Below are 57,671 nucleotides of genomic sequence, written 5' to 3'. Positions count from 1 at the left end.
CCGCGTCGAGGCCGCCGATCGTGCCGGTGCCCGTGATGGCCCCGCCGCTCTTGTCGCTGAGCTCCTGCGCGACGGCCGCGTAGTCGTCCCAGGTCCACTCGTCGTCGTTCGGCAGCTCGACGCCGTACTGCTCGAACAGATCGGCGTTGGCGACGATCGAGTACACCGCCACACCGATCGGCAGCGCGTATTGCGTGCCCTGCAGCTGACCGGTGGCCAGAGCCTCCTCCGGGATGTCGCCCGTGTCGGTGTCGAGGCCCGCGAAGTCGTAGAGGGCGCCGCGTGCACCGTACGAGGCGAGGTAGAGCTCGTCCATCTGGATCACGTCCGCGGCGTCACCGGCCGCCGTGGCGGTGGCCAGCTGGTCCCAGTAGCCGGTCCAGTCGGTGTACTGCGGCTCGACGGTGATGTTCGGGTACTCCTCCTCGAACGCGTCGATGGCGGCCTGGGTCTGCTCGGCGCGGGCGTCGCCGCCCCACCACGTGATGCTGATGGTGACGGGCTCGTCGCTGAGTTCGGGGTCGGTGCTGCCACCGGTGGACCCGGTGCCGGCGCAGCCGGCCAGGACCAGCGCCGCCGTGGCGGTCGCGGCGGCACCGATGCCGGCGCGACGCAGGATCTTGCGATTCATGAGGTGCTCCTCGGGATGTGATTCGGGTTGGTGGTGATGGTGGAACGGGGATGCCGCGTGCGGCGCAGCATCCGCCTACTTGCCTCCGGTGGTCGCGATCCCCTGGATGAGGAATCGCTGGCCGAGGAGGAAGACGATGAAGACCGGCAGGAGCGATACGACGCTCATCGCGAAGACGGCGCCCCAGTCGGTCGCCGACTGCGCATCGACGAACGCGCGCAGGGCGAGCGGCGTCGTGTACAGGTCGGGCTTGGTGAGGTAGATGAGCTGCGAGAAGAAGTCGTTCCACACCCAGATGAAGGTGAAGATCGTCGTCGTCCCGAGCGCAGGGACCATCAGCGGCAGCACGATCTGGAAGAAGATGCGCGCATGACCGGCGCCGTCGATGCGTGCGGCCTCGTCGAGCTCTTTCGGGATGCCGCGGATGAACTGCACCATCAGGAAGATGAAGAAGGCGTCCGTCGCGAGGACCTTCGGGATGATCAGCGGCAGGTAGGTGTTCACCCAGCCCAGCTGACTGAACATGATGTACTGCGGCACGATGATCACGTGGATCGGGAGCATGATCGTCACGAGCATGATCGCGAACCAGACGCGCTTGCCCCGGAAGTTCAGTCGCGCGAAGGCGTAGGCGGCGAGCGAGCACGACACGAGGTTGCCGAGGATGCAGCCGATCACGACCAGGGCCGAATTGACCATGTAGTGCCCGAACGGCTGGAGGAAGGCATTCCACCCGTTCAGGTAGTTCTCGATCTCGAAGGTCCGCAGCAGGATGCTGGGGTCAGTGAAGATCGCGTCATTGGGCCGGAACGAGCTCGTCACCATCCAGAGGACGGGATAGAGCATGAGCAGCGCACCGGCGATCAACACGACGTGCTTGACCGCGGACCGCACCGGCTGGTTCACGCGCCGCCGGCCGGCGTTCTTCTTCGTCGCGCCGGAGGGCGCCGACAGCAGCGTGGCCGTCATCGTCTCGTCGCGACGGTCGATGGTGTCAGTCATCGTAGAAAACCCAATACTTCGAGGCCCAGAAGTTGATCGCGGTGAATGCGCCGATGATGACGACGAGCAGCCACGCGAGGGCGGACGCGTAGCCCATGTCGAACGCACCGAAACCGCGCTGGTAGAGGTAGAGCGAGAAGACGAGCGTCGAGTCCGCCGGCCCGCCTGTGCCCCCGGAGACGACGAACGCCTGCGTGAACGACTGGAATGAGTGGATGATCTGCAGCACCAGGTTGAAGAAGATGATGGGGCTCAGGAGCGGCATCGTGATGCTCCAGAACTGGCGCCACCTCGACGCGCCGTCCACGCCCGCCGCCTCGTAGTACGAGCCCGGGATCTGCCGCAGCCCCGCCAGGAAGATGACCATCGGCGCGCCGAAGGTCCACACGTTCAGCACGATCAGCGTCCACAGTGCGGTGTCGGGATTCGAGATCCACCCCTGCCCGTCGATGCCGAACATCGCCAGGAAGTCGTTGAAGAGGCCCTCGACGCCGAACACCGTCCGCCACAGCACCGCGATGGCGACGCTGCCTCCGATGAGCGAGGGCAGGTAGTACACCGAGCGGTAGAACGAAAGCCCTCTCACACCGCGGTCGAGCAGGACGGCCAGCGCAAGCGCGAAAGCGAGCTGCAACGGCACCGACACGAGGACGTACGTGAAGGTCACGCCGAGCGACTTGTGGAGCCGGGCATCAGTCAGCATCCGCACGAAGTTCTCGAGCCCGATGAACACCGGCGGCTGCAGCAGGTTGTATTTCGTGGTGCTGAGCCAGAGCGAGGCGACCATGGGTCCAGCGGTCACGGCGAAAAGACCGATGAACCACGGAAGCAAGAACAAGAATGCGGCTTTGTCGTCGCGCTTGTCGGACTTGGTCTTGCCGCCGAGGTGGCGAAGCTCGCTGATCGCGCTCATCGGACGAGCCGATCGCTGGCGCGCAGGCGCGAGACGTGCCGGCGGTGTCGCGGCGGTGCTGATACCGACACAGATGCTCCTTTGAATCCCATAACGTGATCGTTCACTTTTGGCGGCTACCTGACCATAGTGAACGATCATGTTTTCTGTCAAGATGGATGCGATGGATACGACAGCGCCCCGAGCGAAGCGGCCGACGATCATGGAGGTCGCGCGCCTCGCAGGGGTCTCGCATCAGACCGTCTCGCGGTACCTGCGCTTCGACGGCGAAGGGCTGAAGCCGCAGACGCTGGATCGCGTTCGCGCGGCGATCACCGAACTGGACTACCGTCCGAACCTCATCGCCCGCTCGATGCGCACACGGCGCAGCGGACGCCTCGCCGTGATGATCCCGACCGTGGCGTTCAACCCGGCCCGTATGCTCGCCGGCGCCAGCGCCGCCGCTCATGACGCCGGCTACACGGTCGACGTCATGAGCTTCGAAGGCGGCGCAGAGTCTCGCGGCGAGCGTCTGCTCGACCTCGCCGAATTCGGGCAGGTCGAGGGTGTCCTCTCGTTCGCCCCGATCGACCCGAGTGTCCTCGATCGGCTCTCGAGCGGCACGACCGTCACCGTGGCGGCCGAGCTCGACGACGAGATGCGCGGGATCGGCGAACTCGCCGACGCTTCCGCCGTCGTCACGATCATCGAGCACCTCGCTTCGCTGGGCCACCGCCGGTTCTTTCACGTCGCCGGCGATCAGCAGTTCACTTCGGCCAGGGCGCGGGCACAGACGTACGTGGAGACGATCGGGCGCCTGGGACTGCAGTCCGTCGGCGTGTACCAGGGCGACTGGTCGGGGGATTCCGGTATGGCCGCGGTGGCGACCCTCGCCGACGACGTGAAACCGCTCGCGATCATCGCGGCGAACGATCTCGTGGCCGCCGGCGTCATCAAAGCCGCGACCGAGCGCGGGTGGCGCGTGCCCGCAGACGTGAGCGTGACGGGTTGGGACGACACCACCACCGCGCCGTTCTTGATCCCTTCGCTCACCTCGGTGGAGATCGACCTGGAGCGGATCGGCAGCAACGCCATGAACCGGCTGATCGCTGCGATCCGGGATGAGACACCTGTCCTCAACCCGAAGCGCTCCACACGCGTCATCTGGCGCGAATCCGTGGCAGCTCCCGCCGCACCGGCCGAATCCTAGGCGAACCGCACCCGTCGCCCGTCGGGTCGGGACGGGCGAGCAGGGGTGCCGGGATGGGGCGCCCTCGGGGGCGCCCCATCCCTGCCGTCAGCAGCCGGCCGAGTCGTATGCGACCTCTCGAGTGAGCTGGATCTGCTCACCTTCGACGAGCGCCGACGCGGTGATCGCGACGGTACCGGCCGGCATCTCTGCGAGGCCGGTGTTGAACGGGTGCGACCTGCTCTTGCCCGCCGGGACGACCGGCCACTGCTTCGACCTGTAGGAGGTCTCGAGCGTCAGCGACAACGGCACCTGCTCGGCGTTCGTCACCCTGACGACCAGCACCACGTTCCGGCCGGCGCATCGCGTATCGATCTCGGCCGTGACGTCGAGCTGAGGCTCGGCGATCGCTCGGTCGATGACGACGAGATAGGTTGCGAAATCGCCGGCGAACGAGTTCACCGTGACCTCGAACCTGTTCTCGCCGTCCTCCAGGGGGAGCCTCGCGCCGGACGCGCCGGCGGCGACGTCCTCACCGTTGATCTGCACGACTTGGCCCTCCCAGCCCAGGCGCCAAGAGAGATCGACCGACGAGACGGATGCCTCGAGCGGGCCGTCCAGGCGGTACGGGTCGTCGCCGCCATGCCGGGCGGGGTCGAATTCGGGAGTGAGGGAGTGACCCGCCACCTGGAGGTCGCGCAGCGCGGCCAGCTGGCTCGGGTTGACGCGCGAGATCGAGATGGAGTGGGTGCGCTCCGACCCGTCCTCGGCTCTCACGACGACGGGAATCGTCGTGACGATGTTCGGATCGCTCGCAGCGCCGCCCGCCAACGGCACCGACACGGACTCTCCCGGATCGGCTGCAGTGCCGTTGATCTGCACCGTGGCGAACCCGCTGCGCGCTGCGGCCGAGATCGCGATCTCCTCGGCGAAGGCGTCGACTTCACCCGCGAAGGTCAATCCATCTGCCGAGGCGGTCAGTTCGACCTCTCCTTCCGCGGTCGCGGCGCTCACGGACGCGAGCGAAGCGTCGGCATAGTCGTACGGCGTGCCGATGTTCACCCGGAAGTAGTCCACGAGCAGGTCGCCCACGTTCGACCCGTTGATGAAGAAGAGGAAGTAGTCCAGGTCGTCGACCTTCGTACGCAGCGGCTGGTCGATCAGGACCGGCGTGGCCATGTCGTCGATGTAGAAGTCGAAGGTCCCACTGTCGAGATCCACGACATTGCGAACGGTGTACCACTGCCCCACGGCGTACGGCGCCACGGAGCGCACCGAACTCGAGCCGGTGACGTTGTGCGTGATGATGTTGCCGCCTGCGAACCCGATCGTCGCCGAGGGGTTCGCCGACCCGGCCGGGTTGGAGGCGTTCCAGCTGCTCTCGGAATAGGAGTACAGCGCCAGCTGGTTGGGCGTGCCGTTGGTCGTCGTCCGCTGCAGGCGCGCCTCGACCGTGACGGTGCCCGTCAGGTTCAGTTCGGCGGTGTTGTGCACCCCCAGCGTGGCCGAGGTCGCGCTGGACTTGTTGATGCGCAGATAGCTGTTTCCCGCGTCGGCGGCGTCCGCCACGACCTCGATCGTGCCCGCAGCCGGCGCGGACCGAGCGGTGAGAACGCCGTCGGTCGTCGCGGTGAACGCACCTACCGCCTCGTCATCGAAGGTCTCGTTGATCGCGTAGGTGGTCTCGCCGACCTCGCGCCGCAGCACCAGGTTCACCGTGACGGTGCGCGCAGGGGTCACCTCGACGTCGGCCTGCGACGCCGGCTCGTAGCCCTCCTTCGCCGCCACCACGGTGTAGCCGGCACCCATCGCGACGCCCGGGAGCGCGTACGCGCCTGAGGCATCGGTCGTCGCGGTCGCGACGGTCTGATCGCCCTTGAGGACTTTCACCTCGGCACCGTCCAGTCCCGACCCCGAAGACGTCACCACGCCGGCGATCGTCCCTTCGGTGGCCGTCGTCGCACCCAGTGAAAGGGGCGTGGTCAGCGTCTGCCGGTCGGCCAGCGCGACGGTGACGGGCTCGCCATCGGCGTACCCTTCGGCGGAGGCGACGAGCGTGTAGCCGCCCGCGGGGATCTCCAGCGAGTAGCGGCCCCGCACGTCAGCGGTCGTCGTGCCCGCGCCGTACGACACGGTGGCGCCGGCGACAGGATGCCCGTCGGCATCCGTCACCATTCCGGAGATCACGCCGTATCCCTCGGCGGGCTCGTACGACGTCGGTCCGATGTGCGGCGGCGTCGACAGCGAACGGCCGAAGAAGTCGACCGCGAGCGGCACCTGGCTCTCGCCGCGAGCGCCCGTCACGCCGAATCCGGGTGCGATCTGACCGAGGTCGACCGCTCGCCCGGCGTTGATCAGCGGCGAGTCTGCGGAGCCGATCATGGCGTTGGTGACTCCGGAGGCGAGGTCGCCCTTCAGCAGCGGATCCGTCACGGTGGCCTGCGCATCAGCACTGGGCGCCGTCACCCCCGGGCCGAAGTAGGAGTTGTTGCTGAAGCTCACTCCCGGGAACTGGGTGCGGAAGGCCGCGCCCGCGACGTCGGGGCGCGTGTTGAAGAAGACGTTGTTGAACACGTAGTGCGGGTTGCGGGCGTTGAGGTAGCTGGCGGCGTTGCCCGACGACTCGAAGAATCCCACGGTGTTGTTCCGGATCGGTTGCACCGTGTTGTACATCAAGTTGTTGTAGACGACGTTGACGCCCGTGTCACCGTGCGGGTTGATGTAGTTGCGCTCGATGTCGCGGATGATGTTGTAGCGCACGACGGCGGTGCTGAAGCCGAAGCCGCACAGGAGGATGCCCTCACCCGATCCGTGGACGTAGTTGCCCTGGATGAGGATGTTGGAGGTGCCACGGTCGGGATCGATGCCGTTGGAGTCTGCGGCGCCCGTGCGTCCCTCGAGTTCCGCGACCTCATTGTTCTGGACGACGATGTTGTCGGCGTAGTACATCTCGATGCCCGAGACGCCGGCGCCGTCGATGAGGTTGTCCTCGACCGTCGCCCCTCGCACGCTCGTGAGGTACATCGAGTCCCAGCCGTACTGGGTATCGCGGTTGGTCAGATAGTTGCCGGTGATCTCGACGTTCGAGTGCGGGCGCCAATCCGGGTCCTCGGTCAGCGTTCCGTCGGGGGCGGCGCGCCCCGCGGCACGGTCGCCCCAGCCGGGAGGCAGATCCTGGTAGCGATTCGTTCCCATGCCGGCGAACTGCTTGAAGACGAGGTTCGCGAACGCGGTGTTGGCGATGTAGTTGTCGCGGATCGAGATGTCTTCGAACTGCGACGCCGTCTGCGCGTCGCCCTTGAGCCCTTCGAAGAGGATTCCCCCGGTGCGCTTGGAGCGGTCGAGGCCTGCGGCGCTGACCGACCACGTGTAGCCGGTGACGTCGCGGATGAACACGTTGTGGATGTCGTAGCCCCGCAGGGTGCCGGCGTTCTCGGCCTGGACGTGGATGCCCCGCAGGTCGCCGGTCGCCGGGTTCTCGTCCCCCGGCGCCTGGCCGAGGTTGCGCGCGGGCTGGAAGGTCGTCGCGTCGAACCCGGCCGTCTCGTTGCTGATCTCGAGGTTCGAGATGTCCCAGTGCTCCTGGTTGTTCAGCTGGAGGACGTCGTTGACGACGCCGAGACCGTGCAGCTCGGGCGCGGCACCGTCGCCGTAGCTCGAGAGCACGATCGGCGCCTCGGCTGTTCCGGAGCCCCCCGGCGCGAGCAGCGCGGTCGCGTCGGGACCCGACACGTTCGTCGGCTGCCCGCTGCTCCACGTCGTGTAGTCATATGCCTCACGGGCCACCTCTGTGCCAGAAGCCGACCACGAGCTGCCGGCTTTGAGGAGGATGCGATCGCCCGGATGGAAGTCGGACCCGTTGATGTTCGCGAACGTGCGCCATGCGGTGGCCGCAGACCGGCCGTCTGCCGTGTCGTCGCCCGACTGCGAGTCGACGAAGTACGTCGTCCCGCTGCCTTGCGGCGCGGACCCATCGGTGACGACGAGTTCACCGCTCGCAACAACACCGCGCCCATCGGCGTGCAGCTGCGACTTGTCGGTGAACCCGGCGAACTCCACGCCGGCGGCCTCCGCCGCCGCCGCAGGGCCGGCACCGAGGGCAGGAAGCCCGACGCCCAGCAGCGCGGCCACGGTCACCGCAACCGTGGCGACGGGCCGCCGCACAGAGAGAGACAAGGACATCGTCGTTCCTTTCGTTCGGCAGGGCCGCGCGGCTCAGGAGCGGCGCGGTCGTCCAGCACCAGACAGGCGCGATCGCACCGCTGCGATCGCGAACAGTGATCGTTCACTGTCCGGCGGCCTCAGATTAGTGAACGATCACTTAACGTGTCAAGAGAATTCATCTGAGCACACGTCACCGGTGGCCGTCCGAAGACGATCACCGGTGACGTGTGCTCAGTCCGCGCCGCTCAGTCTTCCGGGCGGTGCAGGTACGGACGACGCGTGCGCGTGAGGACCACGCCGAGGACGATCAACCCGATCGCGAGGAGGAACGGGACGGATGCCACTCCCGTCGCCGGGAGCGCGCCCTGGCCGGAGCCACCCGAGGCCCCCGGGCGGGGGTCGCCGCCGCCGGGCGGATCGGTGGACGGAGGCCGGTCGTCGAGATCGACCACGAACAGCGTGTAGACGCCGCTGGTCGAACCGTCCACCCGATCATTGCCCGAGTACACGGCGGTGATCTCGTTGTCGCCGAGGCCGAACGCCGAAGCAGGGAAGCTCTGCGACGTGCCCGCGCCCGCCGACAGCGGGATCGGATCGCCGAGCGGGGCGGTGCCCCGGAAGAGCTGCACCGTGCCCGTGGGCTCGAACGGAGCGTCACCGATCACGGTCACCGACACCGGGAAGGTGACCGATTCGTCTCCGTACAGCCCGTCCGGCGCGCTCGAGGTGAGCGAGGTCTGGCTCGTCGACGGCGGCAGAACGGTGAGCGCGTAGTTGGTGAACGTGCTGGCCTGGTGGCCCGTCGCGGTGTCGGTATAGGTGGCGAGCACGTGGTGCTGCCCTTCGGCGCCCGCGGGGCTGGGCGGGCTGGTGGCGACTCCGTCGCCGGCGAGCGGCACCGGATCGCCGAGATTCGTCCCGTCCACGCTGAACTGGATCGCGCCGCTGTTCACCGGCTGGTCCACCGCGGTGGACGTGACGGTGGCCGTGTAGGTGATCGATTCGCCGACTGCGGCGACACCGCTGCCGTCGACGGCGACGGCGTCGGAGGTCAGGGCCAGGGTGGTGGGCCACGGCACGGAGAACAGGCTGAACTCCGCAGTCTTGATCAGGTGAGCGGGGTCGGCCACCACCCGTGCCTCGACGGTGAACTTGCCCAGGGGCGCGCCCAGTGCGGCAGTGAGCTGGGCCTGCATCCGTCCGTCGGCGCCGGTGTTCCCACGGAACGTGGAGCCGTCGCCGGGGGCACCGACGAAGGTCGCGGGAAGGCGACCGTCGACCTGCGCGATCGTCAGCTCGACGGCGGTCATGCTCGTCGGTCCGTGTATCGCATCGACGTACTCGACCACGAGCGGCTCCGCGAACGCGCTGCCGGTCGTCGCGCTCTGATTATTGCCGCTGACGATGTTCACGGCACTGCGGGACGTCGGCACGGGCACGATGAGGTCGACCTTGCCTTCGTTGAGTCCATCCCTGTTGCTGTGGTCACCGCGGGGTCCGGAGTAATAGTGCACCGGGTCGGGCGAGTGAGGCGTCACGTACGAGGCGCCACCGCCCCCGCCACCACCACCGCCGAGCCGGCCGTCCTGCGCGCCGTGGCCCTTTCCACCGCCGTGGTAGCCGCCACCGCCCCCGCCGCCGCCACCGCCGTCGGTGGCGCTGGTGGCGTGGCCGCCGTTGACGCTGTTCTCGCACCCGTTGCCCGGGTGCTGGCCGCCGCATCCGCTCGCACCGCCGTCGGGATCGCCGCCCACCGAGCCGTCTGCGCCGGGCGAACCGGCGTTGCCGCCGTCGCCTCCGTCGGCGCTGACCGCGTAGCCGCCGCCACCACCACCGCCACCGCCGACCACGAGGTACTGCAGGTTCTCCAGACCCGTCGTGACGCCACAGGGGGTGCTCGACTGCTTGACGGCGGTGGAGCCCCCTCCTCCGGCGCCGTCGCCTTCGCTGCCGCTCGTGCCGCGGTGGCCGCCGTGACCGTCGCCCCAGCCGCCGCTGGCATGACCGTACTGCCCCACACGGATCTCGAGCTGCGTCCGCTCGACGACCGGCACCACGGCCTGCACTCCTCCGCCGGCGCCGCCGATCCCGGTGCGGTCCGGGAAGTCGGATCCGCCGCCACCGCCCCCGCCACCGAGCGCGTCGACGAAGATCTCGTCCACGCCATCCGGCACGCAGAAGGTCTGAGGGTGCCCCGTGTGGTCGAAGTGCGACGTCCGCACGCCGTCAGCCGACGTCAGGATGAGGACGTAGCCGTCGCCGGAGTCATCCGCGACGGAGATCTGCGGATTGTTCACCGCGGAGGACGCATAGGAGGCCCCGCCCCCGCCTCCCGCTCCCGCCGACCCCGGAGCGATCTCCTCGTGACCCGGATCGATCTGCGCCTCTTGCCCGGCGGCACCGCCGCATCCGCCGCCGTGGCCCCCACCGCCACCACCGCCCGCTCCGCCACCCCCCGTGGTGTGGAAGTCCGCACCCTTGCCGCCGGCATTCGGTCCCCCGCACTCCGTGCCGTCCGCGGTGGTTCCGGCGGTGTTGTTCTCGCCGGCGCCCCCCTCCGTGTCGTCACCTCCGCCGTCGCCGCCGTCACCGCCGGACTTGAGCGCCAATCCGGGGCCGCAGTAGTAGAAGAATCCACCACCGCCGTTCTTCAGGGTGCTGCTCTCGAGGCAGTTGGGGGCATCGCCTGCGGCACCGCCTCCGCCGCCGGCGACCGCCAGCGGGTTGCCGGCGGCGTCCAGGATCGCCGACGCTCCCCCACCCCCGCCGCCGTCGTATCCGAAGGAGTAGATCGTGAAGAAGTCATTGAGGTTCGACCAACCGGTCCCGCGTGCGCCACCGGGCGCGTAGGCCGAGGCACCCCCCTCGGACGTGCCGGCACATCCCACCTGCACCTGCAGTTGCTGGCCGTGGGTGACGTTCAGTCCCCCGGTGACCTGGCCGCCGAGTCCGCCGAGACCGGTGTGGGCCGGGTTGGGGGTCTGGCCCTGGCCGCCCACGACCTCGATGTACACGCTGGTCACGCCCGTCGGGACCGTGTAGAGCTGCGTCGGCTTGCTCGGATCGCAGTAGAACGGCGTGATCGTGATCTGGTCACCCGGCAGCGGATCATCCGGCAGCGGTGCCGCCGACGCCGCGGCCGGTTGGCCGACCAGCCCCAGCGTGAGAATCATCGCCCCCAGCACGCCCGCATACCGTCCCCAGCCGCGACTCATCCGCCGTGCGCCCACGATGATCCTCCCCAGTGTGCCGCCCCCGTAGCCGGACACGTACAATGTACATTATGCAAGCCGCCGGTCAACAGCCTTTTTCGAAGAGCGGGCCCCCGGCTTCGCGGAGCCGACGCGCACGCAACAGCCTCAGTCTCGGTGAGATCGTGGGTGCGGCGATCGAGATCGTGACCGAGCATGGCTTGCAAGCCCTGACGATCCGATCGGTCGCGAACCGGCTGGGCGCGTCGCCGATGGCGGTGTACAACTACGTCGAGAATCGCCAGGCCCTCGAGCTCGCGATGCTCGAGGCGGTCACCGCCGGGCTGCCCGTCGAGGTCGAGGGGACGGACGCGCTGACGCGCCTGACGACCCGAATGCACGGCCTGCACGACCACATGGCGGACTATCGGTGGGCCCTGCAGCTGGTCACGTCGGGGGATCTCGTCCCCACCAATTCGTTCCCCTTCGCCAATGCGTGCATCGGCGAGTTCATCGAGCTGGGGCTGACTCCCGCCGACGCGATCTACAGTTACGGCGCGTGCTGGCACCTGGTGCTCGGAGAGCTGCTGGACCGGCATCCCGGCCCCACGAGGAAGCTCGACGGCCGCACCCAGCGCGAGCACGCCCTGCGCGACATGGATCCCGAGGATCACCCGCACTACGTGCAGGTGATCGATGTGCTCGACCCGAGCGAGGGGCCGCCTCCCTGCCAGTTCAGCAGGACGTTCGGCATCCTCCTCCCCGGACTGATCGCCGCGGGGCTGGCTTCGAGCTGACGCGCAAGCCTTCCACCCCGGGTGTCAGGCGATGCGAGTCCCCGTCGGCAGGCGACCGGCGGGCGTGCGCGTCCGCGCCCAGGCCCACCACATCAGACCCGCGGCCAGAAGCGCCTGCAGCGCCACGCCCACGAACCAGCTCGGTGTTGTGCGCGCGATGACCTCTTCCGGCGTCTCGTTGTCTTGAAGCGGCGTGCCGGAGCAGTTGTCCCAGCGCTGCTCGAGCTCGGGCGGCTGCTGTACGTACCTCACCCCGGTCTTGATCTGGCCGAAGAGGTCGACGGGGTATCCGTTCGCGTCGAACTGCGTCGGTGTCGCGTCCGCGAGGATCACGAACGGATTGGCGGCCAGCATCCACCACACCCGGTCGAAGCGCGGCACCTCGTACGTCGTGACCTGCCATTGGCCACACGTGATCTCGACGTCCTCGTCGCAGGGGTAGTCCCGGCTCGACTCCTCCCCCGGCATGCAGGGGAACGTCTCGCCCTCGTAGTTCTCGTAGTCGTATCCGCGGTGGTGGCTCGTCGCCTCCGATCGCACCGTGTAGCCGACCAGCGCGAAAGCGATGAGCGTGCCGATCACGAGCGCCGCCACCACGAGATACGTGGTCGCGACGGAGAACAGCGGACGAGACAGGATGCCGCTCAGCGCGACGCCGATCGCCGCGATCACGCCCACCTCGAACACGAGCACGAGCAGCGACACCGAGATGGTGGCGGGGTCTGCCCCTCCGGCGAGTGTCGCGATCAGCAGGAACGGCACGGACACCACGACGAAGGCAAGCCCCGTGATCCACGCCGCGAGGAACTTGCCCACGAGGATCTCGAACGTCGTGGCGAGCGTGACCTGCACGGGGGCGAGGGTCGCGGCATCCCGATCCCCGTTGATCGCGTTGCCGCTGAGCGTCGGCGAGACGAGCACGACGAGCAATAGCGTGATGTAGACGATCGTCGAGTAGATCGCCGCGCCGGGTTCGTTCGTGTACCCCCACGCGAGGAACGACAGCGCCGTCACGATCACGAGCAGCAGGGCGAAGACGCCGAGCAGCACGTACCAGGCGACACTGCGGGTGCGTTGCGTCAGCTCGAGGCCGACGATGGTGCCCAGGCGCTGACCGTTCACGATGTCGCCTCGCTCTCGTCCGCTGCGGCGCCGGGTTCGGGGGGCGGTTCGGCCGCCGAGACCTGCGGCGGCACGCCCTCACCGAGGTCGAGGAAGGTGCGCTCAAGCGTGCCCTGCGCCGCCGCGAACTCCACCACGCCGAGTCCCGCAGCGACGAGTTCGCGCAATGCTGCGGCTGCGGCATCCTCCGTCTCGAAGGCGACGACGGCGTCGCGCCGGTCGACGCGCACAGCCTCGACCGGGATTTTCAGGGCTGTCGCAATGTGTTCTGCGGCGACGGATGCCTCGGCTCCCGCGATCCGCACCCGCCACGGGCGGGCGCGGCGCGAGGCCGCCTCGACCCGGCCGGGGTCGACCGTCGCTCCGGCGACGAGGAAGACCGCGTCGTCGACGACCTCTTCGAGCTCGGACAGGATGTGGCTCGACACCAGGACCGTGCGACCCTCGGCGGCGAGGCGGCGCAGCAGGATGCGCAGATCGATCCGGGCCTGCGGGTCCAGCCCCGACGCGGGTTCGTCCAGCAGCAGCACGCGGGGGTCGTGCACGAGCGCACGCGCGAGTCCGAGCCGCTGCTTCTGGCCGCGCGACAGCACGCGCGCCGGTGCGTGGGCCAGCTCGACGAGCCCGACTTCGGCGAGCAGGACGTCGGCGCGCGCGGATGCCTCGGGTTTCGGCATCCCGTACAGCCGCGCCGTGACGGCGAGCGTCTCGCGCGAGGTCAGCGTGCCCCACGCGCCGAGCGCGTCGGGCATCCAGCCGAGCCGGGCACGGGCGTCCTGCGGCTCGGCGACCGGATCGACGCCGTCGATGCGGATGATCCCGGCGTCGGGAGCGAGCAGCGACGCGAGCATGAGGAGCAGCGTCGTCTTGCCCGAGCCGTTCGGCCCGACGAGCCCGGTGACACGGCCCGCGTGCGCCTGCAGCGTCACGTTGCGCACCGCCTGTACCTCGCCGAACGCTCGGCGCACGCCCTCGACCACGATGCCCTGGGAAGTCACCGTCCCACCCTAGGGGCCCCTCGCGCGAGTCGCCGCCGCGCCGCGCTGCTCCCCCCGCCTTCCCCCCTCCCCGCCGCCGCCCCTGCCCCGCTCCCACCCCCGCGCCTTCCCGCCGAACTCGCCGAACCGGCGCAAGTGGCCGCGTCAACCGCGCGTGGGCGGCCGTTTGCGCCGCCTCGGCGCCGGCCCGTCTCGCCCCGTTCCGGCCCGTCTCGCCCCTTGCCCCTTCCCGCCGACCATGTCCCTTTCTCGCCGACCATGTGGGTTTCGCACCGACCTTGTCGACATGCTCGGCGCAGAACCGACATGCTCGGCGCAGAACCCACATGCTCGGCGCAGAACACACCGGCGCGCGGGCGGGCGTGCCGGCGGGGGTCAGGGGCGGAAGAACTCGACACCGAGGTCGGGGTGGTCGACGAAGACGCCGTCGACTCCGGCATCCCGGATCACCGCCCACTCGGCCTCCCAGTCGCCGAACGCCGACGGGCCGCCGCGACCACGGAACTGACCGATGAGGAAGTTGTTCTCAGGTCGCACCGTCCAGGTGAAGACCTGAAGCCCGCGCCCGTGCGCGTCGGCCACGATGGGCGACGGTCCTGTGAGCCGTCCGAGCTTGTCGGGAGCGAGGATCATGCGCTTGTCGACGCTGATCCCGTCCACCCTGCCGGCCAGCGTGTCGAGGCCCGCGGGCGCCGCCGTCTGCCGGTACGTCAGCGCGGCTTTGCCGTGGGCCGCGAACAGGTCGAACGGGCGGCCTGCGGCTTCGAGCAGATACACGTACGCGGCCGGGATGCCGCGTTCCTGCAGCCCGTACAGAACGGTCGACTCGAACGACTCGATGACCAGCGGCAACTCTCCCGCCGCCCAACCGGCCTCACGAAGTTCCGCGTCGATCAGGGCGGCGATGTCCCAGCCACCCGTGCCGCCGAAACACGTGCGGAAGTAGGTCGCGTGCTTGATCTCGAGCACGACCCCGATCTCGCGGCCGTGCTCGAGCGACGCGGCCCGCACCGCATCGAGCACGTCGCGCAGGCGCAGCACCGGTTGCTGATCGTCGAAGCTGGCACTGGCTGGCCGCAGCAGCGGCAGCCGTTCGCGGCAGCGGAGTGTGGCGAGCTCGTCCCACGTGAAGTCCTCGGTGAACCACCCGGTCAGCTCGGCGCCGTCGACGGTCTTGGTGGTGCGACGGTCGGCGAACTCGGGGTGGTCGGCGACGTCGGTCGTTCCCGAGATCTCGTTCTCGTGCCGCACGACCAGGACGCCGTCGCGCGAGACGACGACGTCGGGCTCGACCGCATCCACCCCCATCGCGAACGCGAGGTCGTAGGACGAGCGCGAGTGCTCCGGGCGATAGCCGGGCGCGCCGCGGTGTCCGATGACGAGCGGGGTCGGGCGCGGCACCGTCCCAGCGTAACCACCCGGGAAAACAGGGAGACCCGGGCCGCGCGAGGGCGGAGTTGAAAGCGGCGTTCATAGCCTCCTCACAGCGCCGGACTGCCCCCCGGCGGGTGCCTTCCGTTACTGTGGATTCACAGCACCCTGCTGGGACTTCCTTGACATTGGAGTGTGAGAGCAAGTGGCCCTCAACAACCCCGCGTTCAGCAACCCGGCCTTCCAGGATCCGAAGGCCGTGCAGACCTACCCAGGCGGCCGCCAGGCAGCCGGTCTGACCCCGCCTGCTGCGCAGACGCAGTTCTCCACGGCGCAGCACGCCGGAACGGATGCCGCGGCCCAGGCCCGCCTCGAGGGCATGTACGCCGCTCCCTCGGCCGGCGCGGTCGAGACCGACCGGATGAGCTACGAAGACACCGTATGGAAGACCGTCGGTCTCTTCGCCATCCTCCTCGTCACCGCCGTCGTCGGCTGGGTGTGGACGATGGCCGGTGTCACGCCGACCCAGGGACCGTCGATCCTCCCGTGGATCATCGGCGCCCTCGGCGGTTTCGTGCTGGCGATGGTCGTCATCTTCACGTCGCGCAAGAAGGTCCGTCCGCCGCTCATCTTCGCCTACGCGGCATTCGAGGGTCTTTTCGTCGGTGGCATTTCGGCGTTCTTCGAGATGATGTTCGCCGGGATCGTCCTCCAGGCGACCCTCGCGACCCTTTCGGTCGTCGGTGTCACGCTGGCCCTCTTCGCCAGCGGCAAGATCCGCGCCTCGAAGCGGGCGACGAAGATCTTCTTGATCGCGATGGTCGGCTACCTCGTCTTCTCGCTGGTCAACGTCGGGCTGATGCTGTTCAACGTGCCGATCGCCGGTGGAGCGTTCGGCATGCTCAGCCAGGAGTTCATGGGCATCCCGCTCGGCGTGATCATCGGCGTGCTCGTCGTCATCATGGCGGCGTACTCGCTGGTGCTCGACTTCGACCAGATCCAGCAGGGCGTGCGCAACGGCGCTCCTCGTCAGTACGGCTGGCTCGGCGGCTTCGGCATCATGGTGACCGTCGTCTGGCTGTACGTCGAGATCCTGCGCATGATCGCGATCATCCGCGGCAGCAACTGACCCGCATCACATTCTCGAAAGGCCGTCCGGTTCGCCGGGCGGCCTTTCGCTTTGCATGGGCACCGGTTGGGTCCGGCCCGATGTCCGGGGGCCGTGCCAGCATCGGAGCGTGACCCGGTTCGCGATCGACCTGCCGGCCGCGATGCGGCTTCTGCAGGACGACGTCGCGATCCCGGCGCAGCACAGCCTGGTAGCGCCGAGCCTGCTGCGATCCCAGGCCCTGTCCGCGCTGTATCGCAGCGTGCGCTCTGGCGAGCGCTCCCCCGACGAGGGTCGTGAGCTGCTCGAGCGGCTCGCCGCCCTCAAGATCCGGTTGCTGGGTGATCGCGTCTCACGAGCCGTGGCCTGGCAGATCGCCGACCAGCTCGGCTGGGAGGACACGACGGATGCCGAGTACCTCGCCGTCGCGAAGCTCCAGTCCGATGCACTCGTGGCACTGGATCCGGCGCTCCGCATCGCCGCGGGCGGAATCGTGCCGCTCGCCGACTTCGACGACCTCAGCCGCTGAGCCGTCGCCCGCCGTTCTGCTGTGGGCGGAACGCCTGGGCGGCCGCGGCATCCGCGTTCTATCGTGACGGCATGGCCGAGATCATTCCGCTGCCGACCCCGTCCGAGCGCCGATCCGCGCGCGACCCCGAGCCGCTGTGGCGCGATGCCCTCGGCGATCGCCTGCGCCGTCTGCGCCATGAGCGCGGCGAGCGCCTCGCCGATACCGCCGAACGGGCGGGCGTGTCGCCGCAGTATCTCTCCGAGATGGAACGGGGTCTCAAAGAGCCCTCGAGCGAGATGATCGCCGCGGTGGCCGGAGCCCTCGAGGTGACCCTCATCGAGCTCACCGCCGGCGTCGTCGACGACCTCCGTTCGCACGCGGCCGAGCGCTCCGCCGTGGGGGTCCGCGCGACCTTCACCCTCGCCGCCTGACGCCCGGCGGCGCGAGGCACGAGCAACGCGGCGCAAACCCCTGGCCCGGGCATCCGTCGGCTGGATAGCCTCGGAGGCATGAGCCCGTCGAAGACCCCCGCCGAGACCCTCCAGGTCAGCGGCCACGAGGTGCGCATCTCGAGCCCCGACAAGGTGGTGTTCCCCGAGCCGGGCCTGACCAAGCTCGACGTCGTGCGGTACTACCTCGCCGTCGCCGACGGTGCCCTTCGCGGCGCGGGCGGCCGCCCCATGGTGCTCAAACGATTCCCCAAGGGCATCGACGCCGAGCCGTTCTTCCAGAAGCGCGTGCCCGAGAACCACCCCGACTTCATCGACACCGCGACGCTGCAGTACGCCTCGGGCACCTCGGCCGAAGAGGCGGTGATCCGGGATGCCGCAGGCCTGGCGTGGATCGTCAACCTCGGGTGCCTCGACCTGAACCCGCACCCCGTCCGCGCCGAAGACCTCGATCGGCCCGACGAGCTGCGCATCGACCTCGACCCGATGCCGGGCGTCGACTGGTCGCAGATCGTGGATGTCGCCTTCGTCGCGCGTGAGGTGCTCGACGACGTCGGCCTCGTCGGCTGGCCGAAAACGAGCGGCTCGCGCGGCATGCACATCCTGGTGCGCATCGCTCCGCAGTGGGACTACAAGCAGGTGCGGCTCGCCGCCGAGACCCTCGCCCGCGAGGTCGAGAACCGCGCGCCCGGACTCGCCACAGCACGGTGGTGGAAGGAAGAGCGGGGCGAGAGCGTGTTCGTCGACTTCAACCAGAACGCCAAGGACCGCACCGTGGCATCCGCGTATTCGATCCGTCCGCTGCCCGACGCGCGAGTCTCGACGCCGCTGGACTGGGACGAGGTGCGGGGCCGCCGGCCCGAGGAGTTCACAGTGCTGACCGTGCCCGAGCGGTTCGCAGAGGTGGGTGACCCTCACGCCGGCATTGACGACGCGGGCGGCACGCTCGACGGGCTGCTGCGTCTGGCCGAGGAGCTCGGACCTGCCGAGAAGCCCCCGCGCGCGGGCGGTGCGGACGGGCGGCGGCAGTCCACGATGCCGCTCATCGAGGTGGCACGCACGAAGACCAAGCCCGAAGCGCTCGACGCCCTCGAAGAGTGGAAAGCGCGATATCCGTCGGTCACGGAGCAGCTGCATCCCGCCGACGTGCTCGTCGACGGCATGCGTGGGTCGTCGTCGCTCTGGTACCGCGTGCGCGTGAACCTGCAGCACGTGCCCGAGGCCGAGCGCCCGCCGCAGGAGGAGCTCGTCGCGGACTACGATCCGTGGGCCGGCAAGACCTGGCCCGGCCGCCCGGAGTCCTGACCCGAGACGCCGGCGGGTCAGGCCCGCAGCCCGGCCTCGAGGCGCTCAAGCCCGTACTCGAACGCTTCGTCGACATCGCCGCCGAGGCGGAACGCGCCCGCCAGCTCCATGCTGATGAACCCGGTCGCCCACGCCACGACGAGCCGCGCCGCCTCGAGGGCATGCGCGTCGCCGACGAGCGCCCGCGTCGCGGCGAGGATCGGATCAGCCGCGCGGCCCAGCGCCTCGGATGCGCCGTCGACGGCATACAGCAGCCGGAATCCTTCCGGGTACTCGTGCGCGAACGCCCGGTACACGCGGGCGAGGTCGGCGATGTCGAGACTGGATGCCGCGAGCCGGCCGGTCAGCTCATCCGCGGTCGCTTCTGCCACCAGCAAGACCAGAGCGTCACGGTCGCGCACGCGCTTGTACAGCGACGGTGCCCGCACTCCGACGCGTTCGGCCACGGCCTGCATCGTGAGCCCGGCCGGGCCTCCCTTCTCCAGCAGCTCTCGGCCGGCCGCGACGATGTCGGGCAGTGTCGTGCGCTCGGGTGTCGGCATCCGTTCCTCCTCGAAGGCTATTGACGTAAGCTATCATAGCTATCTAGCATAGCTATGCTTAGGAGGCATCATGAAGCTCGCTCCCCATCTTCACCGCATCGGCAACGACATCGTCGCGGCGTACCTGATCGTCGTGCCCGAGGGCATCACCGTCATCGACGCCGGGCTCCCCGGCCATTGGCGCGATCTGCAGGAGGAACTCGCGGCGATCGGACGCCCGCTCTCTGACGTGCGCGGCGTCGTGCTGACCCATGGCGACAGCGACCACGTCGGCTTCGCCGAGCGGCTGCGCCGCGAGCAGGGCGTGCCGGTGTACGTCCACGAGGCGGATGCCGACCGTGCCCGTGGCGGCGACAAGCCGAAGACCGCGATGGGCCGCATGCGCGTGGCGCCGACGCTCGGGTTCGCCACCTACGCCCTGCGCAAGGGCGGCGCGCGCACCACCTACCTCACCGAAGTGACCGAGGTCGCCGACGGCCATGTGCTGGATCTGCCCGGCGCGCCGCGGGTGATCGGGCTGCCCGGGCACTCCCCCGGCAGCATCGCCGTGCACGTTCCGGTCGCCCGCGCGGTCTTCGTCGGCGACGGCCTCACCACCCGGCATGTGCTCACCGGGCGCACGGGACCGCAGCCGGCACCGTTCACCGACGACCGCTCCGCGGCCCTCGCCTCGCTCGACGTGCTCGAAAGCGTCGACGCGGACTGGGTGCTGCCCGGCCACGGCGCACCCTGGCGTGGGTCGCCCGCCGAAGCTGCGGCATCCGTCCGCGCCGCCGCCTCGTCGGCCGCTCGCTGAGCACCGGGTTTTCGGGTCACCGAGCAGTTGCGCGGCGACCTCCGCAGGCCTGCCGCGCCAACTGACCCCGAAGCCCGCCGCCCATGCGCGTAACTCCGGAAGAATCGGCGGCTGGGATCCCGTGAGGGGCACCTTCATGCCGGTTCTTCCGGAGTTGCGCGCGTCCGAGCGCCGACCCGGCGCTGGCGCGCAGAGCGGGCGGCGGGTGCCGCGGGCCGGACCTGCCTCGGGCCGATGCCCCTCACTCAGCGAATGCCGCGCTCCAGCACGTGGTCGGCCAGGCCGTAGGCCACCGCGTCGGCGGCGGTGAAGACCCGGTCGCGGTCGGTGTCGGCGCGCAGCTTCGCGGCATCCTGCCCCGTATGCCGCGACAGGACCGCCTCGACGTCACCGCGCACGCGCACGAGCTCGTCGGCCTGCAGGATCAGATCCGGGATCGTGCCGCGCCCTTGCCCCGCCGGCTGGTGCAGCACGACGCGCGCGTGCGGCAGCACCGAGCGCTTGCCGGCGGCGCCGGCCGCGAGCATCACGGCGCCGACACCGATCGCCTGCCCGACGACCGTGGTCGCGACATCCGGCCGCACGTGCTGCATCGTGTCGTAGACGGCGAGCATCGCCGCCGGGTCTCCGCCCTCGCAATTGATGTAGAGCTGGATGTCGCGTTCCTGGCTGTCGGCATCCAGGTGCAGCAGCTGCGCGATGAGCGCGTTCGCGACGCCGGCGTCGATTCCCGTGCCGAGGTAGACGACGCGCTCGGCGAGCAGGTGCGAGTAGACGTCCATGACGCGATCGCCGCGCGGATGCTGCGCCACGACGTTCGGGATCGTGTACGAACTCATGCCGCCACCTCATTCGTCTGCTCTGCCGGAACTCCGAGTCCTGCCGGCCTGCGCCGCCGCGGCACGACCTGCGCGAAGTCGTCCACGATGCCGTCGATGAAGCCGTACTCGAGCGCCTGAGTCGCCGTGTACCAGCGGTCGTGGAGCGAGTCCTCGAAGATGCGGTCGACGCTCTGCCCGGTGTCTTCCGCGGTGAGCCCGAGCACTGTGTCGCGGACGTACCGGAGGTCGTCGGCCTGCACCTCGACCTCGACCGTCGAGCCGCCGATACCGGCCGAGCCCTGGTGCATCAGGATGCGCGCGTGGGGCAGCGCCCGCCGCTTGCCCTTCGTGCCCGCCGACAGCAGGAACTGCCCCGCGCTGCACGCCAGGCCCAGCGCGAGCGTCGCCACGTCGTTGGGAATGAGCCGCATGACGTCGCGGATCGCGAGCATCGAGGGGACCGAACCGCCGGGCGAATGGATCCAGAGCGCGATATCGGATGCCTCGTCCTCGGCCGCGAGCGCCAGCAGCTGGGTCGCGAGGAGGGTGCCGTTGTCATCGTCGAGGGGACCGTCGAGCACGAGCACGCGCTGGTGAAACAGCTCGCGTCGCGCTTCGGCCCCGAACTGCGGGATCTTGCCTTCTTCTGCCATGCCTCCAGCCTGCGTCGCGGCGCGGGCCGTGGCATCCGGATCCGCTCCCGGCGGCTCCGCCCACAGCAGACCCGGAGCGGCATCGTGACCCGGGACGACCCACCGCGACAACGCCGGGCGGTTGACCCGCCCCGCAGAAGTCCGCCAGCATGACGAGCATGTACCTCGTCTCCGTGATCGCCACGACCGTTGTCCTGCCACTCCTGGCAACCATCATCGAACTGACTGCATCACCCGGCGCGGACCCGCTGCTGGTCGCGGGCAAGTGGTTCGTCTTCTTCGGCGTGGGCATCCGGCTGCTGCTCGCGGGCCTGAGCCAGATCTTCCGTCCCGGGTTCACCGCGAAGAACCTGCTGGGCATCGAAACGGATGATGCGAACCAGGTCGTGCAGGAACTGGGATTCGCCAACACCGCAATGGGCATCGCCGGCCTCGTGGCCTACTTCTTCGCCGCTTCGTGGCTCCCCGCGGTGGCCGCCATCGCTGGGATCTTCCTACTGCTCGCGGGCCTCCGGCACCTCGTGAAGAAGGGCAAGAGCGCCACGGAATGGATCCCGACGGTCACCGATCTGATCCTCGCCGTCATCCTTCTCGCGTTCGTGGTCGTCTCGCTTCTGGCGTGACGCGCCCCGGAGTGCCGTTGTGACCTTCACCGCCGCGCCGGCTGGGACGACGCGATCGTGAGCGCCTCGCGCGCCCGCCGCTCGCCCGCGCCCCGTCCGGGTGGTCGCCGCTCGACGCGTACGCCCAACCTTGCGCCGGTGATCGTCGCCATGACGATCGGCAACGCGATCATCCTGGTGAGCCAGACAGCGATTCCGCTGGCGCTGCCCTCGGTGATGGAAGAGCTGCAGGTGGGGTCGTCCACGTCGCAATGGGTGCTGACGGCGGGCCTTCTCCCGCTGGCCGGCTTCCTCGTTCTCGGTGGCCGGCTGGCCGACCTGTTCGGTCTGCGACGCATCTTCGTCCTCGGGACCACCATCTTCACGCTCGCGTCGCTCGGAGCCGGTCTCGCGCCGACCTTCGAGCTGCTGGTGGTGGCGCGAGCGGTGCAGGGGGTCGGCGGCGCCCTCCTGCTGCCGACGTCGGTGGCGATCGTCTCGTCGGTGGCGGGCGCGAAGCAGGCCGGACGAGCGCTGGGAACCGTCGGCGGTGCGGCGGCTGTCGCCGGGGCATGCGGGCCGATCATCGGCGGCGCGCTCACCAGCGCGTTCGGTTGGCGGGCCGTCATGCTCGTCAACGTCCCGCTTGCCCTCATCGCGCTGGTCATGTCGCTTCTCGTCGTGCCGAGGGACTGCAGGCCTGCCGAACGGCCCCGCGTGGACCTCCTCGGTGCGGCGCTGCTGTGCATCGCCCTGGTCGGCGTGGTGTTCGGCCTGACGCAGTCCCAGGTGTGGGGCTGGGCCTCGCCCGGGGTGTACCTGCCGATCGCGGCGGCGGTCGCGGCAGGGGTTGCGTTCTTCGTGGTGGAGCGTCGCATCCGCGATCCGTTGATGAATTTCGCACTGCTGCGCAGACACAAGGACTATGCCGGAGCCACCATCAGCCAGGGCCTGGGCGGCATGCTCGAGATGGGTCTCGGAATCGTCTTTCCCCTGGTGCTCATCCTCAGCATCGGTCTCGACCCGGTCATGGCAGGTCTCGCCCTCCTTCCGACGACGCTGCCGATGGTCATCGTCGCCCCGCTCGCCGGCCGGTGGTACGACAGGTCGGGGGGCCGGACTCCGCTCGCCGTCGGGTTCGCTCTTCTCGCCCTCTCCGCGATCGCACTGATGGTCGGCGTGTGGGCCGGCGGTCTCGGGCCGCTCATTCCTGGGCTGTTCCTCTACGGGGTGGGGCTCGCGATCGTCCTGACCGTGAACGACCCGGTGTCGCTGGATTCGGTGCCGAAGATCAACCACGGCGAGGTGTCAGGGGTCTCGGCGACGGCCGAGCAGTTCGGCGGAGCGCTCGGGATCTCGCTGCTCTTCGTCATACTGCAGACCTCGTACGTCGCCCGCCTGCATGCGCTGGTCGATCAATCGTCCCTGTCGGACCTCAGCAGCGAGCAGTACGCGCAGTTCCACAAGGCGATGGATCAGGCCGAGCAGACCGGGCTGAACTTCCAGAATTTCGATCCGAGCTTCCAGCCCTACCTTCAGATCGCCTACGACGCCGGCACCTTCGGCTACATCATCACGTTCGCGGCGACCGCACTCATCGCCGTGCTCGGCGTTGTCTCGTCGCTGCTGCTCGTTCGCCGGACGCGCGCCGAGGCTCCGACCGACATGTCCACACCCGAGTCGGTCTTCGCCGCGAGCGTGACGGTCGGCAGCGGCCAGGCGCGGCGTCTCCGCCCGCCGCGGACCAGGGGCTAGGCCCGGCGGGACGGGGCGGCGAGCACGTCGCCCACGGCCTGTGCGAGGGCCTCGGTCACGCGGTCGGGATCGACGCGGCGCGCCATCTGCGCGGCCTCGCGGGCGAGGCGCGCGTGCTCCTCGGGGTCATCGATCACGCGCACGATCGCCGCGGTGAGCGCGTCGACGTCACCGTCGGGCACGAGCACCCCGCCGCCGTTCGCGAGGTGGTCGCGCGGCCCGTAGCGCACGTCGTACGCCACCACGGGGCATCCGTGCACCATCGCCTCGACGATCGCGAGCGCCTGGCCTTCGAATGCCGATGTGGTGAGGAAGGCGGATGCCGCGTCCAGCACGCGACCCGGATCGTCGGTGATGCCGCGCAGCACCACGTGCGCGCCGAGGCCCAGTTCGTCGATCAGGTGCTGCAGGCGTTCGTGCTCGGCGCCGCCGCCGTAGATGTCGAGGGTCGCGTGCGGCACCGCGGTCAGCACGGAGCGGAACGCGCGGATCGCGTGGTCGACGCGCTTGCCCGGGGCGAGCCGGTTGAGCATGACGACGCGACCCCGGTCCCGCTCGGCGCCGGGAACCACCGACGATGCCGCGGGCACGCCGGCGGGGATCACGAGGTGCACGCCCTCTTCGCCGAACCGCTCGACCACGTCGGAACGCTGCGACTCGCTCAGCCACAGCACCGCGTCGAAGCGCTCGGCCATGCTGAACCACCGGTCCCACAGGGCGTTGACCGGGGCGTCGGGCGTGTACGGCGGCTCGAGGTGGATGGTGTGGATCGAGTGGATCAGCCGCACTCCCGGGTCGCTCCACCCGGCGATGAGCTCGCCGAGCTGCCGCGACTCGCAGATCACGACGACGGGCTTCTCGCCGTTCTCGCGGCGCAGCTGCGCGACGACGTGCTCGAGCCACGCGCGGTACAACTCGCCGAACCCGGCCAGCACGCCGATCACCGTACCGTCGGCACCGTACACGGCGACCGGCGCCGTGGTGATGTGCCAGTCGGGATCGCCGTGGATCACCGGGATGCCGACGATCCCGCGGCCCTCGGCATCATCGACGCGGCGGTACTCGAGGGCGGGGTCGGGCTCACCCGGCCGTGCGGCCGCGCGCAGCCAGTCAGCGGCTCCGCCGCGGGGATCGGATGCCTCGTCGAACAGATTGCGCATGCGCTCCGGGTCGACGATCAGAGCACGCTCGTCGAAGGCCCGCCGGTGCTGCGCGTGGTCGACGGCGGTGCCGGGGTCGAACGTCAGGATGAGCGGGCCGCGTCCCTCGTGCACGCCCGCGGCGGCCATCTGCCGCGCGCGTGCGAGGACCGCGAGCCCGTACCCGCCGTCGTGATCGGGAATGAGCCTGCTCGAGAGGATCAGGTACTCGGCATCCGGAAACTGCGTCACGGTCCTATCCTCCCCCACCGGCTTCGCATCCCACGAGATGAACGACGGATGCCGCGGACCTGGGTCCGCGGCATCCGTCAGGGTCATTCCCACTCGATGGTGCCCGGGGGCTTGGAGGTGACGTCGAGCACGACGCGGTTGACCTCGCGCACCTCGTTGGTGATGCGGTTCGAGATCTTCGACAGCACGTCGTAGGGCAGGCGCGTCCAGTCGGCGGTCATCGCATCTTCGGACGAGACCGGGCGCAGCACGATGGGGTGGCCGTAGGTGCGGCCGTCGCCCTGCACGCCCACCGAGCGGACGTCGGCGAGCAGCACGACCGGGCACTGCCAGATCTCGTTGTCCAGCCCCGCGCGGGTCAGCTCTTCCCGTGCGATCGCGTCGGCATCGCGCAGAATCTCGAGGCGGTCAGCGGTGACCTCACCCACGATCCGGATGCCGAGGCCGGGGCCCGGAAAGGGCTGTCGGCCGACGATCCCCTCCGGAAGGCCGAGCTCGCGTCCGATCGCGCGCACTTCGTCCTTGAACAGGGTGCGCAGCGGCTCCACGAGCTCGAACTGCAGGTCTTCGGGAAGCCCGCCGACGTTATGGTGCGACTTGATGTTGGCGGTGCCCGAGCCGCCGCCCGACTCCACGACATCGGGGTAGAGCGTGCCCTGCACGAGGAAGCGGATGGGCTCGCCGTCGGCCGCCGCCTCGGCGATGAGAGCCTTCTCTGCCTCTTCGAACGTGCGGATGAACTCGCGTCCGATGATCTTGCGCTTCTGCTCCGGATCGCTCACGCCGGCCAGCGCCATGAGGAACCGCTCGCGCGCGTCGATCGTGATGAGCCGCACGCCGGTCGAGGCGACGTAGTCCTGCTCGACCTGCTCGCGCTCGCCCTTTCGCAACAGTCCGTGGTCGACGAAGATCGCGGTCAGCTGGTCGCCGACGGCCTCGTGCACGAGTGCCGTCGAGACGGCGGAGTCGACGCCGCCCGAAAGCGCCGAGATCACACGGCCCGAGCCGACCTGTGCCCGGATGCGTTCGACCTGCTCGGCGATGACGTTGCCGCTGTTCCAGTCGGCGGCGAGCCCGGCCGCCTTGTGCAGGAAGTTCTCGATCACTCGCTGGCCGTGGTCGGTGTGCTTGACCTCCGGATGCCACTGCACGCCGTACAGGCGACGCTCATCGCTGCCGAACGCGGCGACGGGCGTCACCGACGTCGAGGCGAGAACGTCGAAGCCATCGGGTGCCCGCGAAACCTGGTCGCCGTGGCTCATCCACACGTTCTGCTCGGCCGGCTGGCCGCCCAGCAGCACGCCGCCGTCACCCGTGACCGCGGCATCCGTCGCTCCGTACTCGCGCAGTCCGGTGTGCGCGACCTCGCCACCCAGCTGCTGCGCCATCACCTGGAAGCCGTAGCAGATGCCGAGGGTCGGAACGCCCAGCTCGAGCACGCCGGTGTCGAGCTGCGGTGCGCCCTCTTCGTAGACCGACGACGGTCCGCCCGAGAGGATGATCCCTACGGGGCTCTTCGCTGCGATCTCGGCCGCGGTCGCGGTGTGCGGCACGATCTCGCTGTAGACACCCGCCTCGCGCACGCGCCGGGCGATCAGCTGCGCGTACTGCGCACCGAAGTCGACGACGAGGACGGGGCGCTGCGAGGTCTCTGTCTGTTCTGTCAACGCTTGTTCTCCGTCGGGATGGCGTGGGTCAGGGAAGAGTGTTCGGCTCGCGTGTGCAGTTCTTCGTCTTCGCGGCGCTGGAGGTACGTCTTCACCTCGCGGGCGACGCGGGCCTCCATGAAGAACGACAGGAACGGCACGATGCCGCCGAGGGCGAGCATGATGAAGCGCCCGAACGGCCACCGCATGAGGCTCCACACGCGGAAGCACGAGAAGAGGTACACGACGTAGAACCAGCCGTGGGCCACCAGGATGAACAGCGAGATGTTGAAGCCGTCGCCGACCGACGTCATCTCGCAGTCGTTCGTCATCGGCGCGAACAGCGACCACCACTGGCAGTCCGGCCCCGCGATGACAGGTGCGAACCACAGCAGCCCGCCCGATCCGCCCGCGAAGAGCTCGACGTGGATCGGCGTGTACTTGAGGATCATCTCGGCGAGCAGCAGAAGCAGCATCGTGCCGGTGATGATCGAGCAGATCTGGTAGAACTTCAGGGCTCCGCGGATCGCCGGAAAAGAAGCGAGCTTGGGGGGCCGGGGCATGCTGCCAGTCTACCCGCGAGATTCCGCGGCACTGTGCGACGACGGATGCCGCAGCCACGCACGTCGCCCCCGTCCTGGCCGACGGGGGCGACGTGTGAAGGGCGGGTCAGTCCGCGGTCGGCAACGTCACCGCGATCAGCCCGGCCGGGTACCGGTCGCGTGCCGAGACGAACAGCAGGTCGCGCTCGGAGTCGATCGAGACGCCGTAGACCTTGTTGCCGTATTCGTGCGCGCTCAGTCGCTGCACCAGCGACAGATCCGAGGCCTGGTAGATCGTCACGCCGGACTGTTCGAACAGCGTGCTCTGATTGCCGACGATGACCAGTCCGGCCTCGCCGTCGACGTCGATCGACCGGAAGTCCGATCCGGCGACCTCGAGCACGTCGACCAGCGCATAGTCGGTGCCGCTGTAGACGCGGATGCCCTGCGTCGACCCGTCCGTGTCGCTGTTGCTCACGTAGATGAGGTCGTTCACCTCGTCGTACGCGACACCGTGCGTGCGCCAGGCGCCGCCGTCCGCCGGTCCTTCGACGACACGGATGAGGGCGCCCGTCTCGGCATCGCGGACGTCGAAGCCGGTGCCGCGGAGGCCGCCGAACACACGCCCGCCCGCGAAGTCGACGTCCATGCCGCGCACGCCGCCCGAGAAGGCGAAGGGTCCCGCGACCTTCGCGCCGGTCTCGGCATCCATGACCACCCAGTTGCCGCCGAACGCGACGGTGAGGTTGCCCGTCTGCGCGTCGAAGGCGATGTCGCGCAGGCCGTCCTCGACCGGATCGAGAGTCGGAGCGCTGAGCGTGCGCACGATCGTGTCGGTCTCGGGATCGATCACGTGCACGCGCGCCGGACGCATCTCGTCCGCGAGGTACACCAGACCGGTGGCCGGGTCGACCGCGGAGCCGACAGGGCGGATCTCGTCGGCACCTTCGGCCGTCTCGGTCACGATCGCGGTGAGAGCGGTGGCCGTGTACGGCTCCGACCCCGGATCCGTCGGATCGGTCGGATCCGTGGGATCGGTCGGGTCCGTGGGATCCGTCGGATCGGTCGGGTCCGTCGGATCCTCCGTGGCGGTGCGGATGCTGACCGTGACGGCCTTCGGCTCGAGCTCTTCGCCCGGAGGGTTGAGACGGAAGTCGCGGTTGGCGACGAAGACGCGCTGCCGCTCCTCGTCGACGGCGATGCCGTACCCGTCGCGACCGAACTCGGGACCCACGTTGTCGACGTGCATCGCGCCCGTCTCCAGGTCGTGCACGGAGAAGCCGCCGCCGGCCTCGCCGCTGCCGGTGTACCCGATGTAGAGGAGCCCGCGCTCGGAGTCGATGTCGAGCTGACGCGCGTCCGGACGCACCGCCGCCTCCCACTTCTTGGAGAACCCGTTCGCGGCGTCGAACGCCTGGATGCCGGGGTTGCCCTCGACATCGGTGAACGACGTGGTCACGATCCAGCCGGACGCCGGGTCGGCGGCGACGTAGTACGCATCCGCGGTCCCGTTGATCACGCCGAGCGACTCGCCCGTCGAGGCGCGGAACACCTCGACACCCCGGGCCGGCACCGCGACGTAGACGAAGTCGTTCACCGGGTCGACGTCGATCGATCGGTTGGACTCGATGATCGGGTACGACCCGCGAACCACCTGGCCGAAGTCCGCGTCGGCGATCGAGACCACCACCCAGTTGCGGTTCTGCTGACCCACATACAGCAGCTGCTGCTCTTCGTCGATGCCGAGATCGCGGATGTTCTCGGGCAACGTCATCTCACGCAGCACCTCATCCGTGTCGGGGTCGATCTCGAAGATCTTCCTGCTGTTCTGGTCACCCAGGTACAGCACGTCGCGAGCCTGGTCGTAGGCGACGCCGGCGGGCAGGGCGGCAGTATGGTCGCCACCGACGCTGTTGGGCATCACCGAATCGAGGTGTCCCAGCTGTTCGTAGGCGAACGTCTCGCTCGGATCCGTCGGCTCCTCCGACTCGATGCGGGTGCTCTCGGTCACCGCGAAAGGCTCGAGCTCTTCTCCCGGAGGGTTGAGCCGGAAGTCGCGGTTCGCCACGAAGACTCGCTGGCGCTCCTCGTCCACCGTGATGCCGTAGCCGTCTTTGCCGAACTGCGGACCGACCTTGTCGACCAGCAGCTCGCCACTGGCGAGGCTGTGCACCGAGAAGCCGCCGCGGTCAGCCGACGTGCCGGTGTACCCGACGTAGAGCAGGCCGTTCTCGGAGTCGATGTCGACCTGACGAGCACCGGCGCGCACCTCCTTCTCCCACTTCAGCGCGAAGCCGTTGACGGCGTCGAAGGCCTGCACATCGGGGACTCCCGCCACGCCCTGGAACTTCGTGGTGACGACCCATCCGGTGGCCGGGTCGGCGGCCACGTAGTAGGCGTCGGCGGTGCCGTTGATCACACCGAGCGACTCACCCGTCGAGGCGCGGAACACCTCCACACCACGGGCCGGGACGGCGACGTACACGAAGTCGTTCACGGGGTCGACATCCATCGACCGCTGCGACTCGATGATCGCGTACGGCCCCCGCTTGATCGCGCCGAAGTCCTCGTCGGCGATCGAGACGACCAGCCAGTTGCGATTCTGCTGACCCACGTAGAGCAGCTCGTTCTCCTCGTCGATGCCGAGGTCGCGGATGTTCTCCGGCAGTGTGATCGTGCGCAGCACCTCGTCGGTGTCGGGGTCGAGCTCGAAGACCTTCCGGCCGTTCTGGTCGCCGAGATAGAGCACGTCGCGCGTCTGGTGGTACGCGACGCCCGCCGGCAGTGCCGCGGTGTGCTCGCCGCCGATGCTGTCGGGCATCACGGCGTCCAGCTGAGCGGTCTGCTCGTAGTCGAACTCGCCCGTGGGCTCCTCGGGGTCGGTCGGGTCTGTCGGGTCGGGTCCATCCGGATCGCAGCCGAGGCACGGCGCGGGCGTGCCCGGGTCGATCACCTGCGGCTCGACGCCGTCGACCACGAGCTTGGTGTCTCCGGTCTTCGTGATGGTGAAGCCGTCGAAGAACTCTCCGTCGGCCGTCCGCGACTCGAAGCGCAGGGTGCCTCCGTTGATGTCGACCACCTGGTACGTCTGCAGGCCCGTGGCGAGCCGGCGCAGGTGCCCCCCGTTCTCGTTCCAATGGCGCGGACCGGCGTCGTAGAACTTCGACCCGACGCTGGACGAGACGTAGACCGGACCGGTCGAGCTGAGCTCGGGATCGGCACCGGCGGGCAGGTTCTGCTCGTTGGCGAGCAGGTTGCCGCGGCCGTACGCGTGATCGTGTCCCGTGAGCACCAGATCGACGTTGTGCTCCTCGAGGATCGGCCCCCATTGCTGTCGGATCCCGAGGTTGTTGCGCCCCTCGTCGAGCGAATAGACCGGGTGATGGAAGTACACCACCGTCCATGCCTGGTCATTGTCGGTCAGCACCTGGTCGAGCCACTCGGCCTGCACGCGCAGACCGTCCGTGTCGACGATGTTGCTGTTGAGCGAGACGAAGCGCACGCCCTGGTGGTCGGTGTAGTACACGCTCCCCTCGAGGGCGTCATAGACCTCGCCTTCGCCCTCGGGTCCGTTGTCGGGGAAGGCGTACATGTCTTGCCACTGCTGCGACAGCCCGCCGTCGTACTCGTGATTGCCGGGGGTGGTCAGCAGATTCTGCGTGCCGAGCGTGTACGAGAACGCCTCGTACACCTCACCCCACTGCTCGTCCGACTCCGCGTCGTTGACCAGGTCGCCGATCTGCAGCACGAGGTCGGCGTTCGGGCGGTCGCGGAACGCGTTGCGCACGACGCGAGACGCATCACTCCGGATGCCGTTCTGCACGTCACCGAGATAGACGAACGAGAACCGCTCGTCCTCGGCCGTAGCCGTCTCGAAGTCCTGCCACTCGCTGAAGTTCGTGCCGTCGCCTACGCGATACATGTACGAGACGCCGGGCTGGAGCTCGGAGAGCGTCGCGGTGTGCACCACATTGGTGTAGCCGAGGTCGGTCACCTGTTCGGTTCGCTGCTGCGCCACGATGCGCGCGACGCCGGTCGGGTACCCCGACGAGCTCATGGAGCGATATTCGACGATGCCCTCCGATACGGCTGTCGACGACCGCCACGAAACGACCTGCTGGGTCTTCGCGTCCGCGCCCGGCATGAGCGTGATCCGGTCCGGTACCTGCGAGGGCGCGTACCGCTCGGCGGCGGGGACGGATGCCGCGGTCGCGGGCGATGCCGTCGCGAGCATCCCACTCGTGAGCGCGACACCGCACACGAGGCCGGCGGCCAGGATGCGGCCGGCTGGACGAAGTCGAGCCATGATCAGGAGGCCTTTCGGTTGCGCAGAACGGAGCGGGCGACGACGGCGCCGCCGCCGGCGACGAGCACGCCGCCGAGGATCATCAGGGTGAGGGGAAGCGCGCCACCGGTGGCCGGCAGCTGCGCCGGCCGCGCACCGGCCTCAGCGCTGTCCGGGTCGACGGCGGGGTCGGTGCCCGGATCCGTCCCCGGACCCGTCCCGGGGTCCGTCCCAGGGTCGGTTCCTGGGTCGGTGCCCGGGTCGGTGCCGGGGTCGCCGGGCAGGGCGGGAGCGTCGACGCCGTCGCGTGTCGATCCGGGACCGCCCGTCCAGGCCACGTCATCCGTCACGAGCTTGCCGCCGGCGGCATCCTTCGTGATCGTAAACGCGTCGAAGAGCGCCCCGTCCACGGTTCGCGCCTCGACGTGCATGCGCCCGTCATCGGTCACATCGACCGTCTGGAACAGCTGGAGGTTCGCGCCCTTCACGCGCAGATGCGCGTCGTTGAGCGTCCAGTTGTCCTGACCGTCCGGCGACAGCCCGTAGTCCTTCGGGCCGGCGACGGTCACCATGTAGACCGGTCCGGTGTGGCTCTTGGCCGGGTCGGCACCCTCGGGCAGATTCTGCTCGTTGGCGAACAGGTTGCCGCGTCCGTACGTGTGGTCATGCCCCTGAAGCACGAGGTCGACATCGTGCTTCTCCAGGATCGGCAGCCATGCGTCCCGCACGACAGCGTTGTCGCGGTCACCGCTCGTCGAGAAGACCGGGTGGTGGAAAGTGACGACCGTCCACGCGTTCGGGTTTTCGTCGAGCACACCCTCGAGCCACTCGGTCTGCGCCGAGAACGGCTCACCGTTCTGGCGGTTCGTGTTCAGCGAGATGAACCGGACGCCCTGGTAGTCCACGAAATAGACCGTCTCCTCCAGCTCCGCGATGCCGGGGCCGTTGTACGGGAACGCGAATTGTGCGGGCCAGTACTCCGTGAGGTCGGGGCCGGGGTAGTACTCGTGGTTTCCCGGCGTCGCGATGAGGTTCGCATACTGGTTCATCAGCGCACCCGCACTGTTCCACTCGCCCCACTCGGCGTCACTGGTCTCGGTGTCGACGAGGTCGCCGGCGTGGACGGCCAGCTTCGCGTACGGTCGCGCCTCGAAGGCGGCACGGAACGCGCGGGAGGTGTACGCCTTGTTGTCGTTCTGCGCGTCGCCGAGCATCACGAAGCTGAAGTCGCCGGTCGCCGTGGTGGCGGTGCGGAACTCGAACCACTCGGTCCAGGTCTCGCCGTCGCCGACGCGATAGACGTAGGTGGTCTCGGGTTCGAGGCCCTCGATGGTGGCCGAATGGAAGGCGACGTCATACCCGAGGGTCGTGTCGAAGCTCGTCGTCGACTCCGCCGCCGCAGACTGTGCGCCCTCGACCACGCTCGGTCCGCTGAGCGCCCATTCGACGCGGGGCGAGGTCACCGTCGTCGCGGTGCGCCACGTGACGGCCTGGCTGACCGCCGGCGTCTCGGTCGGTGTCAGGATCACCCGGTCAGGTGCGGCGGACGGACGGTGGACGCTCGCCGGATCCACGGCAGGCGGCGCGAGACCGCCTCCGGCAGCCACTGCCACACCTCCGCTCAGCGAACTCAGGCCGACGATGACGGCGATGGCACCAGCCGTGATCGAAGCGGAGCGGGCAAGTCTCGGCACGCGAAAACACCTCTCGAGCAGAGCCGCCGTTCGGGTGGCGGCTCGGTGAGCGCACAGGGCGCGGGCCACTCCCCATGGCGGCCCAGAGAGAGTCTCTCTACCTCGCGGTGCCCGTATCGGCCGGTTCTCCGAGACTTTGCCGACCGTTCAGAAACCGCGCCGAAGTTCTCCGGCACGACCGCCGGCGGGCCCCGCTACAAAGCCCGCCGTTAGGTGCCGCTCCACCGCTCGTTCACCTCGATCTGAGCCCACGAAGGGTCAGAATGGGTTGGACGCGGTGCAAGAATCGCGCGGCGGGGTGGCCGGCTTAGGATGCCGTCGGCCGGGGTTCGCCGTCGCGCTCGGCTGCGGCATCCTCGAGGTCCTCGACTTCCTTTTCCCACGCGTCACGTGCGAGGCGATACCAGAGGTAGAACGCGAACCCGGCGAACACGGCCCACTCCGCCGCGTAGAAGATGTTGAGCCAGTTGACGTTCGAGCTCTCGTCGGGAGCAGGAGAGGCGATCGCGGTGAGCCCGCCGAACGGCGCCGTCGACGCCAGGTACGGGCGGTACACGTCCACGTCCTCGACATCGTGCCAGCGTCCGAGGAGCGCGGCCGGCGACATGCGCGTCATGGTCTGCGGATCCGCGCCGGAAGGCGGAGGCAGCGGGCCCTCGTCCGAGATGAGGCGACCGGTCACCTCGACCGGTTCGGAACGGGATCCGGATGCCTCCGCCTCGAGTCGCTCGATGGCCGCGTGCGCCTCGTCCTCGGTCGCCGCCCACCCGAGCGCGACGGCGATCGACGTCGGCTGCTCCGGCTCGGTCAGCCGCAGCTGCCCGGTCACCCAGTAGCCCCCCACGCCGTCGTTGAAGCGGGACGCGACGATGAGGAAGTCCTCCGGCACCCACGTTCCCGCCGTCTCGACCCGCTGTCCCACCAGAGGCTCGGGAAGGTATTGCCCCGGCTGCGCGACCTCGTCGAGCGGCCGCACCTGCTCGGTGGCACCAGGCGGCGGCGGATCGGTGTCGATGGCCCGGCCCAGCTGCCACTGACCGAGCCACGCGAACACTCCCGCGACGACGAGGCACAGCAGCAGCATCCCGATCCACTGCGGCCGGACCATCACCTCGCGCAGCGTCGGCGGGAAGACCTCGGGTTCGGCGGCGCCTGCGGGGTCGGGGTCGGTCACGGCTCGCGTCATCCGGCGGCGTAGGGCGCGACGACGACCTCGACGCGCTGGAACTCCTTGAGGTCGGAGTATCCGGTGGTGGCCATCGACTTGCGCAGCGCCCCGATGAGGTTCGCTGTGCCGTCGGCGACCGGCGCCGGCCCGTACAGGACCTCTTCGAGCGAGGCGACCTGGTCGACCTTCACGCGGCGGCCCCGCGGCAGCTTGGAGTGATGCGCCTCGGGACCCCAGTGGTAGCCCTGGCCAGGGGCATCCGTCGCACGCGCCAGCGCCACGCCGAGCATGACGGCGTCCGCGCCCATCGCGAGCGCCTTGACGATGTCGCCCGACGTGCCCACGCCGCCGTCGGCGATGACGTGGACGTAGCGTCCGCCCGACTCGTCGAGGTAGTCGCGGCGGGCTCCGGCGACGTCGGCGACGGCGGTGGCCATCGGCGCGTGCAGACCGAGCGTTGCGCGAGTGGTGGATGCCGCTCCCCCGCCGAACCCGACGAGCACACCTGCGGCGCCGGTGCGCATGAGGTGCAGCGCCGCGGTGTAGGTGGCGGCGCCGCCCACGATGACGGGGACGTCGAGGTCGTAGATGAACTTCTTGAGGTTCAGCGGCTGATCGACGCTCGACACGTGCTCGGCCGAGACCGTCGTGCCGCGGATCACGAAGAGGTCGACGCCGGCGGCGACGACGGTCTCGTACAGCTCCTGCGTGCGCTGCGGAGTGAGCGCGCCGGCGACGGTGACACCGGCCGCGCGGATCTCGGCGAGGCGGTCGCGCACGAGCTCTGGCTTGATCGGCTCGGCGTACAGCTCCTGCATGCGGCGCGTCGCGGCGGTCTTGTCGAGGCCCGAGATCTCGGCGAGCAGCGGCTCGGGGTCGTCGTAGCGGGTCCACAGGCCCTCGAGGTCGAGCACGCCGAGGCCACCGAGCTGGCCGAGCATGATCGCCGTCCTCGGGCTCACCACCGAGTCCATCGGAGCGCCCAGCACCGGGATGTCGAAGCTGAACGCGTCGATCGTCCAGGTCGTGGAGACGTCCTCGGGATTGCGCGTGCGCCTCGACGGCACCACCGCGATGTCGTCGAACGTGTACGCGCGGCGTGCGCGCTTGGCGCGACCGAGTTCGATGTCCATGCTCACCACCCCAGCCTACCGGGCCGGTTTGTTCGCGCCCGCTGCCCCTCCCCCCTCTCGCCGACCATGTCCCTCTCACGCCGAGCATGTCCCTCTCACGCCGAGCATGTTGGTTTCGCGGCGAGCATGTGGGCATGCTCGGTGAGAGACCCACATGGTCGGTGAGAAACCCACATGGTCGGCGACCCCGGGGATGCGGGAGAGCGGGGATGCGGGATCGCTCAGCGGGCGCGAGCCACCCGCGCTTCGTCCCACACGGGCGCGTCGGACTCGAACACACGGCCGTCGGCGCCGAACACCACGAACCTGTCGAAAGACTTCGCGAGCCAGCGGTCGTGCGTGACCGCCAGGACGGTGCCCTCGAACCGGCCGAGCGCGTCCTGCAGCGCCTCGGCCGAAACCAGGTCGAGGTTGTCGGTGGGCTCGTCGAGGAGTAGCAGTGTCGCACCCGAGAGCTCGAGCAGCAGGATCTGGAACCGCGCCTGCTGTCCGCCCGACAGGCTGTCGAAGGTCTGCTCGGCCTGGCCGACGAGGCCGTAGCGGTCCAGCGCGGAGCTCGCGGCATCCCTCGGCAGTCCTGCTCGTGCGTCTTCACCGCGGTGCAGGATGTCGAGCAGGGTGCGTCCGGCGAACTCGGGGTGCGTGTGGGTCTGGGCGAACCATCCCGGCACGACCCGCGCTCCGAGCACCGCGCGGCCGGTGTGCGGCACCGTCTCGAGGCCGGCACCCGTCGTCGTGAGGTGCCCGAGTCGCGCGTCGGGGTCGGTGCCGCCCCGCGCCAGCAGCCGCAGGAAGTGCGACTTGCCCGACCCATTCGAGCCGAGCACCGCGACCCGGTCGCCGAACCACACCTCGAGGTCGAACGGCTTCATGAGTCCGGTCAGTTCGAGCTGCTCGGCGACCACGGCGCGCTTCCCGTGCGGGCACCGCGCAGCCGGAGCGCGAGGTCCTGCTCGGGCGGACGCTCCTGCGGCGGTCCCGCCTCCTCGAACTTGCGCAGCCGCGTCTGGGCCGCTCGATACCGAGAGGTGAAGGAGTCGTTCGCGGTCGCCTTGACCTTGAGCGTCGCGACGAGCTCCTTGAGCTTGACGTGCTGCTCGTCCCAGCGCCGCCGCAGTTCGTCGAGCCGCGCCATGCGCTCGTCGCGAGCGCGGTGGTATGTGCCGAAGCCACCGCCGTGCACCCACGCCGTGCTTCCCGCGCCGCCGACCTCGAGCGTCGCGATGCGGTCGGCGGCGCGTGCCAGCAGCTCGCGGTCGTGCGACACGAGCAGCACGGTCTTCGGCGTCTCGCGCAGCCGCTCCTCGAGCCAGCGCTTGCCGGGCACGTCGAGGTAGTTGTCGGGCTCGTCCAGCAGCAGCACCTGGTCGGGTCCGCGCAGCAGCGCCTCGAGTGCGAGCCGCTTCTGCTCGCCGCCCGACAGCGTCGTGAGTTCGCGGAACCGCGCACGCGAGAACGGGATGCCGAGGGCCGCGGCCGTGCAGGTGTCCCAGACGGTCTCGTACTCGTAGCCGCCGGCCTCGGCGTAGTCGGCGAGCGCGCCGGCGTACCGCATCTGGGTGTCGAGATCGTCGTGCTCGATGATGGCGGCCTCGGCGTCCTCGAGCTCGCGCGCCGCGCGACGGACCCGATCGGGCGCGACCGAGATCAGCAGGTCGTGAACGGTCTGTCCGGCAGCACCGTGTCCGACGAACTGGTCCATCACGCCGAGACCGCCGTCGATCGAGACGACCCCGCCATGAGGCGCGATCTCGCCGCGCACGATGCGCAGCAGGGTGGTCTTGCCCCCGCCGTTCTGACCGATGAGCGCCGTCGTCGAGCCTTCGCCGACGCGGAAGCTCACTTCATCCAGCAACGGACGCCCGTCCGGCAGCGCATACGAGACGGCGGCGATGTCGATGTACCCCACGGTGTTCCTGTCCGCTGCCCCGCCCTTGCGGCGACTCGGCAGCCGACCAGCCTATGAGCGGGGGGACGGATGCCGCAAGCTCAGGCGGCCGCGTACCGGCCGGACTTGATCGCCCGCTCGCGGGCCTTGGCGGCCTCTTCTTCGCGGTTCTTGGGGGGCGTCACGGCGACGAGATCGTCCAGCAGGTGCTGCGTGATGTGCGCGATGTCGTGCACGGCACGGTCGAAGGCCTCCTGGTTGGCCTTGGACGGCTTGGTCGTGCCCGCGATCTTGCGGACGTACTGCAGCGCGGCGGCGTGGACCTCTTCGGAGGATGCCGCGGGCTCGAAGTTGTGGAGCGTGTGGATGTTCCGGCACATGCCCCGACGATACGCCGCACCGGCGACGCGGTGAAGATTCCCGTTCTCGTTGATTGCGGACCGAATCTGTCCGCGATGCTGGAGAGCATGGGTGCATGGAACAGAACGCGATCGTCCCCTTTCGTATCGACATCCCCCAGTCCGCCCTCGACGATCTGCGCGAGCGACTCGCCCACGCGCGCTTCGCCGCGCAGCTCCCCGCGGCATCGAACGAGTGGTCGGCCCCTGAGCCCCCCGACCAGGACTGGTCGCGCGGCGCACCGGACGCGTGGCTGCGCGAGACCGTGGACCACTGGCGCGACGGCTTCGACTGGCGCGCGTTCGAAGAGCGTGTCAACGGCATCCCGCAGTTCGTCACCGAGGTCGACGGACAGCGCATCCACTTCCTGCACGTGCGCTCTTCGCATCCCGACGCCACCCCGTTGATCCTCACCCACGGCTGGCCGGGCTCGTTCGTCGAGTTCCTGCACCTTATTCCGCTCCTCACCGAGCCGCAGCAGCACGGCGGCGCAGCATCCGATGCGTTCCATGTCGTCATCCCCTCGGTGCCCGGCTTCGCCTTCTCGGCTCCACTCGCGGATGCCTCGTGGGATGACACCCACGTCGCCCGCGCGTTCGCCGAGCTGATGTCGCGCCTCGGCTACGAACGTTTCGTCGCGCAGGGCGGCGACTACGGCGCCGGAGTCGCCCCCGAGATCGGGCGGGTCGCCCCCGAGCGAGTGATCGGGGTGCACGTCAACGGGACCACGGGAACGATGCCCGAGTTGCCGCTGCCGGTAGAAGAATCCGCGACGCTCACCGAAGGCGAGCGCCGCGCGATCGCCGACATCGAGGCGTTCCAGTGGCAGCAGATGGGCTACATCTCCATCCAGGCGACCCGGCCCGGGTTGATCGGCACGATGCTCGCCGACAGCCCGGTCGCTCAGCTCGCGTGGATCATGGACAAGTTCCAATCATGGACGTGGCCGGTCGAAACGCCTGTCTTCGAGATCCTCGACCGCGACGTGCTGCTTGCCAACGCGTCCCTGTACTGGCTCACCGCCACCGCGGGCTCCGCCGCGCTCACCGTCTACGGGCACGCGGGAGGATGGGGCGAAGCCAAGGAGAAGAGCGGCGTGCCCACCGCGGTGATCAACTTCGCACACGACATCGCCATCCGCCGGTACGTCGAGAAGGAGAACACCGTCGTTCGCTGGACGGAGGTCGACCGGGGCGGCCATTTCGCAGCTCTCGAGGAGCCGGACACCCTGGTCGCCGACCTGCGCGCATTCGTCGCAGGTCTGCGCTGAGCCGGCGCGCGGCATCCTCATGGTGTGGATCGGGGATGCCGCGCCCCCGCGACCTACCAGCGCTCGGTGCCGCGCGGAATGACGTCGAGCACGTGGGGGAGCTCGGTGGGAAAGCATGACCGGAAGAGCTCGGTGATCTGCGGGTCGGAGCCGTAGTCGTCGACGAGGCGCAGGCCGATCATGGTGCTGATCAGCATGCCCTCGGCCATGAAGGAGCGGGCTTCTTCCGCGTCGAAGCCGACCTCGTCGCGGAAGAACCGCCACACGTCGGCGAAGCCCTTGCGGGCGGCCGGCCCGATCATGGGGTGACTGCCGAGCAGGTAGGCATGAGCGAGTGTCTGGTGCAGTCCTCGCACCTCGAGAAGGCTGACGTATGCCTCGCCGATCCGTTTGCCGACCGGCTTGTCGCCGTCGTCGCCTTCTGCCAGCGCGGCGCGGAACGCCGCGAACAGCCGCATCAGAGCGTCGTCGATCGTCGCGAGGAAGAGGTTCTCCTTCGAGCCGAAGAGCCGCACCACGTACGGCTGGCTGACGCCCGCGGCGCGGGCGACCTCATCCGTGGTGGCGCCCTCGTAACCGCGTGCTCCGAAGACCATCAGCGCTGCGTGGAGGATCTGGCGGCGACGCTCGTCCGATGTCAGACGCCGTGCCGGATCGGTCGTCTCCTCCGGGGCGACGATGCTGTCGGAACTCATTCCCGAAGGTTATCAGCGAATGACTTGACTTTGTAATCAGTCGATTACTACATTGCACATCAGAAGTAATCATCCAATTACTACGGAGACCTCATGGCCCTCGATCCTCTCGCCACCGCCACGACCGAGCATCCGGCTCAGACGCGCCGCGCTCGCCCGTTCGCGCTCATCATCGCCGCGGCATCCCTTCCGATGTTCATGGCCACCCTCGACAACCTCGTCATGACCAACGCGCTGCCCGTGCTGCATCGCGAGATGGGTGCGAGCGTCGAGCAGCTGCAGTGGTTCGTCAACGCGTACACGCTTGCGTTCGCCGGCGCGATCCTGGTCGCATCGGCCCTCGGCGACCGATTCGGTCGACGTACCGTGTTCGCGATCGGCATCGCGGTGTTCGGGATCGGCTCGGTGTTCGCGGCGCTCAGCACCGACCCCGGTCAACTGATCGCCGCGCGCGCGTTGCAGGGCCTCGGCGCTGCAGCGGTCATGCCACTGTCGCTCGCGCTGCTGAGCGGCGCCGTGCCGCCGACGCGACGGGCGCTGGCGATCGGCATCTGGGGTGGCGTCTCGGGCCTGGGCGTCGCCGTCGGACCGCTCGTCGGCGGCGCCATCATGGAGGGCTGGAACTGGCAGGCGATCTTCTGGATCAACGTGCCCGTCGCCCTCATCGCGATCCCCCTCGCGCTCGTCGTGCTGCGCAATGACTTCGGCGCGCGGGCGCGCATCGACGTGCCGGGCGCCGTGCTGGCCGCCGCGGGAGTCCTCGCGCTCGTGCATGCCATCGTGCGCGGCAACGACGACGGCTGGGATTCGCCGGGCGTGATCAGCGAGATCGCGCTCGGCGCGGTGCTGCTCGCGCTCTTCTTCTTCTGGCAGACCCGCGCCAAGGCGCCGCTGGTACCCCTGCGACTGTTCCGTGACCGCTCGTTCTCGGTGACGAACATCATCGGGTTCGCCTTCAGCTTCGGTACGTTCGGCGCGGTCTTCCTGCTCATCCAGTACCTGCAGGTCGTCCAGGGCTCTTCGCCCCTCGAGGCCGCACTGCAGACCTCGCCGTGGACCCTCGCGCCGATGGTCGTCGCCCCGATCGCAGGCATGCTCGCTCCCCGCGTCGGGACGCGCGTGCTGATGGTGACCGGCCTCGCGTTGCAGGCAGCCGCGCTCACCTGGATCGGCCTCATCCTGTCGACCGACCTCGACTACCCGGCCCTGATCGCGCCGTTCATCATGGCGGGAGTCGGCATGGCCCTCGTCTTCGCGCCGTCGGCGACGGCGCTGCTTGCCACACTCGGCCTGCTCGACCACGCCAAGGCCTCGGGCGTGAATTCGACCGTCCGAGAGCTCGGCGTCGCTCTGGGCACCGCGGTCATGACCGCGATCTTCGTCAGCGCCGGCGGCGAACTGCTGCCCGACCTCTATGTCGACGCTGCGCGTCCCGCGGTCCTCACCGGCGCCGCCGTGCTCCTCGCCGCGACGATCGCCGCGCTATGGCTGCCCGCGGGGCGGTCTGCGACGACAGACCCCACGGCGCCGGATGCCGCGGCCGTGGTCGACGCGGAGGCCCCGGCGGCCCAGGCTGCGGCATCCGATCTCGCCACGGTCGGCTGATCCCCGTCCCCTTCGCGCCGTCGGTCGAGGCGCGAAGGGGACGGGCAGCGTTGGGGGCCGCTGACGCGGCTCAGTCGCCCTTGCCGCGGAGGGCCCGGGTCAGGACGCCGTCCAGGAGGAACAGCAGAAAGGCGAATGATCCGATCCACGGCGCCAGAACGACGACGGCGGCCCCGATGATGAGCGCGCTGAGCGAGGCGCGGCCGTAGGCGACGGCATCCTCTTGCGACAGATCAGGGAGCATGACGTCGCGGCGACGCACCGCCCACTGCCACTGCACCCACCCGAACAGGATCGCGAAGAAGAACGTGACCGGCATCGCCATGCGGCCCGCGAAGTAGGACTCGTACTGGGTCAGCAGGCCGGTCGCGAACGGCACCAGCACGACGAAGAGCAGCCGCGCGTTGTTGAGCCAGACGAGCACCGAGTCGGCGCGGGCGATGTGCTCGAACTGCTGGACGTGCACCATCCACAGCAGGCACAGCAGCACGAAGCTCAGCGCGAAGTTGAAGAGCAGCTCGCTCATGCCGCCGAGCGCGTCCCACATTTCGGCGTCGCTGGTCACGGCGCCGATCGAGTGGGTGGTGAGGTCGAGCACCAGCAGCGTCGCCGCGATCGCGAACACGCCGTCGGTGAACGCCTCGAGCCGCACGGTGCGCTGCGTCGCCGCTGGGTGCCGCCGCTGCCTGATCACGGGATCAGGGTAGCGGCGGCGAGCGGACTGCGGTGTCTCCCTGGCCGGGACTGGGAGGATGGGCTCATGACTGCCCGCGTCCCGTACCTCGTGATCGGCGCCGGTGCGATGGGGCTGGCCACCACGTGGCAGCTGGCGCGACGCGGACACCCGGTCATCGCTCTGGAGCGATTCGAGCGCGGTCACGCGTGTGGCGCTTCTCACGGCGCGACCCGCAACTTCAACAACGCGTACGCCGCCGACCACTACCTCGATCTGCTCGCCCTCGCGCGTTCCGAGTGGGACGAGCTGTCGCGCACCACCGGTGAGCCGCTGCTGCGGCTGCACGGCCTGGTGACGCACGGCGATCCCGCCGTGATCTCCACCGTCCACGCCGCGCTCATCACGCGCGGCGAGCGCGCCGAGGTCCTCACGGCAGCCGAAGCCGGCCGGCGCTGGAGCGGCATGCGCTTCGACGGCGACGCCCTGTTCACCCCCGATGCGGGAGTGGTGCGGGCGGCCGCCGCGCTCGAGGCGCTCGAGCGGGCGGCGCGCGACCACGGCGCCGACATCCGCTTCGGTCACGCGGTGACCGCTCTCGAGGAGCGGTCCGACGGCGTGGCCGTGACCGTCGAGGCGGACGGCACACGCACCGACATCGTGGCCGACGTCGTGGTGGTCACCGCCGGCGCATGGACCGCCGGCATCCTGCCCCCGTCGCTTCCACTGCCCCGGCTGACCGTGACGGAGGAGAGTCCGGCGCACTTCATGCCGGTCGCGACCGACGCCGAATGGCCGTCGTTCAACCACTTCGTCGACCCCGATCGCCACATCGGCAACGTGTACGGCATGCCGACCCCCGGAGAGGGGATCAAGGTGGGGCTGCACCTGGTGGGCCCGGTCGTCGACCCGGACGCGCGCACCTTCCGGCCGGTGCCGGCGCTCGCGGATCGCCTGCGCGACTACGTGCGCGAATGGATGCCGGGACTCGATGCCGATTCGGCGGTCCCGATCAGCTGCACCTACACGTCGACCGAGACCGAGGACTTCGTGCTCGACCGGCGCGGCCGGGTCGTGGTGGGCGCCGGCTTCTCAGGCCACGGCTTCAAGTTCACGCCCGCGGTCGGGGCAGTGCTCGCCGACCTCGCGCTCGACGACACCGCCCGCGCGGCGCCGCCCTTCCGCGTGCCCTGACGGTCGCCCCTGCCGCCCGGGCTCCCTGCCGCCGCCCGCCCGCAACGCGGGCCACGTTCAGGCTTCCGTGCGCATGCGCCGGGCAGCGGCATCCGCCCGGAGTGCGTCAGCGCTTGTAGTTGGGGGCCTCGACCACGATCTGCACGTCGTGGGGGTGCGACTCCTTCAGCCCCGCGGCCGTGATGCGTACGAACTTGCCCTTGGCCTTCAGCTCTTCGATCGTGCGCGCGCCGACGTAGAACATCGACTGGCGCAGGCCGCCAACGAGTTGATACGCGACCGCCGAGACCGGTCCGCGGTAGGCGACCTGACCCTCGATGCCCTCGGGGATGAGCTTGTCGTCGCTGGGCACGTCGGCCTGGAAGTAGCGGTCCTTCGAGTACGACGTCTTCTTGCCGCGGGTCTGCAGCGCACCGAGCGACCCCATGCCGCGGTACTGCTTGAACTGCTTGCCACCCTGGAAGACGATCTCGCCCGGTGACTCGTCGGTGCCGGCCAGCAGCGAGCCGATCATGACCGTGTCGGCGCCGGCGACGAGCGCCTTGGCGATGTCGCCCGAGTACTGCAGGCCGCCGTCGGCGATGACGGGGACACCCGCTTCGCGGGCGGCGAGGGATGCCTCGTACACGGCGGTGACCTGGGGAACGCCCACACCGGCCACGACGCGCGTCGTGCAGATCGAGCCCGGGCCCACGCCGACCTTCACCGCGTCGACGCCCGCGTCGATGAGCGCCTGCGCGCCCTCACGCGTCGCGACGTTGCCGCCGACGACGTCGATGTGGTCGAAGCTGGAGTCGGCCTTGAGCCGGCGGACGATGTCGATGACGCCGGCGGACTGGCCGTTCGCGGTGTCGACGACCAGCACGTCGACGCCCGCGTCGCGCAGCGCCTCGGCGCGCTGCCACGCGTCGCCGAAGAAACCGATGGCGGCGCCGACGCGCAGGCGGCCCTGCTCGTCCTTGGTGGCGAGCGGATACTTCTCGCTCTTGTCGAAGTCCTTGATGGTGATGAGTCCGGCGAGCTTGCCCTCGTCGTCGATCAGCGGCAGCTTCTCGACCCGGTGGTGGGCGAACAGCGCGATGACTTCGCCGGCGCTGATGCCGACCCGACCGGTGACGAGGTTCTCGCTCGTCATGACGTCGCGCACCTTGGTGGTCTGGCGCTCGAAGCCCGACACGAAGCGCATGTCGCGGTTGGTGACGATGCCGACCAGATGCCCCTCCCCGTCGATGACCGGCAGGCCCGAGATGCGGTAGGTGGCGCAGAGGTCGTTGACCTCTTCGATCGTGGCGTCGGGCGTCGTCGTGATCGGGTCTGTGATCATGCCCGACTCGCTGCGCTTGACCCGGTCGACCATCGAGGCCTGCTCCTCGATGGCGAGGTTGCGGTGGATGATGCCGATCCCGCCCTCGCGGGCGATCGCGATCGCGAGGCGCGCCTCGGTCACGGTGTCCATGGCGCTCGAGATGAGCGGCGTCGCGACGGTGATGCGCCGCGTGACGCGCGAGGACGTGTCGGCCTCGCTGGGGATCACGTCGGTGTGCCCGGGCAGCAGCAGCACGTCGTCGTAGGTCAGTCCGACGAAGCCGAAGGGGTCGTTGTGCTCCATGGGGTCTCCTGCGCGCGCGGCGCGTTGCTCGAGTTGGACGGCGGCGGCCGGTGCGCTTGTGACGCTCCGTACTCGATTCTAAGCGCCCGCGGACGCCGTTTGTTCCCGCGCGCGACGCCTGCGCACGCGAGGACCGGAACCGGAAAGGATGCTCCTCGCGCCTCTCCACCCCTCGCTTCGCGCCGCGCGGAGCCTCGGGCGCGTGGGCCCACGGACGGGGCATCCCGTTGCGAATCGATCACGTATCCACAGGGTGTCGTAGGCGAAACACCGGCGACACATTACAGTCGTACCGTCGTTCATCACGGCCGATGCGACCCGAGCTTCGGTGTACGTGTCGTGCGAACTGGAGGTTCTGTGGGTCCTACGACTGTGACCACGAGACGCATCGCCGGAGGGCGCGCCACCGCTGCGTTCTTCGGGCTGTTTCTCATCCTGCTCGGGCTGTTCGCCACCGCGACACCCGCTTTGGCAGACGAAGACGACCCCTACCGCATCAGCGGCAACGTGCAGCTCGACGGCGAGCCGCTCGAAGGGGTCACCCTCACGATCGACGGGCCGGGGGGTGAACAGGAAGTCGAGACGGATGCCGCGGGGCAGTGGCGCGTGGGAGTTCCCGAGCGTGGCGAGACCTACGTCGTCACCCTCGACGAAGACACCCTGCCCGAGGGCATCGCCGTCGTCGAAGCCGAGGACGACTCCCCCAACGTCAAGGAAGTCGAGATGGGGCAGGGCGGCCGCGTGACCGTCAACTTCTTCATCGGTGAGGGAGAGCGCAACGTCACCAGCTTCTTCGACCAGCTCGTGCAGCGCATCATCCAGGGCCTGAGCTTCGGCCTGATGCTGGCACTCGCCGCGATCGGCCTGTCGCTGGTCTACGGAACGACCGGCATCTCGAACTTCGCGCACGGCGAGATGGTCACCTTCGGCGCGATCGCAGCGGTCTTCCTCGTGGGACCCGCGACCCTCGCCCTCCCCTGGTGGCTCGGCTACCCGGTGGCGGTGATCCTGAGCGCTGTGCTCGGCCTCGTCCTCGATATGGTCCTGTGGCGACCTCTGCGCCGAAGGCGGGTCGGCGTCGTCCAGCTGATGATCGTCAGCATCGGGCTCTCGCTCGCCCTGCGCTACACGTTCCAGCTGTTCATCGGCGGTGGAACCCTCCAGCTGCCGTTCTCATCCCAGGCGAAGATTCCCCTGTTCGGCTCAGTGCAGCTGAGCGTGATCGACATGGTCTCGCTCGCGATTTCGATCGCGGTCATCGTCGCGTTCGCGCTGTGGCTGACACGATCGCGACTGGGCAAGGCCACGCGCGCCATCTCCGACAACCCGTCGCTGGCCGCGGCGTCGGGCATCGACGTCGACACGGTGGTGCGGGTGGTCTGGATCGTCGCGGGTGGACTCGCGGGTCTCGCCGGCATCCTCTACGCGTACTACCGCCCCGGCATCAAGTGGGATATGGGCGCCCAGATCCTGCTGCTCATGTTCGCCGCGGTCGTGCTCGGTGGCCTCGGGACGGCATATGGCGCGCTCGTGGGTGCGCTGATCGTGGGGCTGCTGGTCGAGGTGTCGAGCCTGTGGATCCCGGCCGACCTCAAGTACGCCAGCGCCCTGTTCATCCTCATCGTCATCCTGTTGTTCCGCCCACAGGGAATCCTCGGACGACGCGAGCGGATCGGTTAGGACAACCCATGGACTGGATTCAGATTCTCTCGAACACCGCCTCGTCGATCCTCAGCCCGGCGACGATCGGCTACGCACTTGCCGCGCTCGGCCTCGCCGTGCACTTCGGCTACGCGGGCCTGATCAACATGGGCATCGCCGGCTTCATGGCCATCGGCGCCTACGGCTACGCCATCTCGATCCTCAGCTTCGGACTCCCCTGGTGGGCCGGCGCTCTGATCGGACTCGTCGGAGCCGCGATCTTCGCCCTGATCCTCGGCATCCCCACCCTCCGCCTGCGAGGTGACTACCTCGCCATCGTGACCATCGCGGCCGCCGAGGTGGTGCGCCTGCTCTTCCTCACGACCGCGTTCGACGCGGTCACGGGCTCGGCCGACGGCCTGAGCGGCTACCACGGCAGCTTCCGCGAGTCGAACCCCATCCCGCAGGGCACGTACGGCTTCGGGCCATGGATGTACAACGAGACGCAGTGGTGGGTCCGCATCATGGGCCTGGTCACGCTCGGCATCGCCGCCCTCGTGGTGTGGATGCTCACGCGCAGCCCGTGGGGGCGCACCCTCAAGGGCATCCGCGAGGACGAGGACGCCGTGCGCTCGCTCGGCAAGAACGTGTTCGCCTACAAGATGCAGGCGCTCGTGCTCGGCGGCGTCCTGGCCGCGGCAGGCGGCATCGTCTATGCGCTGCCGTCCGCGGTGAGCCCGGGCGTTTACGTCACCTCGCTGACGTTCTTCGTCTGGACCGCTCTGCTCCTCGGCGGCGCCGCGACGGTCTTCGGTCCGCTGCTCGGCTCGCTCATCTTCTGGGTGCTGCAGACGCTGCTCTCGAACGTCCTGCCGGCGATGGCGTCGGCCGGACTGCTCCCGGGGCTGAGCACCATCCAGGCGGGCACGCTTCGCTTCATCCTCGTGGGCGTCGCTCTCATGCTGCTCGTGATCTTCATGCCACAGGGAATCCTGGGCAACAAGAAGGAGCTGACCTTTGTCAAGTAACAGCACCTCCCCAAACGACGCCCCGCCTGCCACCGGCTCGGCTCCTATCCCGCGCGCGAAGACCACCGGCCTTCATGTAGGCGACGCGGCACCTGGCGTGGCGAAGGTCGATCCGATCATCGTCGCCGACGGCGTGCGTCGCTCCTTCGGCGGTGTGACGGCCGTGGACGTCGAGCATCTCGAGATCCCCCGCGGTGCGATCACCGCCCTGATCGGTCCGAACGGCGCCGGCAAGACCACCCTGTTCAACCTGCTGACCGGCTTCGACCAGGCCGACCACGGCACCTGGTCGTTCGAGGGGAAGTCGCTGGCGGGGGTTCCTGCCTACAAAGTGGCCCGCCGTGGGCTGGTGCGTACGTTCCAGCTCACGAAGGCTCTCGGTCTGCTCACCGTCATGGACAACATGAAGCTCGGGGCACAGCACCAGCGGGGTGAGAAGTTCTGGGCCGGCATGATCCCGGCGCTGTGGCGATCGCAGGATGCCGAGATCGGGGACCGCGCGATGGTCCTGCTGAAGAAGTTCAAGCTCGACGCCAAGGCGGATGACTTCGCGGCGAGCCTGTCGGGCGGCCAGCGCAAGCTCCTCGAGATGGCCCGGTCTCTCATGACCGAACCGACGCTCGTCATGCTCGACGAGCCCATGGCCGGGGTGAACCCCGCCCTCACCCAGTCCCTGCTCGACAAGATCCTCGACCTCAAGGACGAGGGCATGACGGTGCTGTTTGTCGAGCACGACATGCACATGGTGCGGCATATCGCCGACTGGGTCGTCGTGATGGCTGAAGGTCGCATCGTCGCCGAAGGCGACCCCACGACCGTCATGAGGAACCCTGCTGTCGTCGATGCCTACCTCGGGGCCCATCAGGAACTCGATCTCGGCGTGGTGACAGGGCGCATCAGCGTGATCGAGGCCGATCCGACGACGAACGCCGAGGCCTCCGCGGCTGCCGCGGCCATCACTCTGGTCAACGACGGCATCGCCGAAGAAGAAGATGAGGAGAAGGGCCGATGACTGCTCCCACTGCAACGGACACCGCCGTCGTCGTCGTCGACGAGGTGCATGCCGGCTACCTGCCGGGCGTCAACATCCTCAACGGCTGCAGCCTGGTCGCGCACCAGGGCGAGTTGATCGGCATCATCGGACCCAACGGCGCCGGCAAGTCCACGCTGCTGAAAGCCATCTTCGGCCAAGTGAACATCCGCAGCGGCACGGTGACGCTCGAGGGCGACGACATCACCGGGCTGCGGGCAAACAAGCTCGTCGCGCGAGGTGTCGGCTTCATCCCGCAGAACAACAATGTCTTCCCGACGTTGACGATTGAGGAGAATCTGCAGATGGGGCTGTATCAGCGGCCCGGCATCTACAAGGAGCGCCTCGAGTTCGTCACCGGCATTTTCTCCGAGCTGGGCACGCGCCTGAAGCAGCGCGCCGGCTCGCTCTCGGGTGGGGAGCGGCAGATGGTCGCGATGAGCCGCGCGCTCATGATGGACCCGAAGGTGCTGCTGCTCGATGAGCCGTCCGCCGGCCTCTCCCCCGTCCGGCAGGACGAGGCCTTCATTCGCGTCTCCGAGATCAACAAGGCAGGGGTCACCTGCATCATGGTCGAGCAGAACGCCCGCCGCTGCCTGCAGATCTGCGACCGCGGTTACGTCCTCGACCAGGGTCGCGATGCCTACACCGGCACCGGCCGCGAACTGCTGAGCGACCCCAAGGTCACCGAGCTGTACCTCGGCACGCTCGGCACCTGACACGCACCACCAGTGAAGCGGGGGATCGGATGCTGCGGCATCCGGTCCCCCGCTTCTGGCGTGCACCACGGCGGCATCCCTTGCCGCCACGACATCCGGTCCCGGACGCACGGAGGGAAAGTTGCGCGGCGGAGATACGACGAAGCGGCCCCGGATCGGAGGATCCGGGGCCGCTGTCGCGAGTGAGGGTCAGCCCTCGTAGGCGACGTAGGTGTTGTCGTCCTGGTACTCGTAGATACCGATCGACGCCTCGGTCGGGTCGCCGACCTCATCGAACGTGATCGGGCCCGAGATGCCGTCGTAGTCGGCCGTTCCGCCGCCCACGATGATCTCAGCGCAGTCGGCGTAGGTTTCGCACGTCTCGCCGTCACCCGAGCCGCCGGAGACCTCGATCAGCTTCTCCGCGATGGCCGCCGAGTCCGTCGAGCCCGCGGCCAGCGAAGCCAGCGCGAGCAGGATCGTCGCGTCGAAGGACTCAGCCGCGTAGCTGTAGTCCTGCAGCGGCTCGTCACCCTCGGCCGCGACGAACTCGTCGAGCGCTGCCGTGAAATCGCCGATCGCGTCGATCGACAGACCGGGCAGGGTGCCCTTCGAACCGGTCAGCGAGCCCTCCGCGAAACCGGCGTCAGCGAAGTTCTTCAGGTTGCCGTCGACGAAGTACAGCTTGTCGCCGGGGAACTGACCGAACAGGCTCGGCAGGATGGTCGAGACCTCGTCGAACGTGATCAGCGCGATCGCGTCGGGGTCGGCTGCCAGCACCTCCGAGATCTGCGCGTCGAAGCTGGTGTCGCCCGTGTTGTAGGTGGGCTGCGCGACGACCTCGCCGCCGGCTGCCTCGAACGCCTCTTGCACGTAGCCGGCCAGGCCGGTGCCGTACGAGTCGTTGAGCACGATCATGCCCAGGGTCTGGTTGCCATCCTCGGCGATCAGGTTGCCGAGCACCTCGCCCTGCAGCACGTCCGACGGAGCGGTGCGGAAGTACAGGCCGCCGTCGTCGTACGTCGTGAAGGCGTCCGAGGTGTTGGCCGGCGAGAACTGGATGACGCCCGCGCCGGTGACCTGGTCGATGAACTGCAGCGAGACGCCCGAGGACGCGGCACCGATGATCGCGGAAACACCCTCGCCCAGCAGGCGGGGGATCTCGGTCTCGTAGGCCTTGTTGTCGGTGTCGCCGGAGTCGCCGTACTCGACCTCGATGGTGAGGCCGGTTTCGGCCGACGCCTCGTTGATCAGCGAAGCCGCGTAGGCGACGCCTGCCTCCTCTGGCGGTCCGAGGAACGCCAGGTTTCCGGTCTGCGGCAGAGCCGTGCCGATCTTGAGGCTCAGCTCCTCGGTCGGACCGGCATTGTCGGTCGGCTCGTCGGTGCCACCGGTGCCCCCACCGGCACAGCCGGCGAGGACGAGGGCGCTGGCGCCGATGAGCGCGAGACCACCGAGAACGGTGCTCTTGCGCGAGCGGGTGAAGACGCTCATGTTGCTCCTTGCTGTGGTGTGTGTCGATCGGCTCGGGAACCGATCCAATAGCCCCAACCTAATCGCGGCTTGCTCTCGCGTGTGTTGCTCTTCGTTAACGGTTTGTAACGCCGCGGGACCGGGGATTTCAGGTCGAGTTCACCATCGCCCGGCCCGTATACCCCTCATGGGTATAGACTCGACGTCGATGTACCCCCAAGGGGTATCGCGAGACCAGTGGAGGGATATGACTGTGGCTGATTTCGAATACACCGTGACCGGCATGACCTGCGGGCACTGCGAGGCATCGGTGCGCGGCGAGGTGTCGAAGATCGAGGGCGTTCAGGACGTGCGCGTGAGCGCGGCATCCGGTTCCCTCCGCATCGTCGCCGCGGAGGAGATCGCGGACGACGCCGTCATCGCGGCCGTCGACGAGGCGGGCTACAGCGCGGTGCGCGCCTGATGACGTCCGCGGCCCCGGCCTCCCGGGTCGAACTCGAGATCGGCGGCATGACGTGCGCCTCGTGCGCCGCACGGATCGAGAAGCGCCTGAACCGGCTCGACGGGGTCGAGGCATCCGTCAACTACGCCACTGAGAAGGCGGTCGTGAACGCGCCGGCGGGCTTCGACCCGCAGACGCTCATCGATGAAGTCGTGAAGACCGGCTACACCGCGGCGCTCCCCCAGCCCGCCGCGGCGGCGGACCCTGCCGCCCCGCACGACGCCGAGCTGACCGGGCTGCGGCACCGGCTCATCGGCTCGATCGTGCTGTCGGTGCCCGTGATCCTGCTCGCGATGATCCCGGCGCTGCAGTTCACGTACTGGCAATGGGCCTCGCTCGCCTTGGCAGCGCCGGTCGTGGTGTGGGGTGCGTGGCCGTTCCATCGTGCGGCGTGGGTGAACCTGCGCCACGGCGCGGCCACCATGGACACGCTGATCTCACTCGGTGTCTCGGCGGCGTTCCTGTGGTCGCTCTACGCGCTGTTCCTCGGCACGGCCGGAATGCCGGGGATGACACATGGCTACGAGTGGCCCGCGCTGCTGGGTGGCACCGCCCAGCCGGGTGACGGTGCGGGCGACATCTACCTGGAGGTCGCCGCGGGGGTCACGACCTTCGTGCTCGCCGGACGCTACTTCGAGGTGCGCGCCAAGCGCCGGGCAGGGGCGGCACTGCGGGCGCTGCTCGAGATCGGCGCGAAGGACGTCGCCGTGCTCCGACCCGGTCCGGACGGGATCGCCGAGCTGCGCGTGCCCATCCCCGAGCTGCGCGTCGGCGAGGACTTCGTGGTGCGCCCCGGCGAGAAGATCGCCACCGACGGAGTCGTGGTGTCGGGAACGTCGGCGGTCGACGCGTCCATGGTCACCGGAGAGTCGGTGCCCGTCGAGGTCACCCCGGGCGACGCGGTGGTGGGAGCCACCGTGAACGCCGGAGGGAGGCTGGTGGTCCGGGCGACCCGCGTCGGCGACGACACGCAGCTGGCGCAGATGGCGCGGCTCGTCGAAGAGGCTCAGTCCGGCAAGGCCAGAGTCCAGCGCTTGGCCGACCGCATCTCGGGCGTCTTCGTGCCCATCGTGCTGGTGATCGCAGTCGGGACCCTTGCGGCGTGGCTGCTGGCCGGGGCATCCGCTCCGCAGGCGTTCACCGCCGCCGCCGCCGTGCTCATCATCGCGTGCCCGTGCGCGCTCGGCCTCGCCACCCCGACCGCTCTTCTGGTCGGCACCGGCCGCGGGGCGCAGCTGGGCATCCTCATCAAGGGTCCTGAGGTGCTCGAGTCGACGCGCGCCGTCGACACCGTCGTGCTCGACAAGACCGGCACGGTGACCACCGGCCGCATGGCGCTGGTCGAGGTCGTCCTGGCGCCCGGTGACGAGGGCGCGCCGGGCGGAGAACCGGACCCCGGGCGGAGCATCCGCTCAGAATCCTCCGCCGAGCCCGCAGATCTCCGCCGGGCGGACGCCGCCGAGGCCGCACATCTCCGCCGGGCGGAGACTCGGGCGACGACGGATGCCGCGGCATCCGCTCGCGACGAACTGCTCCGGCTCGCCGGGGCCCTCGAGCACGCGTCCGAGCACCCGATCGCGCAGGCGATCGCGCGCGCCGCAGCGGCCGAGACCGGGACGTTGCCCGACGTCGAGTCGTTCCAGAACGTGCCTGGCAAGGGCGTGTCGGGCGTCGTCGAGGGTCATGCCGTGCTCGTCGGGCGTGACGCGCTCCTCGCCGACTGGGCGCTGACCCTGCCGTCTCCGCTGGCCGACGCGAAGGCGCAGGCCGAGGCATCCGGCCGCACCGCGGTGCTCGTCGCGTGGGACGGAGAGGTCCGCGGGCTGCTCGTGGTCGCCGATCAGGTCAAGCCGACCAGCCGCGAGGCCGTCGCCCGGCTGCGTTCGCTCGGTCTCGAGCCGGTGCTGCTGACCGGAGACAACGCCACGGCTGCGCGCGCGATCGCCGACGAGGTCGGCATCGGCCGGGTCACCGCCGAAGTGCTGCCGCACGACAAGGTCGCCGCGGTCCGGGCGCTGCAGACGGAGGGCCGCGTCGTGGCCATGGTCGGCGACGGCGTCAACGATGCCGCCGCACTGGCGCAGGCAGACCTGGGCCTGGCGATGGGGACCGGAACGGATGCCGCGATCGAGGCATCCGACATCACCCTCGTCCGCGGCGACCTGCGCAGCGCCGCCGACGCGATCCGCCTGTCACGCGCGACATTCCGCACGATCCGCGTCAACCTGTTCTGGGCGTTCGCGTATAACGTGGCGGCGATCCCCCTCGCCGCGCTGGGACTCCTCAGCCCCATGATCGCCGGCGCGGCGATGGCGCTTTCGAGCGTCTTCGTGGTGGGCAACAGCCTGCGACTGCGCCGCTTCCGCTCCCTCTCACAGTGAAGGACTCTCCGATGACCGACATCGCGACCCACGAACACAGCCCGGCCGACACCGACAGCCATCACGGGTACATCACCGACAAAGACAAGTACCTCAACCGCCTCAAGCGGATCGAGGGTCAGGCCCGCGGCATCCACAAGATGGTCGAAGACGAGAAGTACTGCATCGACATCCTGACGCAGATCAGTGCGCTCACCTCGGCGCTCGAGGCCGTCGCCGTCGGGCTGCTCGACGACCACCTGCGCCACTGCGTGGTCGACGCCGCCCGCATGGGCGGTGCCGAGGCCGACGCGAAGATCACCGAGGCCACCCAGGCCATCGCGCGTCTGGTGCGCTGACCTTCTCCCCCGCCCTTCCGCCTCGAGACGCGAGACGGTTCAGGATGCCGCGGCCACACGCGCGCGCCGGGCGTGGAGCACCGAGTCCACCGTGAGCACGGCGAGCGCGACCCAGACCAGTCCGAAGCCGATCCAGCGCTCGAGGGGCATCGGCTCGCCCAGGACCCATGCGCCGATGATGAACTGCAGGATCGGCGCGACGAACTGCAGCAGGCCGATCACGGTGAGCGACACGCGGCGCGCCCCGGCGGCGAAGAAGAGCAGGGGCACCGCGGTGATGACACCCGCCAGGCTCAGCAGCACGGCGTGCCCCCAGCCGTTGGCGCCCATGGTGATGCCGGTGGTGGCGCCGACGACGACCAGGATGATGCCGGCGATGGGGGTGAGCCACAGCGACTCGAGGGTGAGGCCGCTCACGGCATCCACCGAGGGCCCGACACGTTTCTTCACGAGGCCGTAGAGGCTGAAGCTCGCGGCGAGGGTCAGCGCGATCCACGGGAACGACCCGTACCCGACGATGATCACGATGACCGCCACGGCGGCGATGCCGATCGCGACCCATTGGGTGACGCGCAGCCGCTCGCGCAGCACGAGCACGGCGAGCAGCACGGTCGCGATGGGGTTGATGAAGTACCCGAGGCTGGTTTCGATGACGTTGTCGCTGAGCGCCCCGAACATGAACACCTGCCAGTTCACGTAGATGAGCAGGCCCGCGATCACGGTGAGCCCGAGCACGCGCGGCTGCCGGAAGATGGCGGCCAGGCGCCCCCAGGATCGCGTCACGGTCAGCAGCAGCGCGCAGAACACGAGCGACAGGACGATGCGCCACGCAACGAGCTCGAACGGGCCGGTCGGGGCGAGCAGCACGAAATACAGCGGCAGGAAGCCCCACAAGAAGTACGCCGAGAAGGCGTACACGCCACCCAGGCTGCGCTCGCGCGAGAGATCGGCGGATGCCGGGGGCAGTGCCACCCCGGCGGTGGACGCCGCGGATTCGGCCAGTTCGTCTGCGTCGCCTCCGGTAGCGCTCTGAGAGGGTTCGCGGCTCACCTGCACAGCCTACGACCGCTGGTCACCGAGCCGTCGCACGCCGGGCATGCGAGAGGGCCGGATGCCTCGGCATCCGGCCCTCTCGAAGCTGCGCTGTGCGCGAGGATCAGCGAACGACGACCGCCAGGACGTCGCGGGCCGAGAGCACCAGGAACTCGTCGGCGCCGAACTTGACCTCGGTCCCGCCGTACTTGCTGTAGAGCACACGGTCGCCGACGGCGACGTCGAGCGGGACACGGTTGCCGTTGTCGTCGATGCGGCCGGGGCCGACGGCGACGACTTCACCCTCCTGGGGCTTCTCCTTGGCAGTGTCGGGGATGACGAGGCCACTTGCGGTGGTCTGCTCGGCCTCGACCTGCTTGATGACGATGCGGTCCTCGAGCGGCTTGATGGAAACCGACACGGTCTACCTCTTCTTTCCTTGAGACTGAAGTCGTTAGCACCCGCACAGTGAGAGTGCTAACGCCAAGTGTAGGCAAGTGATTGGCACTCGTGCAACGTGAGTGCCAATCCATGACGGCGGCGGGTGGCGTCTTGGGAAATCGAAAGATCCTCGGCGAGCCCTATACCCGCCAGGAGTGCAGATGTATCATCGCAGTATCGCGCGCCTCTACCACTGGGAACGGTCGGCCGCGGTGCGAGTTCGGGGGAGCTCGCCACTGGATACTGGGGGCAAGTCTTCATGGGTGTGTCATATTTCCTTGCTGTAGATGTGGGAACGAGCCGCGTAGGCGCGGCGACAGCGAGGCTGACGGCGGATGGCGGGATCACCGCGACGTCGTTCGCGTTGGGCCGTAAGAGCGACAGCGTCGCGAGCGTGGTCTTCGTGGCCGAGGACGGTGATCTGCTCTTCGGCGATGTCGCTGAGCGACGCGGTGTCGCTCAGCCGGAGCGCCTGATCCGCGAGTTCAAACGCAGTATCGGCGACGAGGTGCCGCAGCAGGTCGGCGGTCAGTCGATCCGCGCCGAGCAGCTGTACGCCCGCACGGTGGCGCACGTCGTCGACGCGGTTGCCGAACGCGAAGGTGCACCCCCGGACGGCGTCATCCTGACGCACCCCGCACTGTGGGGACCACACCGCATCGGGCTGGTCCGCGAGGCCCTGGACGCCGTGGGCGTCGGCGAGGTCGAGTTCATCACCGAGCCCGAGGCCGCTGCCCGCCACTACGAGGCGGCGCGCGTGCTCGACGACGGCCAGATCCTGGCCGTCTACGACCTGGGCGGCGGGACGTTCGACTGCGTCATCCTGCGCAAGCGCAACGAATCGTTCGAACTGATCGGCGCTCCGGTGGGCATCGACACTCTGGGGGGTGCCGACTTCGACGACGCCGTGCTGCGGCACGTCGTCAACGCCGCAGACGTGCCGGCGGAGGTGATGGCGGATGCTTCGGCCGACGCGCGGATCGCACTGTCGCAGCTGCGGCGCGAATGCGTCGACGCCAAGGAAGCCCTCTCGTTCGACTCCGACGTCGTGGTCCCGGTGCTCCTGACCGGAGGTCGCCCGAGCGTCCGCCTCACTCGCGTCGAGTTCGAGGGGATGATCGACGAGTCGCTGGAGCGGACGATCGACGCCCTTGAGGACGCACTCGACCAGGCCGACGTGCTGCCCGAGCAGCTGGAGTCGGTTCTCCTCATCGGCGGCTCCTCACGCATCCCGCTCGTCACCCAGCGTCTGTCGGAGCGACTGGATCGCCCCGTCGCGATCGACGCCGACCCCAAGTCCTCCATCGCACTCGGCGCGGCGCGCACCGTGCTCGTGCGTGCCGCCGACCGCGAGATCGGCGTCTCGACCGAGCTCGTTCCCTTCGACGGTTTCGGTGAGCTGGCCGCGCTCGCGGGTGAACTGGCACCGATCCCGACTGCCCCGTCCTCGGTGCTGGCCGCTCCGGTCGGGCCGACGAACGTCCGGTCGGCGCCGAGCATGAGGCACATCGCCGCCGTGTCGGGCGGAGCCATCGTGGTCGCCGCCGCGATCGTCTTCGGCAGCACCATGACCGCGGGATCGGGACTGCAGAGCTTCTCGCCGCCCGTGTCGCAGACCAAAGCGGGAATCGAGAAGTCGGCCGATCCGAAGGCGCCGGCCGCGTCGACGGATTCGGCGGATGCTGCCGTCGTCGAGACCGTCGCGGCGCCCGAGCAGCAGCAGCAGACGCCGCGCAGCGCTCCGCCGCGCCGTAGTCAGAAGCCTCCGACCAAGCCGAAGGCCGACGCCGCTCCGGCGCCCAAGCCGACCAAGGCCCCGCAGACGCCGCTGAGCACGGCCTCGGCCGACACCGGAACCGGCGGCGGAACCGGGGACACCGGAGGAACCGGGGACACCGGAGGAACCGGCGACACCGGAGGAACCGGGGACACCGGAGGAACCGGCGACACCGGAGGAACCGGGGACACCGGAGGAACCGGCGACACCGGAGGAACCGGGGACACCGGAGGAACCGG

Annotated in this window: 45 protein-coding genes and 1 pseudogene (1 of these 46 running past the window's edge); 20 read left to right on the top strand and 26 right to left on the bottom strand. The window is 69.2% G+C overall.

The genetic code is table 11. The annotated features are described in order from the left end of the window. The 3 genes from K0817_RS01080 to K0817_RS01070 form a co-directional block, all read right to left on the bottom strand. Positions 1–631, bottom strand: partial view of an ABC transporter substrate-binding protein gene (locus K0817_RS01080; protein WP_219979248.1) — the 5' portion only. 683 nt of this gene lie to the left of the window's left edge; the window shows 631 of its 1,314 coding nt (coding positions 1–631); the start codon lies at positions 629–631; the stop codon falls past the left edge of the window. Positions 632–706: 75 nt separating this feature from the next. Continuing rightward, entirely contained in the window at positions 707–1,633 is a 927-nt protein-coding gene (locus K0817_RS01075) for a carbohydrate ABC transporter permease (RefSeq protein WP_374209511.1), read from the bottom strand. Beyond that, complete coding sequence (locus K0817_RS01070) at positions 1,626–2,546, bottom strand: carbohydrate ABC transporter permease (RefSeq protein WP_219979247.1); 921 nt, start codon at positions 2,544–2,546, stop codon at positions 1,626–1,628. The genes K0817_RS01075 and K0817_RS01070 overlap by 8 nt, the downstream gene beginning before the upstream one ends. A 163-nt stretch (positions 2,547–2,709) precedes the next feature. On the opposite strand from K0817_RS01070, the gene K0817_RS01065 reads away from it, so the two are divergent. Then, positions 2,710–3,735: a LacI family DNA-binding transcriptional regulator gene (locus K0817_RS01065; protein ID WP_219979246.1), complete on the top strand. Its 1,026-nt coding sequence runs from the start codon at positions 2,710–2,712 to the stop codon at positions 3,733–3,735. A gap of 87 nt (positions 3,736–3,822) precedes the next feature. Here K0817_RS01065 and K0817_RS01060 read toward each other — a convergent pair whose 3' ends face one another. Further along, positions 3,823–7,896: a carboxypeptidase regulatory-like domain-containing protein gene (locus K0817_RS01060; RefSeq protein ID WP_219979245.1), complete on the bottom strand. Its 4,074-nt coding sequence runs from the start codon at positions 7,894–7,896 to the stop codon at positions 3,823–3,825. 227 nt (positions 7,897–8,123) lie between these two features. Next, entirely contained in the window at positions 8,124–11,108 is a 2,985-nt protein-coding gene (locus K0817_RS01055; RefSeq protein ID WP_219979244.1) for an Ig-like domain-containing protein, read from the bottom strand. A 146-nt stretch (positions 11,109–11,254) separates the two neighbouring features. Between K0817_RS01055 and K0817_RS01050 the strand changes: the two genes are divergently transcribed. Further along, positions 11,255–11,866 carry a TetR/AcrR family transcriptional regulator gene (locus K0817_RS01050; protein ID WP_253735098.1) on the top strand — a complete coding sequence of 204 codons (612 nt, stop codon included), beginning with the start codon at positions 11,255–11,257 and terminating at the stop codon, positions 11,864–11,866. 24 nt (positions 11,867–11,890) lie between these two features. On the opposite strand, the gene K0817_RS01045 is transcribed toward K0817_RS01050, so the two are convergent. The 3 genes from K0817_RS01045 to K0817_RS01035 all read right to left on the bottom strand — a co-directional run bounded on the left by K0817_RS01045 (position 11,891) and on the right by K0817_RS01035 (position 15,387). Continuing rightward, the gene (locus tag K0817_RS01045) at positions 11,891–12,988 is read right to left on the bottom strand and encodes an ABC transporter permease (protein ID WP_219979242.1); all 1,098 of its coding nucleotides are present in this window, start codon (positions 12,986–12,988) and stop codon (positions 11,891–11,893) included. After that, complete coding sequence (locus K0817_RS01040) at positions 12,985–13,986, bottom strand: ABC transporter ATP-binding protein (RefSeq protein ID WP_219979241.1); 1,002 nt, start codon at positions 13,984–13,986, stop codon at positions 12,985–12,987. Before K0817_RS01040 ends, K0817_RS01045 begins: the two co-directional genes overlap by 4 nt. Positions 13,987–14,361: 375 nt before the next feature. Beyond that, positions 14,362–15,387, bottom strand: a complete 1,026-nt coding sequence (locus tag K0817_RS01035) for a glycerophosphodiester phosphodiesterase family protein (protein ID WP_219979240.1) — start codon at positions 15,385–15,387, stop codon at positions 14,362–14,364. Positions 15,388–15,562: 175 nt separating this feature from the next. Here K0817_RS01035 and K0817_RS01030 point away from each other — a divergent pair, with 175 nt between their 5' ends. The 4 genes from K0817_RS01030 to ligD all read left to right on the top strand — a co-directional run bounded on the left by K0817_RS01030 (position 15,563) and on the right by ligD (position 18,730). Next, positions 15,563–16,486 carry a Bax inhibitor-1/YccA family protein gene (locus tag K0817_RS01030; protein ID WP_219979239.1) on the top strand — a complete coding sequence of 308 codons (924 nt, stop codon included), beginning with the start codon at positions 15,563–15,565 and terminating at the stop codon, positions 16,484–16,486. A gap of 109 nt (positions 16,487–16,595) precedes the next feature. After that, the gene (locus tag K0817_RS01025) at positions 16,596–16,994 is read left to right on the top strand and encodes a type II toxin-antitoxin system VapC family toxin (protein ID WP_219979238.1); all 399 of its coding nucleotides are present in this window, start codon (positions 16,596–16,598) and stop codon (positions 16,992–16,994) included. A 71-nt stretch (positions 16,995–17,065) separates the two neighbouring features. Beyond that, positions 17,066–17,407 carry a helix-turn-helix domain-containing protein gene (locus tag K0817_RS01020; protein WP_219979237.1) on the top strand — a complete coding sequence of 114 codons (342 nt, stop codon included), beginning with the start codon at positions 17,066–17,068 and terminating at the stop codon, positions 17,405–17,407. 78 nt (positions 17,408–17,485) lie between these two features. Continuing rightward, positions 17,486–18,730, top strand: a complete 1,245-nt coding sequence (gene ligD / locus K0817_RS01015; RefSeq protein ID WP_219979236.1) for a non-homologous end-joining DNA ligase — start codon at positions 17,486–17,488, stop codon at positions 18,728–18,730. Positions 18,731–18,747: 17 nt separating this feature from the next. Here the strand turns inward: ligD and K0817_RS01010 are convergent, their stop codons facing one another. After that, positions 18,748–19,272, bottom strand: coding sequence for a TetR/AcrR family transcriptional regulator (locus K0817_RS01010; protein ID WP_219979235.1), 525 nt, complete (start codon positions 19,270–19,272; stop codon positions 18,748–18,750). A 70-nt stretch (positions 19,273–19,342) separates the two neighbouring features. On the opposite strand from K0817_RS01010, the gene K0817_RS01005 reads away from it, so the two are divergent. Beyond that, positions 19,343–20,068 carry an MBL fold metallo-hydrolase gene (locus K0817_RS01005; RefSeq protein WP_219979234.1) on the top strand — a complete coding sequence of 242 codons (726 nt, stop codon included), beginning with the start codon at positions 19,343–19,345 and terminating at the stop codon, positions 20,066–20,068. Between the two features lie 245 nt (positions 20,069–20,313). Here the strand turns inward: K0817_RS01005 and K0817_RS01000 are convergent, their stop codons facing one another. Both K0817_RS01000 and K0817_RS00995 read right to left on the bottom strand, forming a co-directional pair. After that, positions 20,314–20,907, bottom strand: coding sequence for a ClpP family protease (locus K0817_RS01000; RefSeq protein ID WP_219979233.1), 594 nt, complete (start codon positions 20,905–20,907; stop codon positions 20,314–20,316). After that, positions 20,904–21,542: a ClpP family protease gene (locus K0817_RS00995; RefSeq protein WP_219979232.1), complete on the bottom strand. Its 639-nt coding sequence runs from the start codon at positions 21,540–21,542 to the stop codon at positions 20,904–20,906. Before K0817_RS00995 ends, K0817_RS01000 begins: the two co-directional genes overlap by 4 nt. Before the next feature lie 158 nt (positions 21,543–21,700). Here K0817_RS00995 and K0817_RS00990 point away from each other — a divergent pair, with 158 nt between their 5' ends. Both K0817_RS00990 and K0817_RS00985 read left to right on the top strand, forming a co-directional pair. Continuing rightward, a complete protein-coding gene (locus K0817_RS00990) occupies positions 21,701–22,165 on the top strand; it encodes a DUF6790 family protein (protein ID WP_253735097.1) in 465 nt (154 codons plus the stop codon). A gap of 57 nt (positions 22,166–22,222) precedes the next feature. Beyond that, positions 22,223–23,899: an MFS transporter gene (locus K0817_RS00985; RefSeq protein WP_219979230.1), complete on the top strand. Its 1,677-nt coding sequence runs from the start codon at positions 22,223–22,225 to the stop codon at positions 23,897–23,899. On the opposite strand, the gene K0817_RS00980 is transcribed toward K0817_RS00985, so the two are convergent. From K0817_RS00980 to K0817_RS00940, 9 genes and pseudogenes are all read right to left on the bottom strand, one after another. Beyond that, a complete protein-coding gene (locus K0817_RS00980) occupies positions 23,896–25,290 on the bottom strand; it encodes a glycosyltransferase (protein WP_219979229.1) in 1,395 nt (464 codons plus the stop codon). The genes K0817_RS00985 and K0817_RS00980 overlap by 4 nt on opposite strands. A gap of 83 nt (positions 25,291–25,373) precedes the next feature. Continuing rightward, entirely contained in the window at positions 25,374–26,957 is a 1,584-nt protein-coding gene (gene guaA, locus K0817_RS00975) for a glutamine-hydrolyzing GMP synthase (RefSeq protein WP_219979228.1), read from the bottom strand. Beyond that, on the bottom strand, positions 26,954–27,499 hold the full coding sequence (locus K0817_RS00970) for a DUF3817 domain-containing protein (protein WP_219979227.1): 546 nt from the start codon (positions 27,497–27,499) through the stop codon (positions 26,954–26,956). The genes guaA and K0817_RS00970 overlap by 4 nt, the downstream gene beginning before the upstream one ends. 106 nt (positions 27,500–27,605) lie before the next feature. Further along, a complete protein-coding gene (locus K0817_RS00965) occupies positions 27,606–31,784 on the bottom strand; it encodes a metallophosphoesterase (protein ID WP_219979226.1) in 4,179 nt (1,392 codons plus the stop codon). A gap of 2 nt (positions 31,785–31,786) precedes the next feature. Then, a complete protein-coding gene (locus K0817_RS00960) occupies positions 31,787–33,457 on the bottom strand; it encodes a metallophosphoesterase family protein (RefSeq protein ID WP_219979225.1) in 1,671 nt (556 codons plus the stop codon). Positions 33,458–33,764: 307 nt separating this feature from the next. Beyond that, positions 33,765–34,565, bottom strand: coding sequence for an SURF1 family protein (locus tag K0817_RS00955; protein ID WP_219979375.1), 801 nt, complete (start codon positions 34,563–34,565; stop codon positions 33,765–33,767). Between the two features lie 74 nt (positions 34,566–34,639). Next, complete coding sequence (locus K0817_RS00950) at positions 34,640–35,758, bottom strand: GuaB3 family IMP dehydrogenase-related protein (RefSeq protein ID WP_219979374.1); 1,119 nt, start codon at positions 35,756–35,758, stop codon at positions 34,640–34,642. Positions 35,759–35,979: 221 nt separating this feature from the next. Continuing rightward, positions 35,980–37,667, bottom strand: a pseudogene (locus K0817_RS00945) (ABC-F family ATP-binding cassette domain-containing protein). Positions 37,668–37,747: 80 nt separating this feature from the next. Beyond that, on the bottom strand, positions 37,748–38,026 hold the full coding sequence (locus tag K0817_RS00940; RefSeq protein ID WP_219979224.1) for a DUF2277 domain-containing protein: 279 nt from the start codon (positions 38,024–38,026) through the stop codon (positions 37,748–37,750). A gap of 95 nt (positions 38,027–38,121) precedes the next feature. Between K0817_RS00940 and K0817_RS00935 the strand changes: the two genes are divergently transcribed. Further along, positions 38,122–39,315, top strand: coding sequence for an epoxide hydrolase family protein (locus K0817_RS00935; RefSeq protein WP_219979223.1), 1,194 nt, complete (start codon positions 38,122–38,124; stop codon positions 39,313–39,315). Between the two features lie 53 nt (positions 39,316–39,368). Here the strand turns inward: K0817_RS00935 and K0817_RS00930 are convergent, their stop codons facing one another. Then, positions 39,369–40,010 (bottom strand): TetR/AcrR family transcriptional regulator, encoded by a 642-nt coding sequence (locus tag K0817_RS00930; RefSeq protein ID WP_219979222.1) that lies wholly within the window; start codon positions 40,008–40,010, stop codon positions 39,369–39,371. A gap of 93 nt (positions 40,011–40,103) precedes the next feature. On the opposite strand from K0817_RS00930, the gene K0817_RS00925 reads away from it, so the two are divergent. Further along, complete coding sequence (locus K0817_RS00925; protein WP_219979221.1) at positions 40,104–41,615, top strand: MFS transporter; 1,512 nt, start codon at positions 40,104–40,106, stop codon at positions 41,613–41,615. A 70-nt stretch (positions 41,616–41,685) separates the two neighbouring features. Here the strand turns inward: K0817_RS00925 and K0817_RS00920 are convergent, their stop codons facing one another. Beyond that, the gene (locus tag K0817_RS00920) at positions 41,686–42,309 is read right to left on the bottom strand and encodes a TMEM175 family protein (protein ID WP_219979220.1); all 624 of its coding nucleotides are present in this window, start codon (positions 42,307–42,309) and stop codon (positions 41,686–41,688) included. 66 nt (positions 42,310–42,375) lie between these two features. Between K0817_RS00920 and K0817_RS00915 the strand changes: the two genes are divergently transcribed. Then, complete coding sequence (locus tag K0817_RS00915) at positions 42,376–43,482, top strand: FAD-dependent oxidoreductase (RefSeq protein ID WP_219979219.1); 1,107 nt, start codon at positions 42,376–42,378, stop codon at positions 43,480–43,482. A gap of 106 nt (positions 43,483–43,588) precedes the next feature. Here K0817_RS00915 and guaB read toward each other — a convergent pair whose 3' ends face one another. Next, positions 43,589–45,091 (bottom strand): IMP dehydrogenase, encoded by a 1,503-nt coding sequence (gene guaB, locus K0817_RS00910; protein WP_219979218.1) that lies wholly within the window; start codon positions 45,089–45,091, stop codon positions 43,589–43,591. Between the two features lie 372 nt (positions 45,092–45,463). Between guaB and K0817_RS00905 the strand changes: the two genes are divergently transcribed. The 4 genes from K0817_RS00905 to K0817_RS00890 are packed head-to-tail and all read left to right on the top strand — an operon-like array spanning position 45,464 to position 49,509. Beyond that, positions 45,464–46,771: a branched-chain amino acid ABC transporter permease gene (locus tag K0817_RS00905; RefSeq protein WP_253735096.1), complete on the top strand. Its 1,308-nt coding sequence runs from the start codon at positions 45,464–45,466 to the stop codon at positions 46,769–46,771. A gap of 8 nt (positions 46,772–46,779) precedes the next feature. Continuing rightward, entirely contained in the window at positions 46,780–47,760 is a 981-nt protein-coding gene (locus K0817_RS00900) for a branched-chain amino acid ABC transporter permease (protein ID WP_219979217.1), read from the top strand. A gap of 46 nt (positions 47,761–47,806) precedes the next feature. Then, positions 47,807–48,772, top strand: a complete 966-nt coding sequence (locus tag K0817_RS00895; RefSeq protein WP_253735116.1) for an ABC transporter ATP-binding protein — start codon at positions 47,807–47,809, stop codon at positions 48,770–48,772. Beyond that, a complete protein-coding gene (locus tag K0817_RS00890) occupies positions 48,769–49,509 on the top strand; it encodes an ABC transporter ATP-binding protein (RefSeq protein ID WP_219979215.1) in 741 nt (246 codons plus the stop codon). Before K0817_RS00895 ends, K0817_RS00890 begins: the two co-directional genes overlap by 4 nt. A gap of 189 nt (positions 49,510–49,698) precedes the next feature. On the opposite strand, the gene K0817_RS00885 is transcribed toward K0817_RS00890, so the two are convergent. After that, on the bottom strand, positions 49,699–50,982 hold the full coding sequence (locus K0817_RS00885; protein ID WP_219979214.1) for an ABC transporter substrate-binding protein: 1,284 nt from the start codon (positions 50,980–50,982) through the stop codon (positions 49,699–49,701). A 232-nt stretch (positions 50,983–51,214) separates the two neighbouring features. Here K0817_RS00885 and K0817_RS00880 point away from each other — a divergent pair, with 232 nt between their 5' ends. Genes K0817_RS00880 through K0817_RS00870 form a run of 3 tightly spaced genes read left to right on the top strand, consistent with a single transcriptional unit; the run spans position 51,215 to position 54,182 of the window. Then, positions 51,215–51,424: a heavy-metal-associated domain-containing protein gene (locus K0817_RS00880; RefSeq protein WP_219979213.1), complete on the top strand. Its 210-nt coding sequence runs from the start codon at positions 51,215–51,217 to the stop codon at positions 51,422–51,424. After that, on the top strand, positions 51,424–53,844 hold the full coding sequence (locus K0817_RS00875) for a cation-translocating P-type ATPase (RefSeq protein WP_219979212.1): 2,421 nt from the start codon (positions 51,424–51,426) through the stop codon (positions 53,842–53,844). Before K0817_RS00880 ends, K0817_RS00875 begins: the two co-directional genes overlap by 1 nt. An 11-nt stretch (positions 53,845–53,855) precedes the next feature. Next, complete coding sequence (locus tag K0817_RS00870; RefSeq protein ID WP_253735095.1) at positions 53,856–54,182, top strand: metal-sensitive transcriptional regulator; 327 nt, start codon at positions 53,856–53,858, stop codon at positions 54,180–54,182. 39 nt (positions 54,183–54,221) lie between these two features. On the opposite strand, the gene rarD is transcribed toward K0817_RS00870, so the two are convergent. After that, positions 54,222–55,148 carry an EamA family transporter RarD gene (gene rarD, locus K0817_RS00865; RefSeq protein WP_253735115.1) on the bottom strand — a complete coding sequence of 309 codons (927 nt, stop codon included), beginning with the start codon at positions 55,146–55,148 and terminating at the stop codon, positions 54,222–54,224. Between the two features lie 190 nt (positions 55,149–55,338). Continuing rightward, the gene (gene groES / locus K0817_RS00860; protein ID WP_017203655.1) at positions 55,339–55,635 is read right to left on the bottom strand and encodes a co-chaperone GroES; all 297 of its coding nucleotides are present in this window, start codon (positions 55,633–55,635) and stop codon (positions 55,339–55,341) included. Between the two features lie 309 nt (positions 55,636–55,944). Between groES and K0817_RS00855 the strand changes: the two genes are divergently transcribed. Continuing rightward, positions 55,945–57,671: Hsp70 family protein (locus K0817_RS00855; protein ID WP_219979211.1), on the top strand; the 1,727-nt coding region annotated here is incomplete at its 3' end.

The sequence above is a fragment of the Microbacterium sp. HD4P20 genome (assembly GCF_019449275.2).
Classification (GTDB): domain Bacteria; phylum Actinomycetota; class Actinomycetes; order Actinomycetales; family Microbacteriaceae; genus Microbacterium.
This window is presented reverse-complemented; position numbering and strand designations above follow the sequence as displayed.

What these genes read in the sequence shown, in the direction of transcription:
- K0817_RS01075 (WP_374209511.1), bottom strand. Translation starts at nt 1,633, where the DNA reads ATGACTGACACCATCGACCGTCGCGACGAGACGATGACGGCCACGCTG.
- K0817_RS01070 (WP_219979247.1), bottom strand. Translation starts at nt 2,546, where the DNA reads ATGAGCGCGATCAGCGAGCTTCGCCACCTCGGCGGCAAGACCAAGTCC.
- K0817_RS01065 (WP_219979246.1), top strand. Translation starts at nt 2,710, where the DNA reads ATGGATACGACAGCGCCCCGAGCGAAGCGGCCGACGATCATGGAGGTC.
- K0817_RS01060 (WP_219979245.1), bottom strand. Translation starts at nt 7,896, where the DNA reads ATGTCCTTGTCTCTCTCTGTGCGGCGGCCCGTCGCCACGGTTGCGGTG.
- K0817_RS01020 (WP_219979237.1), top strand. Translation starts at nt 17,066, where the DNA reads ATGGCCGAGATCATTCCGCTGCCGACCCCGTCCGAGCGCCGATCCGCG.
- ligD (WP_219979236.1), top strand. Translation starts at nt 17,486, where the DNA reads ATGAGCCCGTCGAAGACCCCCGCCGAGACCCTCCAGGTCAGCGGCCAC.
- K0817_RS01010 (WP_219979235.1), bottom strand. Translation starts at nt 19,272, where the DNA reads ATGCCGACACCCGAGCGCACGACACTGCCCGACATCGTCGCGGCCGGC.
- K0817_RS01005 (WP_219979234.1), top strand. Translation starts at nt 19,343, where the DNA reads ATGAAGCTCGCTCCCCATCTTCACCGCATCGGCAACGACATCGTCGCG.
- K0817_RS01000 (WP_219979233.1), bottom strand. Translation starts at nt 20,907, where the DNA reads ATGAGTTCGTACACGATCCCGAACGTCGTGGCGCAGCATCCGCGCGGC.
- K0817_RS00995 (WP_219979232.1), bottom strand. Translation starts at nt 21,542, where the DNA reads ATGGCAGAAGAAGGCAAGATCCCGCAGTTCGGGGCCGAAGCGCGACGC.
- K0817_RS00990 (WP_253735097.1), top strand. Translation starts at nt 21,701, where the DNA reads ATGTACCTCGTCTCCGTGATCGCCACGACCGTTGTCCTGCCACTCCTG.
- K0817_RS00970 (WP_219979227.1), bottom strand. Translation starts at nt 27,499, where the DNA reads ATGCCCCGGCCCCCCAAGCTCGCTTCTTTTCCGGCGATCCGCGGAGCC.
- K0817_RS00965 (WP_219979226.1), bottom strand. Translation starts at nt 31,784, where the DNA reads ATGGCTCGACTTCGTCCAGCCGGCCGCATCCTGGCCGCCGGCCTCGTG.
- K0817_RS00955 (WP_219979375.1), bottom strand. Translation starts at nt 34,565, where the DNA reads ATGGTCCGGCCGCAGTGGATCGGGATGCTGCTGCTGTGCCTCGTCGTC.
- K0817_RS00950 (WP_219979374.1), bottom strand. Translation starts at nt 35,758, where the DNA reads ATGGACATCGAACTCGGTCGCGCCAAGCGCGCACGCCGCGCGTACACG.
- K0817_RS00940 (WP_219979224.1), bottom strand. Translation starts at nt 38,026, where the DNA reads ATGTGCCGGAACATCCACACGCTCCACAACTTCGAGCCCGCGGCATCC.
- K0817_RS00935 (WP_219979223.1), top strand. Translation starts at nt 38,122, where the DNA reads ATGGAACAGAACGCGATCGTCCCCTTTCGTATCGACATCCCCCAGTCC.
- K0817_RS00930 (WP_219979222.1), bottom strand. Translation starts at nt 40,010, where the DNA reads ATGAGTTCCGACAGCATCGTCGCCCCGGAGGAGACGACCGATCCGGCA.
- K0817_RS00925 (WP_219979221.1), top strand. Translation starts at nt 40,104, where the DNA reads ATGGCCCTCGATCCTCTCGCCACCGCCACGACCGAGCATCCGGCTCAG.
- K0817_RS00915 (WP_219979219.1), top strand. Translation starts at nt 42,376, where the DNA reads ATGACTGCCCGCGTCCCGTACCTCGTGATCGGCGCCGGTGCGATGGGG.
- guaB (WP_219979218.1), bottom strand. Translation starts at nt 45,091, where the DNA reads ATGGAGCACAACGACCCCTTCGGCTTCGTCGGACTGACCTACGACGAC.
- K0817_RS00900 (WP_219979217.1), top strand. Translation starts at nt 46,780, where the DNA reads ATGGACTGGATTCAGATTCTCTCGAACACCGCCTCGTCGATCCTCAGC.
- K0817_RS00890 (WP_219979215.1), top strand. Translation starts at nt 48,769, where the DNA reads ATGACTGCTCCCACTGCAACGGACACCGCCGTCGTCGTCGTCGACGAG.
- K0817_RS00885 (WP_219979214.1), bottom strand. Translation starts at nt 50,982, where the DNA reads ATGAGCGTCTTCACCCGCTCGCGCAAGAGCACCGTTCTCGGTGGTCTC.
- K0817_RS00875 (WP_219979212.1), top strand. Translation starts at nt 51,424, where the DNA reads ATGACGTCCGCGGCCCCGGCCTCCCGGGTCGAACTCGAGATCGGCGGC.
- K0817_RS00870 (WP_253735095.1), top strand. Translation starts at nt 53,856, where the DNA reads ATGACCGACATCGCGACCCACGAACACAGCCCGGCCGACACCGACAGC.